Consider the following 57,671-nt stretch of genomic DNA (forward strand, 5'->3'; position numbering starts at 1 on the left):
TCGCCATAAAAAGAACCCCCAATGTTGGGTGTCCAACTATTGGGGGTCACTTCAGAAGTCTCCACGGGGCTATTTACGCTAAAGCTAAGATCATTCAGCTTTGCGCCGGATGAGCAACGGCAGCTGATTTGCCAGATGAGCAGGGGGTCGCTCTTTCTCCCTTTGTATCAGCCAAGGGCGTTTTATCCTGCTGCAATAACTTGGGCTGTGTATTTTGTTGCCGATAACGACCAATAATTGACCCCATCACCACAGTAACCAACAGTGAAGCAAACCAGAGCTCTGCCCCGAAAAGTAACAGCCCAATGCTGATAGTAATGGCATCAATCACCAGCAACGCCCAGCCACGATTGACACCCCAGGCCCGCTCCAGATACAGCGCAAGTACCGTAAAGCCACCGGTTGAAGCATTATGCTGAAACAGCGTCACAATACCAAAAGCCATCAGGGCACCGGCAGCCAAGGCCCCCAAAACCGTAGAACCCAGATCCAGAACCACATACCGACCAATCAGGTCAGTCAGCACGCCGATCAGAGTTACCGACAGAGCCGTACGTAAAGTAAAACTCAGACCTTTTTCAAAATACGCCAGAATATAAAACGGCAGGTTGATCACCAGAAACACCTGACCAAACGTAAAATCAGCCAACAGACGGTCACCGATCAGACCGACACCTGTGATACCACCGACCGCAACATGGCTGGACTGTAAAAACAAAATGCCCAGCGCCATCAGAAAACTACCTTCCAGAATACCTAACCCGTTATGTGCATGACGTTTCATTCAGAACTCTCTTTAAACGCAAAGATGAAGCAAGCGCCTGATCTCCCTCAAAAGTATTTTTATCGGGAAAATGACGATTTAAGAAACGGAGTCAGACTCCGCAAAAGCGAAAAAAGAGTGTCAGCTCTGGAAAACACGCTGCTGAAGCTGGGCTTCAGAGAAAAGAAATTCGTTCGGTTTGCTCTTGGCGTTTTTAATCGCCCGAACCGGCGGCAAACGCAGCATAGAACAGCAGCCGCTTAATACCGACGCGTAGGAACATTGGCGGGCCATGCACCAGTTCAAACACATCTGTAAATTAACGGAAGCGCGTATCATCAATGCAAATTCTGCCCTGCTAAGAGGTAGGTTAATATGGCGCGTATTGTACGAGCTTTAACCCCGAGCGCAACAAAGAATACCCTCTCATTTGCTCCGATAACTGGAGAAGCTGTAAATCCCTTACTACGCTAACTAGCCAGCCCGAGTAATACCCGACATCGCCTCTGAATCACTGGCGTGATTCTACTCCTGAGTGGACAGCCGACGGCATCGCCCGGTTAAAGCCATGGGTACGAATAACGCATCAATCGCAGAAGGAACGCTTATGTTTACCCAAAAAGTGACCGGCAAAATCTTCTACCCACTGCGAAACCTATCGATTCAGCGCAAGTTGTTCGGAGGGTTTGGCTTTATCATCTTCTTGCTCTTAATCGTGGCGGCTATCGGCCACCAGACCCTGATTACCGTTGACAGTGAGCACAAGGACCTGAAACAACTGGGCAAAATGGCCACCCTGATGGCCGATGCCCGTATCGCCGAGAAGAACTTTGTGATTCGAGAAAGACCAGCGGCGCTTGAAGAAAACGCCCGTCTGATCGACCAGCTGAAACAGATCGCCCAACAGCGTGCCGCATCGACGACAGACCCCGAAGCCGAAGCCGTGTTAAGAGACATCGCTGACAGCGTAGATGACTATGAGGCTGAATTTATGATTCTGGTCGAAGCAATCCGAAATCGACAGTCGGATGATGCCATCGACACGATTGAAGCCAAACTAACCCGAGAAGCCAGACGCCTGACCAACGCAATCGATCAGTGGTATGACACACGTCAGGCCATGCTGAAAACCAGTGTCGAACAGACCCAATGGATCGTTTTTATTGCCGCAGCCTCAGCCCTGATTATTGGAGCATTGATCGCCAGCGCCGTCACTAAAGCGATCAAAGAACCCATTCACGAGCTACTGGAAGTGATCACTCAACTGGCTGACGGCAACCTGAATCAAAACATCAAAAGCCGCCGTCAGGATGAGCTGGGCACGCTGATGAATGCAACCCAAACCATGATTAACAACCTGCAACAACTGATCGACCGTCTCAGCCAGGGGATTACTCAGCTGGCATCTACCAGTGAAGAACTCTCATTAGTGGCTCAACAGAATACAGAAGCCATTACCGAACAGAAAAACGAAACCGATCAGGTTGCAACCGCCATGACCGAAATGGTCTCCACCGTACAGGAGGTGGCCCATAACGCTGAAAATGCTTCCGATACCGCAGAAGAGTGTGAACGCCTGACTCAGAATGGTGGCAAACTGATCCGTAACAGTATCCAGCAAACAGAAAATCTGGCCAATGAAGTTGAAGAAGCAACCGAATCCATTCTTGAGCTAAAAGCTCAAAGTGACCAGATCAGCACCGTACTGGACGTTATCGCCGGCATTGCCGAGCAAACCAACTTATTAGCTTTGAACGCAGCCATTGAGGCCGCTCGTGCCGGTGAAGCCGGTCGTGGCTTTGCCGTTGTCGCTGATGAGGTTCGCACACTCTCCCAGAAAACCCAGGAATCTACAGAACAGATTGAGAGCCTGATCACCAACCTGCAAAAAACAGCAGAGCAAACTGCCAACAAGATGATGCACAGCTCTGAGCTGGCGAAATCCACAAAGGAACCCGCATTGGAAGCCCGAACCGCCTTCAACTCTATCACGGAAGCGGTTCAGCAGATTCAGGCAATGAATCAACAGATTGCAGCCGCTGTCACTCAGCAGGGAGCCGTGGCAGAGGATATCAACCGCAGTATTATCACCGTCTCACAATCGGCAGATATGACAGCAACGGCCAGTGAACAGACACTGCAATCCAATCAGGAGCTGAGTCGCCTGGGAGTGGACCTGCAGGACTTGTCGTCTAAGTTTAGATTGGCGTGAATTACACAGAGACGGCTAGCAGTTGCAGGGAATCGATAACGGTCATAGATACAAGACCGGGTTTAGTCGGTTGCCTGCATCGGCACCATGCTTAACAGCGCCGAGCGAACCCGCTCAACACTCAGATCGTGAATACAGGGATCAGTGGCTTTGTTTTTATGCTGGCGGCAAATCAGGTCGTTACAGGGCTGACAGGTACGGTCACTACGGACCGTTTGTACCTGAACCCGTTGGGGGGTGGACTGATGGCTCTGCTGGTCATGATCCTGCGGAATCACGACATCCAACTCACCACGGCCTCTTAGCATAACCAGCGGGTGGTTCAGGGCCAGGCAGAGCTGACTGTAGAGGGTTTCCTGCGCCAGAACAGCCCGACTCAGCGCCAGCAGATCCAACTTGTCATCCCAGGCCAGTCGGCCACAGAGGTTGCTGACCTCCATCTGACGCTCATGATCCAGTCCGGCACAGATCTGCTCACAGAAAGCCTGCTCGCTGCGGGGTGCGATCAGCCAGATCTGCCACCCCTGATCGATCAGTTGTTCCGCCAGTTTTGTCCAGCGCTCAGCTGGCCAACGTTGCCCCATCGCAAGATCACCACCGGGGCAGAACACCATGGCAGGTCGCTCCTGATCCAGATAGTGCGCCTTAATCTGCGCGCGAGCGTTATCCGGGTCGGTAAACAGCTGAGGTTCTAATGGTTCATCACTCATCTCGCCATGATCATCAGCCAGAGCCAGATAACGACTGCGGCGGGTAGGGAATTTCCCGGCAGGCATCCAGCGGGCATCATTGATCAGCATAAATCGCAAACGACCTAAAGAGCCGCTGCGGCGCTCAATACCGGCCATCCAGGGAACCAGTGATGGTTTCCAGCGAGTGGTAAAGACCAGAGCCTGATCAAAGGGTTCGAACTCTTTTTGCCACTCTTCCAGCTGACGACCGGCAATCCAGAACAGCTTACCGGCGGCATCAGCATCGGGCAGGGTCAACAGATCATCCAGACCGACCAGGCGACGGGCCAGTGAATGCAGGTGTGCGGGTGCCATAAGGCTGATGCGACACTCCCGGTGTTTGCGGATCAGACGCTGGATAACACATTGCACATCCAGTAACGCATCCGGGGTTTCATCAGCAATCAGCAGAATTTTCATGACAGGCTCATTTCGCTTGCAGGAGTGAAGGATCACAGCATATTACTGCCCAAGGCAGCTTTTACAAGGGGGCATACTTCGACAAATGATCTGGATCGGGTCACGGGGTAATCATCACAACAGGCCGCGTTTAATTTGAACGCTTAACCAGCCAGGCAGCCATTTGTGTTAATGCCTGTGCGTTATCGATCTCGCTGATCGATTCAATGGCACAGTAATAATGTCGGTACAACTGCTCCGTTGCCCCCTGTCGCCCAAGACAACGAACAAACGTGGAAGCCTGATTCTGTGCATCCAATTGTGCAGGTTTGCCCAGCGTGGCCTCATTAGACTCCACATCCAGCAGGTCATCTTTTATCTGGAAGGCGATCCCCAGATGGTAAGCGAACCGCTGCAGACTAGCGATATGCCCCTCAGACTGTCCGGTGAGAAGGGCTGGCAGCACCAGCGCACTCTCAATAGCGTAAGCCGTTTTCTTCAGGCTGATCTCTTCCAGCGCCTCAAGTGTTAAAGCGTTACCCTGCGCCTCCAGATCCAGCCATTGGCCATGACAGATCTTCTGGCTGAGCTGGCTGGCGTATTCCAGAGATTTCAGCAGATGCTCTGCTTTAAACTGTCCCATACCCGCATGAACTTCTACCGCTTTCAGGATCAGGTTGACGGCAGAGATCTCAGCTTTGGCTTCACTCTGCAAGTGCTGATGTAAGGTCGGCTTGCCCCGACGCAGGTCAGAATTATCCTGACTGGGTTTATCATCCAGAATCAGCGAAGCGGTGTGCATATATTCAATAAAGCGCACCACAGGAGCAATCTGATCAAAGGACAGTCCCAGACAATCCTTGCTGTAGAGAGTGCATAACACGCCCCGAAAGTATTTACCGCCAGCGGACAGCGAATAGTTTGCGGCGTCTTCGAGCGGGTTCCCGGCGTTGAGGGGCAGCTGTTTACCGATCTGCGCCTGAATCCCTTTAATGCGCTGTTCTAACGCACCAAAACCCTGCTGTTGATTCTGTGCATCCTGCAGTTGCTGTTGCAGCTGGGTACTGAAAAACTTATCTAACCAGCCCATTTCCAATGGCAGTTCAAGCGCAGCCCGTACAGACTGTTGAATGGGTTTAAGTTCCGGGCAGTCCTGTGTTAAGCGCGCCATTCGCTCAGAAAATCCGGCCTTACCAAGCGTCTCTAACAGCGACTTGTGGCTGTTGATGCAGCGCTTTATCAGAAGTTTTCGGGTCTGAGAATCTCCCCGATAGCATCGGTAGATCAGGTGGTGCAGCAACGACCAGTACAACCGATAAGGATGAATGCCCTGGTAGGTTCTGTTCTGGTAGATCAGAGCAACAAACGGGGTGATATTGCCCTCCTGATAATCCAGATCCACATCTTTAAGATCATCATGCAGTTGGTTAAATAATCCGAAGTACTGGTAGTTGCCCAGAGTAACCTGATTAGAGACCAATGCATCGGCCAGAATACGGGAGCGGCTCGATTTATTAATCATCCCCAGCCATACCGGCCCGGCATCGGCCTGCTGGGATTTCAGAAAAATATAGGCCTGATCCAGAAAGGCCTGAAAATGATCGCCCTGCTGTTGCTGAATAAAAACAAAGGCTTCCGCCAGCTCATCAAAAACGTAATTGAGCCACTGACCCGGCTTGTCTGCCTGACATTGACCCGCTTTGCCATCATCCGGTTTATGAACGACACCCTGCAGAATGGATGTTTCAAGAGCCTGATTAAAACGGGCCTGCTGATCCGTTGTCAGTACCTGAGAATCCTGCAGATCATCAATCAGCGGATACGTCAGGCCGTAGTAGTACCCCAGGCAGATCGCCTGCTCAAAATCAGCATGCTCACCTTTACTTTGCCACTCGTTCATCAGCACACCGGCGACAACTTTCAGCAGCTTGCGCAGGCCCTGATGAGCTGCCAGTGCTTCCGGCAGTTCCTGCTTCAGGCGATAAATTTTAGCCGACAGCCAGATAAAGGCCCTCTCAGCCTGATGTTTTTTTGCCCAGCGAAAACCGTGCAGCATCATATCAGGGGTGTCTGTCGGGTCAGAATTCTCCGAAACACGGGCAAGTCGTTTTGCTAAATCATCGGTCAGATAGTCGATCTTCTCGGCAACGTCTGTCTGGTTGAGGTCGAGATCCAGATCCCGGACATACAGATAGGCCAGAGATTCCTGCAGGTAGCGCCTGAGTTGTTTCTCACGGACCAGCTTTTTAATAAAAGCCGGACTGTTAAAAAAGCTCAGTTTATGTGCCAATGAAACCTTAGGTGCATTCTGACTCCAGTGACGGATATCCTCGGCAAGGCGCGTGAACGTTTGGGGGTTTTGGCTATCGGCCAACAGGGTATCCAGAAAGCACTGCGCCTGTTCCTGAGCGCGGGCAAAGCCCTGTATCCTACTTGGGTTTGTCATGTTTCGGGCTCTGAGTCCTGTTTACGGGCGTCAAAATGATGATGAGGGTTAAGGTATGATTCATTATGCGGATCACAGTAATAACATCGATGCCGGATAGCAACTCATAGGCTGCGGCCAAACAGGTAGCACCCGCAACAGGCCGTTGTTGCATTTTGTTCTGACAAAACATCAGGCTCTTAGAAAACAGTTGTGGCAACGCCGCTCAGGGAAAGCGATGAAAAAACACCTTATCAACTACTTCAACAATATTGCTGATCAGAAATGGCTCTACCCGGCGCTGTTTGTTTTTTCCTTTCTGGAATCCACGATTGTTCCGATCCCGCTGGAATTTGTACTGGTGCCGCTAATGCTGCAAGCCTCAACTAAACGCATCTGGTTGCTGGCAGGCATCGCGCTGTTGGGTTTTCTGGCCGGAGCTACCCTGGGTTATTTCAGCGCCGTGCATTTGCTGGATCAACTGGAACCCTGGTTGCTGCAGTCGCAGGAAAGCCAGCAATATTATCAGGCTGCTTTGACCGAGATGGAGGAAAATGGTTTCTGGTATCTGCTGACGGTGGGCATAACCCCCTTGCCGACCCAGATCGCCATGCTGGCGGCAGGCAGTACCGCCTTTCCCTTTGCGCTGTTTCTGCTGGCGATGCTGGTGACCCGCTCCATTCGCTATTTTTCTATCGCCTGGGTGATGAGCCTTTGGGGTAAGTCCGGCTATCGCTGGCTGAAAGCGCATAAATCAAGAGCACAAAAACTGGCGTTGCTGCTGCTTGTTATTTTTGCGCTCTATAAACTTATCCTCTGAGGTTTTAGCGCTTAAAACACAAAACCGGGAGCGCAAAACCAGAAGCGCAAAAAAATACCCGCTGTGTTGTCACAGCGGGTATTGTCGGTCAGGCTAAACCCGTCAATTAAGCCTTCACCGGAGCCAGCCATTCAGGGTGCTCGGCTCGTTTGCCGGTCACCTGATCAAAGTAGAGACTCTGCAGTTTCTCGGTAATCGGGCCACGACGGCCGGTGCCGATCTGACGACCATCCAGCTCACGGATCGGCAGTACTTCGGCCGCAGTACCGGTGAAGAAGGCTTCATCCGCGATATAAACCTCATCACGGGTGATACGCTTTTCGATCACATCCAGACCCAGCTCCTCTTTTGCCAGCTCGATCACGGTGCGACGGGTGATACCGTCCAGACAGGAGGTCAGTTCCGGGGTATAGATCTTGCCGTCACGAATGACAAAGATATTCTCGCCGGAACCTTCCGCCACATAACCTTCGTTATCCAGCAGCAGGGCTTCTTCACAACCGCTACGCAGGGCTTCTGACAGCGCCAGCATAGAGTTCATGTAGTTGCCGTTGGCCTTCGCCTTGCACATGGTGATGTTCACATGATGGCGCGTGTAGGAAGAGGTCTGCACCTTGATGCCCAGCTCTTTTGCTTCCGGTGACATATAAGACGGCCACTCCCAGGCGGCGACCATCACATGCACTTTCAGGTTGTCTGCACGCAGCCCCATACCCTCAGATCCGTAAAACACCATAGGGCGTAGGTAGGCGTGATCCAGATTGTTGTCACGCACGGCAGCCAGCTGAGCTTCGTTCAGCTCCTCTTTGCTGAAAGGAATCTGCATATCCAGAATATGAGCCGAACGGAACAGACGATCGGTGTGCTCCTGCAGGCGGAAAATCTGCGCGCCCTTGTCGGTTGCATAAGCCCGGACACCTTCAAAACACCCCATACCGTAGTGCAGGGTGTGAGTCAGTACATGTACTTTTGCATCTTTCCAGTCCACCATCTGGCCATCTAACCAGATCAGACCTTCACGTTCGGCCATAGACATATCGGATTTCCTTCAGCGTTTGGGTTGTTTTTTTATTTTAAATTGCTGTTTTGTTTTCGAATCATTATTCCGCGTTCAAGCTTCAGTATAAGAGGCTTTACGCCACCGGGCGGTCAGCTTTCCAGCAGACTCTGCCAGATGCGGGTCACGTTCGCTCGGTGATCGGTAAACTGATCCGCAGACACCACACTCGGTACCTTCTGCATAGAAGCATCATGGGCGGCCTGACGGTACACCAGATAAGCCTCGCTCAGCTGGGCGACCTGCTCAGGCGTTAACAGGCCCACCTGTTCAACCGTCTCCAGAATACGCATGTTATCGGTCCACTGCAGCAGTTCAGGATGTTCACTGCTGAAGCGTAGTACACAGTACTGGGCGATAAACTCAATATCTACCATACCACCGGCATCCTGCTTCAGATGGAAGCTAGTGTGCGTACCGGTCGCATCCGGTTTGGAACCCAGATTGTCCCGCATCTTAATACGCATGGAGACAACGTCTTCCTTCAGCTGATTCAGGTCGCGCGCTTCAGTGAGAATTTCGGCACGCACCTCAGCAAACTTATCAGCAACCTCAGGACTACCGGCCACAACACGGGCGCGCACCAAAGCTTGTTTCTCCCAGGTCCAGGCTTCTTTCTGCTGATAATCCCGGAAGGCTTTTACGGAGCTGACCAGCAGGCCGGAATTACCGGACGGACGCAGACGCATATCCACCTCATACAGCTGGCCGGATGGCGTCAGGGTGTTCAGAATATGAATAATCCGCTGCCCCAGACGGGTGAAGAAGACGCCATTGTCGATGCTCTTCTTGCCCTTGCTGTCACCATCGGTCACGCCCTGAGAGGCGGCATCATGCAGGAACACCAGATCCAGATCCGAGCCGTAACCCAGCTCGATCCCCCCCATTTTGCCGTAACCGACAATGACAAAGGACGGGTCACAGGGAGCACCATCCTCTTTCGCCGGTACACCGTATTTATCGGTCAGGGTTTTCCATGCCATCTGCAGCACATATTCCAGCACCGCTTCCGCAATATAGGTGAGGTAATCACTCACCTTCATCAGATGGCGGGTCTGGTTGATATCCGATGCCGCCACACGCAGTACGTGAGCACGCTTGAAGTAGCGCAGCGCTTCCATCTGCGCTTCTTCATCTTCTTCCGGCAGACGCAACATCTGCTGGCGAAGATCATCACGCAGCAGCTCAATATCTGCCGGTGTATATAGGGTGGCGGGATTGAGCAGCTCATCCAGCAGGATCGGGGTTTTCGCCAGATGCTCGGCAATCCATGGACTGGCAGAACAGAGCTTAACCAGCTGCTTGAGGGCGCTTGGGTTCTCCATCAGCAGCACAAAGTAAGCACTTCTTCGCAGTACGGCTTCCACCAGCAGCAGAGTACGCTCCAGCGTCTGGGATGGCGTACCGCATTCGGTCACCGCCTGCAGCAGCATTGGCATAAAAACTTCCAGACGCTCACGACCTTCCCGCTGTAATCCCTGAACGACCCGGCTGTTACGCAGGCTGTCCAGTCGGCGATAGGTGGTTTCGGCATCTTCAAAGCCCTGCTCTTCCAAGAGACGGGCACCGGCCTCGGGATCGTATTCGCCTTTCCAGAGCGCACCGAGTTCTGCGCTCTGACTGTCGTCCTGCTCCTCTTCATCTTCGGGAGCGGCAATCACATTGGCGAAGTGTTTACTGACTTTGCCCCGCTCCAGCTCCAGACGGGCCTCGAAATCCTGCCAGTTATCGAAGTTCATGATGTAGGCCATACGCAGGCGCGGGAAATCATCTTCCGGCAGCGTCTGAGTCTGCTGATCCGCAACGCCCTGCAGGGCATGTTCAGCGTTGCGCAGGAAGAGATAGCCTTCCAGCAGCTCATCGGTCACTGCCTGAGGAATCAGGCCAAGGCCGCTGATGATCGGCAGCACTTTGCGGATCGAGCGTTCCTGCAGTTCGGTATCCCGACCACCACGGATCAGCTGGAACACCTGGGTAATAAACTCCACCTCACGGATACCGCCGGGGCCGAGTTTTACGTTAGTGATCAGTCCCTTACGGCGCACCTCACGGTTGATCATCGCTTTCATATCCCGCAGAGATTCGATAGCGGAGAAATCCACATACTTGCGGTAAACAAAGGAGTTCAGTTCTTCCAGCAGCGCGTTACCGCCTTCGATATCACCGGCGATAATACGCGCCTTGATCATGGCGTAGCGTTCCCACTCCCGCCCCTGATCGTGGTAATATTCCACCATGGCGTTATGGCTCAGCGCCAGCGATCCGCTTTGACCATAAGGGCGCAGGCGCATATCCACACGGAAGACAAAACCATCCACGGTATTAGCATCCAGCGCGGCAATCAGCTTCTGACCGAGGCGGATAAAGAAATCCTGATTATCCAGCGAGCGACTGCCACCCTGTGTCTGGCCATGTTTCGGGAAGCAGAATATCAGATCGATATCGGAAGAGAGATTCAGTTCGCAGGCACCCAGCTTGCCCATGCCGATGACCGACATACGCTGGGGTTGTGGCTCGCAGCCCTCCTCCGCTTTGGAGTGCGGGGTGCCCCACTTAGGTGTATAAAAATCGTACAGCCAGCTCAGAGCTTCATCGGTACAGATATCCGCCAGATGGCTCAGCTCTGCGGTGGTCTGCCACATGTTGGTCGTGAAAGAGAAATCACGCCAGATAATGCGCATCATCATCTGACGGCGGAACTGACGCAGCGCCCGGTGCAGGTCATTTTCAGCGGCACAGTTTGCCAGCTTGGCCTGCAGAATCTCCCGCATCTGAGCCGCACTCAGAGACTCCGTGAACCAGCCTTTTTCCAGCATCTCCGCCAGCAGGTATGGAAAGCGCAGGGCGCTATCGACCACGTATTCGCTGCAGACGACGATCTTGTCGGCAAAGGGCAGCCCTTTAAGACCGTCAAACAGCTCAGGCTCCAGTCCATCCTGTAGTTTTTGCCACTGCTGATCCGAGGTGGATTTCAGATTTTCAGGCAGTTGTTGTGGGGGCTGTTGCGGGATGGATGATGTCATGGTGATTCCTTTATAGACCTAACATGAGCCGGAAGCTCGAAACCCGGACGCACCGGGTAACAATATCAAGATACCGGACAATAACCGGACAATGGCATCGGACAATAAGAGTCCCGTTTTACCAAAAACGACTGATCAGAATGCTGCCCCATGTCACGCCGGCAAAGACCAGTGCGACAAAGACGCCTGCAGAGCCGATATCCTTCGCGCGGCCGGACAGCTCATGATGCTCCGGGCCGATACGATCCACTACGGCTTCAATGGCGGAATTGACCAGTTCGGCAACCAATACCAGCACACAGCAGCCGATCAGCAGCAGACGCTCAACCAGGGTTTCACCGAGAAAAACTGCCGCCGGAAAGAGAATAACGCAAAGCGCCACTTCCTGACGGAAAGCCGCTTCGTTGATAAAGGCCGCTTTCAGGCCTTTCATGGAGTAACGGGTGGAGTGAATAAGGTGTGTCAGACCGGTATGACCTGGTTTCATGCTGCTTTTTTCCTAAGCAATGGAAGCTGGTTTTCCAGATAACGGAGCATTTTGCTCTAGAAAACAGATTACGCACATAGCTGACTCGATAGCTTATCCAAAACATTTAACAAACGCTAACCTTGAGCTCAAAACCATATAGGAAGCTAACGCAGGATATAAAAGACGCTTTTGTTGGGCACCTTTCCGTTGAAATCTCTTTGCGGTGTGTATAATGCTTGCGCCTGTTTCTCTGAAGAAACAATAAATACATGGCGAGAAAATAATAATTCCTAAGATAAACAGTGAGTTAAAAATACCCGACCCGTTCACTACAAAGGACCTTAAAAAATGGCTCAGACCATATCACAAGGCTTTTTACGCAACTTTCTTGGCAGTTCGCCGCTTTGGTATAAGAAAGTCATTCTTGCTTTTCTGATCATTAATCCGATTCTCTTCTTTCTTCCTGCATTTGGCCCGTTCTTTACCGGCTGGCTACTGATTGTTGAATTTATCTTCACTTTGGCAATGGCCCTCAAATGCTACCCACTGCAACCCGGTGGTTTGCTGGCAATTGAGGCGATTGTCATAGGCCTGGCCTCACCGGAATCTGTGATGCATGAGGTTGAAGGCAACCTGGAGGTGATACTACTGCTGGTCTTTATGGTGGCGGGTATCTACTTTATGAAGCAGTTGCTGCTGTTTGCCTTTACCAAGATTCTGCTGGGCGTACGCTCAAAACCTATCCTGTCACTACTGTTCAGCATTACGGCAGCACTCCTGTCCGCTTTCCTTGATGCGCTGACCGTCACGGCGGTAGTCATCAGTATCGGTGTGGGCTTCTACTCGGTGTATCACAAGGTTGCTTCCGGCAAGCAGTTCAATCAGGAAAGCCATGACAACGGTAATGATGGCTCGCTGAATGAGCAGCACCAGAGCGATCTGGAAGAGTTCCGGGCCTTTCTCCGCAGTCTGCTGATGCATGCCGCAGTGGGCACCGCGCTGGGTGGTGTTTGTACTCTGGTGGGCGAGCCGCAAAACCTGTTGATTGCCAAAGTGGCGGGCTGGAACTTTGGCCAATTCTTCACCCGTATGGCACCGGTCACTATGCCGGTTCTGGTTATCGGTCTGATCACCTGTATTGTGCTGGAGAAAACCAAAACCTTCGGTTACGGGGCAAAGCTGCCGGACTCGGTTCGTCAGATTCTGGAAGACTTTGACAAACATCAGACCGAAAAACGTACCGGTAAAGACAAAGCCGCTTTGATCGTTCAGGCGGTTACGGCATTTTTTCTGATCTTTGCACTGGCATTCCATATTGCAGAAGTCGGCCTGATTGGTCTGGCCATTATCGTGATTCAGACGGCCTTTAACGGCATCACGGAAGAGCATCAGATCGGCCATGCCTTTGAAGAGGCCCTGCCGTTTACCGCGCTGCTGGTGGTCTTCTTCTCTGTGGTTGCAGTAATCCATGAACAACACCTGTTCCACCCCTTTATCCACATGGTGCTGAGCCTGGAAACCCATCAACAACCCGCCATGCTCTTTATCGCCAACGGTGTTTTGTCAGCTATCAGCGATAACGTGTTTGTGGCGACGGTTTATATCTCGGAGATCAAGTCTGCACTGGATGCCGGTGAGATCACCCGTGAGCACTTCGATGTGCTGGCCGTTGCGGTGAATACCGGTACCAACCTTCCCAGTGTGGCAACGCCAAACGGGCAGGCTGCCTTTCTGTTCCTGCTGACCTCGGCTATTGCTCCTCTGATCCGTCTTTCCTATGGTCGCATGGTGTTGATGGCACTGCCTTACACCATCGTGATGTCTGCCATGGGCCTGTATGCCGTTGTTTACTGGGTGCACTAAAGCACCGGTAAACGATAATAATGCCGGCAGACCTTAAGGTTTGCTTTTGCTCCCATAAAAAACGCTGCTGTTTTTGTAACCGCAGCGTTTTTTATTTTCTGCTTATAAATCAAAGCTTAGCAATTCAGCTCCCGTTCTATCTCCCGGCTTCTCCGCCCGTTCTTACATTTCAACCTTAGTCTTACCCTTGCCTCATTCAAACGTATGTTTTAAATTCGTTAACCCTTGATCAGGGTCAATACGGAAAAACCTTCGCTTTCCCCAGAAAACCCTGACAACCGCCAGATCAGAAAAAAACCGACTCAAAACAACAATAAAACCGGAGCCACCATGACACTCTCTCAGCTTACCGAACGTTTTATCCCGGATAGCCTGCGACAGGATCAGGACCGACTGATTCATGCCCGAACCGTTGTCACCGTTGCCCTGCTGGCCGGAGTTATCGCACCGGTATTTGCCATCAGCTACTTCAAGAATCATCACTCGGCCATGGGCTGGGGCATTCTTTTGGGTAGCGCAGGTCTTCTGCTTGGCCCGGTTATATTGCGCATGACGGCACGGGAGCGCCTGGCAGCCGAAAGCGTCATCAGCTGTATGTATGCCATGGTGGTCTGGATGCTTTACGTAAATGGTGGCGTCATGTCGAGCAGTGCGCCCTGGATAGCTTCAATCCCCTTTGCCGCGATTTTCATCGCCGGGCGCGGATCCGGTTATTTCTGGTCCGTGGTCAGCCTTGGCACCATTGCCGCCTTTCTGTTTATCCATCAGACAGGTACTCCGCTGCCGGAATCTCCTATTCCTGAAAGTATGATACCGACCCAACAGGCTAAATCCCTGATCGGTATGAGTCTGATTGTAATCGTGCTGGCCCTGGCCTTCGATAAGGCCAAATCACAGGGCTTTGCTCAGCTGGAAACCGCCCGTAAGGCCAGCGAACAAAGCGAGCAGCGCATCGCTGAGATTTTGGCTCAGGTCACCTCATCCGTGCATCAGGCCGAGAATGTCAGTCGGGATGTGACCTCAAGCGCTCAGCGCATCGCTCAGACCATGCAGCAACAGAATCAGGCGGTAGGCAGTATGGTGGATGAAGCCGATAAGATCGTGACCGATGTTTGTCAGCAGGCCAGCGATGCCGAGATCGCCGCCACCACCGCTAAGAAAACCGGTACTGAAGCGACCGAAGGCGGCACGGTGATGAACGATGCGGTCAGCAAACTGAACCGTGCAACCGCAGTGATTATGACCGCCGCCGAGCGACTGGAAACACTGGAACAGAGCAGCAACGAGGTGAACTCTATCGTGGTGATGATTCACGATATCGCCGAGCAAACCAACCTGCTGGCCCTGAATGCCGCTATTGAGGCCGCTCGCGCCGGCGAACAGGGGCGTGGCTTCGCCGTGGTAGCCGATGAGGTTCGGAGTCTGGCAGAACGCACCCGAAATGCGACACAGGATATCAGCGGAAAAATCCGCCTGATCGTCGATGGCACTGAAGCGGCAGTAGCGGCCATGCGTGAAGGCAGTGAGGAGGTTCAGCTGGGCCAGAGCCATGCTCAGGCCGCTCAGGAACAGATTCAGGCAATTATTCAGGATACCTGCCAACTGGGGCAGCAGATGGAGCACTTATCCGCGACCGGGCAGCAACAGCAAACCACCTTTACCCATTACACGGAAGAGATCCGCACCATCGGACAACAGGTACTGCAACTGACAGATGAAACCCGCCAGATTCAGAGCAATATCGAACAACTCGACCAGATTATGGGTGAGCTAAGTCAGTCGGTCAGAGAGTTTGAGAAGGTATAAGCATTGTGGGCTAGGTTTTCTCGCCAAGAAAGGCAAAATATTGCAATATGAAACGCATGCCATGATCTTGTTCAGCTCCATGGATGGTCGACATCAAAGGAAAAAATCTTGCCATGCAAAAAATTGCTACCCTCAGTTGCCTGCTTATTCTTTCTGCTTGCAGTGAAAGCGAGGAAGAATCTATTTTCTCCGGCAGTTCAACCCTAAATAACGGTCGTGATACAGAGGTCTGCAATGCCATCAGTTATGCAAAACAAAAAAATAATACGTCAGGAAAAGACCCCCTATTGGCATATCAATGGCATATCCTCAACAACAGTAGCCCAGGGCTAATAAAGCAGGATGTTAACCTCCAATATTCACTTTGGAATGAAGTCACAGGGTCTGGTATAAAAGTGGCCGTTATTGATAGCAGCATCGATTACAACCATCCGGACTTACAATCTAATCTCGACTTGGTCAACTCATGCCAATTCGGAACATCGCCTTCTGGCGGGCACGCAACGTCAGCAGCAGGATTGATCAGCTCGGTTAAAGATAATGCCCTGGGAGGATCTGGTGTTGCCCCTGATAGCCAAATTCAAGGCTTTAACACTCTGGATGTGGATCCCACAGTTTTAAACTGGGAGACCTCGTTATCAACTGCCAGCTCCCGAAATCGCGATATTGATGTCTTTAACATGAGCTTGGGCTATCCTGTTTCAACCACTCCCATTCCGTTTGATAGCAATATAGAGTCATTTATCAAGCAAGGCACTGAATCCGGCCGTGGTGGACTCGGGGCGCTGTATTTCAAAGCTGCTGGTAACAATTTTGATGACGCAAGATGCTCTATGTATCAATACCACTCAGACTTTCTGCCATGCCAGAGTTCCGTACTTGACCCCGATAACAATATTCCCTATTTGATGGTCGTATCAGCACTTAACGCTGAAGGAACAAGAGCCAGCTACTCTTCAACGGGTTCTAATATACTTTTTTCAGCTCCAGGCGGCGGTGACGGTGTCGGCATTATTACGACAAATGACATTAACTTAGCAACTGATATGGATGACATTGAAGGCTATGAGGGCTATACAGACGAATTTACAGGCACATCTGCAGCGACACCAATAACCTCAGGTATTTCTGCTCTGATTCTTCAAGCCAACCCAAACTTAGGGTGGCGGGATGTTAGAGATATTATGATCAGAACAGCAGATCAGGTTGATGCATCAGCGCCTGCTGTCGTAATTGGTAACACCGATAATGCAGTCAATTCATCAACCGCATCAACGACCACTGTTAAGCTGGATTGGCAGGATAATGCAGCAGGCCTGTCATACCATAACGACTACGGCTTTGGCCGTATTAATGCGGTCAATGCGGTCGAGCGTGCAAAAGGCTATACAACTAACTTGCCTGCACTAGTCAGCGCGACGTCAAAAAATAGCTCAGCTGAGACAATAGCTGATGATATTAGTGTGCCACTTTCATCACGACTATCAGCGCCAGCAGGGGTAACAACGGTAGAATCAGTACAGATAAAGCTCACCTTAAGCCACCCCTATATTTCAGATCTAATGGTGAAGCTGACATCCCCCTCAGGAACAGAAAGCATACTCCTGACACCCAGAAATGCACTGAATACCGAAATCCAAAACTACGAATTAACTCTGTTAAGCCAAGCCTTCTATGGAGAAAACGCGGCGGGTAGCTGGCAACTTCAGATCTACGACACTCACTCAGATACCTATGGCACGGGTAGCCTCCACCGCTGGTCGATGACCGTTTACGGTCATTAATACGGTCAGCATTTCTAACTTTGAGCAGGATATTTTCAATGCGAATTTTGACTTTAGTTTTATCCGGCCTGCTGAGCCTTGTTCCGCTTACAGCATGTGCCTTTGATGGCAAGAAACCGACCGTTGCTCAGGACCCGTTACCCTCACACCTGAAAGCCGGAAAACAGATCCGGATTGAGAACAGTCACTATCTGGTTCTGGATCAGGTAAAGGCGTACAACACGGATAATAAAGAAAACCAGCGCGCAGTTCAGAGCAGTAATGCCGAGGTCGCCCGTAAAGGCAGTTACAGCATTCAATCGAAAGCCATCCCAAACGCCAATGGTCGCCCGGTTGTGTGGAACCAAACCACGCAACGCTATGCGATTTTGCTGGATGAATTAGGTCTGGTGCTGACAGATAACAGTACTGCCGAGGCGATTGCGCAGCAGTACGGTATGGCGCTGACGGTTCAGATCGAACGGCTGAACCGGGCTTATTTCAAAGTGGACGCCAATCTGATTCCTGATCTGATGCGCCAGCTGCAGCAGGATATCCGGGTTAAAGCCGTGATGCCAAGCCTGTTGGAAAACAGCCGTCAACCGATGTAGGCCGGGAAGCCAATCGCTCAGGACTGGCCTGCTTTCCAGTCCTGAGCCGCCTGAAAGCGCGCCTTCAGATAGACCATCAACTCATCAAGAGCCGCTTCGGCCCCCTGAGCATCACTTTGCTCGATAGCCTCATATAGCCTCCGGTGAGCATCGACAACATCCATACGATCCCGAAAACGCACCACAACCATATTCGTTACCGGCTGCATCGCTTCAATCACGGCGTACATCAGAAACTGCAGCATCGCATTCTGGCAGGCATCCACTAACGCACGGTGAAAACGCACATCAGATGCGCAAAACTCTTCATCCGTCAGAGACTCCGACTGCTGCTGATCCAGTTCCCGCTGCAGTTGTTTCAATACTGTTTTATCCGGATTGAGCGCTGCCAGACGCACACAACTCTTCTCCATCTCATGGCGGGCATCGGCAATTTCGGTCAGACTGAACTGATCCATACTGGCCAGCAGTGTTGCGGAAGCGGTCAGACTCTCACTGGCATCATCCAACGAGGGACGATTGACAAAGGTTCCACCGGTCGGCCCCCGTCGGGAACGGATCAGGTTCTGGGCCGCCAGCCGTTTAAGGGCTTCACGAATGGTCGGGCGGGACACCTGATAGCGCGCTGCCAGTTCATCCTCGGTTGGCAGACGATCATCGGCTTTCAGCTCACCGGAAAGGATCGCTTCGCGCAGCTGCTCAGAGATCTGCTTGGCAAGACTTTGTGTCATCAGTGGCTGGATTTTCACAACAAACCTCGGAATAGATTAATATTTGGCTGATGGACAACGGGTAGGCTGAACATCAGAAGCAGCAGACTCATAAATGAGGAATCTTTGCCGCATTATTTTAGGGCGAATAGTAGCAGAACCGATAAGATGACGCATCATTCTTCTATTTGTTTGACAAATAGAAGAATCAACAATTAATCTTATAACACCGATGCGGCAGAATGCTTGTAATCAACTATGCTGCAAACAAACTCAGATCAACTCTATAACGTTAACCTCCTTTTGAAAGCAAAGGTTAACGCCTCTGATAAGCAAGGTGTCACGGTATGAATAAAGCACTGGTTCTGGAACAGGAAGAGAAGAAAACACTGGCAGGCGTTCGCACTCTGGACGCAAGCGAGCTGCCTGAAGGCGATGTTCTGGTTAATATCGAATACAGTTCTATGAACTATAAAGATGCGCTGGCAGTAACCGGTGCCGGAAAAATTGTTCATCAGTTCCCTATGGTGCCAGGTATTGATCTGGCGGGGACCGTTGCGGAGTCTGACAACCCTGACTACAAAGCCGGTGATGCCGTTGTTCTGACAGGTTGGAGCGTTGGTGAGAAATACTGGGGTGGCTATGCTCAGCAGATGCGCCTGCAATCTAAGTGGCTGGTACCTCTGGCTGAAGGTATGACCGCTAAACAGGCGATGACGATCGGTACTGCGGGTCTGACCTCTATGCTGTGTGTCATGCGTCTGCAGGAAAGCGGCCTGAAACCGGAACATGGCCCTGTGCTGGTTACCGGTGCGACCGGTGGTGTGGGCAGCATTGTGGTTGCTCTGCTGGCTAAAAATGGTTTTGAGGTGGTTGCCGTCAGTGGCAAAGCCGACAGCGCAGACTATCTGAAACAGCTGGGCGCATCCGAAGTACTGCCTCGCAGCGAATTTGAAGACAAGGCCCGTCCGCTGGACAAATCCCGCTGGGCTGGTGCTGTTGACACTGTGGGTGGCGATATTCTGGCTAAGGTACTGTCTCAGATGAACTACAACGGCCGTGTGGCAACGGTAGGTCTGGCATCCAGCTTTGCCCTGAACACCACGGTAATGCCGTTTATTCTGCGTGGCGTTGATCTTCTGGGTGTGGACAGTGTGATGATTCCATACGAGCGCCGTGTTCAGGCCTGGAACCGACTGGCCAAAGAGCTGCCACAGGAGATTATGGATCAGGTTTCCAACGAAATTTCTCTGGAACAGCTGCCTGAGCAGGCTCAGAACATGGTTGAAGGTAAGGTAAAAGGTCGCGTACTGGTTAACCCTAACCTGTAATCCTTTTATCAGATCCCGCCTGTTTCTCAGGCAATAAAAAGGCCGTCATAAACCTGATATGAATATTCGGGTTTTGACGGCCTTTTTTGCGCGAATCCTTCCGCAGCTGAGAATCCTCAGCTGAAACGATCTCTTCCCGGCTATTAACCCAGGAAGTAACGAGACCAGAAAATGGTCGCTGGCAGGCAGTTCATGCCGATCAGAATTGCCAGAGCCGGAATCACATAGATAAAACCAGCTTCGTCACGGAAGTTTTCGTCATGATGGGACATTTCAAATCCTCACAGATTGATTTTAAGAGAGCTGAGACTTGTTTCTTTTTGATTTTTTTATGAGTAACGCTTTTGACTTGCGTCAAATAGTGACAGGCATTTTACGGAGATATGACGAGCTGTCCAGTACGACTTTCTGAGGATTTTAACGGCAGGAAGAGGCATACCGGGCCAGATGACCCGGTATTGCAGAGATTATCGGTCTTCGCGGATAGAAAGCGTCAGCAGATGCCGATCCTCGGCTTCATTGCGGTAATGCAGTCCAAGGGAAAAATTACGGTTGATAAAACTGCGAAGACCGGTTTCAAAAAACCAACGGTCTTCGGATTCATAGGCGGTCTGACCCGCACTGAGATTAAGCAGTGACGGTAATTTACCCAGCCCGGCAGAAGCCATATTAATACCCAGATCGACCTGCCCGCGATGGCCGTACTCATCGGCCTCAGAGCCTCCAGCGGATAAAACCATATCAACATAACGGTACTGCAAACCAAAACGGGTCGATGTGGATAAATCTGTTTGCCAGCGTGACCCTAACTGCCACTCTGTAAAATCCGCATCGGATACGCCACTGCTATCCGGATCGTAGGTCATTCTGCTGTATGCGCCGACCAGACTGAGGCTGTCGCTGACGGGCACACCGCCATCAAGTCCCCAGCCGATACCCTGGTAATTGTTTCCCGTAACATCCCAGCGCCCACCCTGAATGCCTAAGGAAAGATAGGAGCGGTTGTCAGCCATAACAGGCTGAACGATACCACCTAAACACAGACTGAAAATGACGAGCAAAAACTTCTTCATGGTTTCATCCCTGACTCTGTTTGACTGGTTTATCCCTATGATCAGATAACAGATCGGCCGCCTTCTACCGGTAAAATAACACCCGTAAGGTAGGCGTTCTCCAGAACGTATCGGATCGTTTGGGTAATCACTTCAGCACCGGGTTCAATCTGCAATGCTGACTTTTTCAGTGCTTTTTCACGGTATTCCGCATCATCACCGGGCTGAAACATAATAAGCGCCGGTGCAATAGCATTCACCTTAATATCAGGAGCAAAGCGGGCAGCAAAAGACTGGGTCAGGCTCTCCAGGCCCGCTTTGGTCGCAACATAAGCACCATGCTTTTTAGACCCCTTGCGTACAACGGCATCAGTAAGATGAATAATATCTCTGGAGCCATGATGGGCCAACAGTAAAGACTCACAGGCCTGATTAATCAGAAAAGGGGCCAGCATATGTACCGAAAACAGATGCTGAAAACCCTCTGCCGACTGCATCAGGGATGCGTTATCCACACCCTTCTGATCCGGCAGCCAGTCCGAGGCGTTGTGGATAACGGCTCTTAGACTTGAGGTTTCGGCTTTAAGACGCTCGATAAAATCCAGAATACCCGTCTGATCACTGAAATCTGCCTGTAGTGTGACGATGCCTTTTGCCCTGAGTGAATCCAACTCCGGGCGCTCCGTTCGGTAAGTGATAATCACCGGCTGACCACTGCCGACAAGCGTCTCCGCAGCATGTCGCCCCAAGCGACGGCCACCGCCGGTAATCAGAATGGGAGCTTGTGTTTGTTCTTCGCTCACAAAAAAACCTCAATCAGCAGCTCAGTCTAGCCGCGCGGGGCGTAGGCAAAAACATCAGAGAAGACGCACTCGTCTGACAAGCCATATTGAATCAGGGTATCGGTTACGGAATAGACCATATTGGGCGAGCCGCTGGCGTAAACGGTCGCATCGTCAAACTTGCCGTGATCTTTGATCATGGCGTCGTGCAGCATACCCACATGTCCCTGCCATTCCTGATCCGGCAACAGGTCACCCACAACCGGTACAAAGTGGAAATTTTCATACTCCTGCTGCCACTTTTCCGGCAGGTCTGCCATATACAGATCCTGCGGACGGCGTGCTCCCCAGTAGAGATAAAGCTGCTGATCACTACCTTGCTCAAAAGCTTCTTCGATCAGGGCTTTCATTTGAGTAAAGCCGGTTCCGGCAGCAACAAAAAATACTTTATCGGTCCCGGTCGCTTTTAGCGTGCACTCACCTTTTGGCAACTCAACCTGAACACTGCTCTGCTCCTGAAGCATTTGCAGCAGCATTCGGGAATTATCCCGATCCGGCAGGTGCTGAATGTGCAGCTCCAGACGACGCCCATCAGGGCGGTTAGCGATAGAAAAAGCGTTACGGTCACCATTGGGCAGAATAATTTCCAGATATTGCCCGGCAGCATAATCGGGGAGGTTTCCAGCCGGGGTTTGCAGCACAACCCGATAAACATCGGTAGCGCCCAGCTGCTCAACACAGTCAATCTGACAAGCCATTGTCTTCACAATAAATTCTCCTGGTGCAAGTATCCGGTTGAGCTGGATCTCGGCCGGTTCTTTTGCAGATGCAGTACAAAATAAAAAGGATTCTCCCGGAGTAGCGCTCCTGATTCCGGAGGGAGTGCGGTAGAAGATCTCCCCACGAATCAGAGTACTTTCACACACTTCGCAGACACCGTTTTTACACCCTCTCAACAGCCGGAATCCCTGTTCTTTGGCTGCCTCAAGAAAGTTCTCATCAAAAGCCGCATAAAAACCGGTCGTTTTCTGATGACAGTCGATTCTGAGGGTGCGCTGATCCGTTCTTGTCATTCCCTTATCATCCGAAACAGCGGCAAGGCTGTCACCTTGCCGCTAGCAGAAGGTCCTACTGAGCGATCAGATTCATGGTCTGACGATTGTCTCAGGATGAAGGTTTATCAAAAATACCCAGTTCGTCCCAGAGATCATCCACACGCTGTTTAACAGCTGCATCCATCTCAATGGGCTCCCCCCACTCACGGTCAGTTTCGCCCGGCATCTTATTGGTGGCATCCATACCCATCTTGGAACCCAGACGGGGAATCGGCGAGGCAAAGTCGAGATAGTCGATCGGGGTATTTTCGATCATGGTGGTATCACGGGCCGGATCCATACGGGTGGTAATCGCCCAGATCACATCCTTCCAATCCCGCACATTGATATCGTCGTCGGTAACAATCACAAATTTGGTGTACATAAACTGACGCAGGAAGGACCATACACCCATCATCACGCGCTTAGCGTGGCCGGGATACTGCTTCTTCATACTCACCACCGCCATACGGTAGGAGCAACCTTCCGGTGGCAGATAGAAATCGACGATCTCCGGGAACTGCTTCTGCAGAATCGGCACAAACACTTCATTCAACGCCACACCCAGCACCGCTGGCTCATCCGGCGGACGTCCTGTGTAGGTGCTGTGGTAAATCGGGTCTTTACGGTGCGTGATGCGCTCTACGGTAAATACCGGGAAGCTTTCCACTTCGTTGTAGTAGCCGGTGTGATCACCAAACGGGCCTTCCGGTGCCAGTTCATCGGGATAGATATAGCCTTCCAGGATGATCTCGGCATTCGCCGGAACCTGAAGATCGTTGCCGATACACTTGCCCAACTCGGTTTTAGAGCCGCGCAACAAACCAGCAAAAGCGTATTCCGACAAAGTATCAGGGACCGGTGTTACCGCCCCCAAAATGGTGGCCGGATCAGCGCCCAACGCTACAGAAATCGGAAAGGGTTCACCCGGATGGGCTTGCTGCCACTCACGGAAATCCAGTGCACCGCCACGGTGGGACAGCCAGCGCATAATCAGTTTGTTTTTACCGATCAACTGCTGGCGATAGATGCCCAGATTCTGACGCTCCTTATGCGGGCCTTTGGTAATCACCAACGGCCAGGTCACCAGAGGGCCGGCATCACCGGGCCAGCAGGTCTGAATCGGCAGTTTATAGAGATCAACATCATCGCCTTCGATCACCACCTGCTGACAGGCAGGATGGCGTACCTTCTTCGGCCCCATGTTGAGCACTTTTTTGAATACCGGCAGCTTTTCGATGGCGTCTTTAAAGCCTTTAGGCGGCTCTGGCTCTTTCAGGTAAGCCAGTAACTTGCCCACATCACGCAGTGCGGTCACGTTATCTTCGCCCATACCCAGCGCCACACGACGCGGAGTGCCAAACAGGTTGCCCAGCACCGGCATGTCATAACCCACCGGATTTTCAAACAGTAAAGCCGGACCTTCTGCCCGCAGGGTGCGGTCACAGATTTCGGTCATCTCAAGATTGGGATCAACCGGCGTGGAGATGCGTTTCAGCTCTCCCATCGCTTCCAACTGATCAATAAATTCACGCAGATCTTTATAACGCATCTCGGTTCCCTGATTTCCTCCGGCTATTACCGGTCGGTAAGGAGATTGAAATTAGTGTTAGCGGTGTTCAGATTTTAACTGTCGGATAAACCGGCCAATGACCTTTCGCCAGATGCGAAAAAGGGCAAGCCTTGGCTTACCCTTTTGTCAGGCTTAAAGCATGTTCAGTCGGTATCCCGACTTACTTACGCTTCATCGCTTCAAAGAATTCATCATTGGTCTTGGTATCTTTAAGACGCTCAATCATAAACTCTATAGCACCTGTGTCTTCCATCGGATTCAGCAGCTTACGCAGAATCCATACCCGTTGCAGCTCGTCTTCAGACGCCAGCAGGTCTTCACGACGGGTGCCGGAGCGACGAATATTGATCGCAGGGTAAACACGTTTCTCTGCGATCTTACGATCCAGATGCAGTTCCATGTTACCGGTACCTTTAAACTCTTCGAAGATCACTTCGTCCATTTTGGAACCTGTGTCGACCAGAGCGGTTGCGATAATGGTCAGACTGCCACCGTGTTCAATGTTACGGGCCGCACCAAAGAAACGCTTCGGTTTTTCCAGTGCGTGAGCATCAACACCACCGGTCAGTACTTTACCGGAGGATGGAATCACAGTGTTGTAAGCACGGGCCAGACGGGTAATCGAATCCAGCAGGATCACCACATCCTTCTTGTGTTCTACGAGACGCTTGGCGCGTTCGATCACCATCTCGGCAACCTGAACGTGACGGGCTGGCGGCTCATCAAAGGTAGAGGCCACAACTTCACCACGGACAGAACGGGTCATCTCGGTCACTTCTTCCGGACGCTCGTCGATCAGCAGTACGATCATATGGCATTCAGGATTGTTACGGGTGATAGAAGAGGCGATGTTCTGCAACATCAGGGTCTTACCGGCTTTTGGTGGCGATACGATCAGGCCACGCTGACCTTTACCAACCGGGGCCACCAGATCAATAACACGCGCGGTCAGATCTTCTGTTGAGCCATTACCAATTTCCATAACCAGACGCTCATCAGGAAACAGTGGCGTCAGGTTTTCAAACAGGATTTTGTGCTTGGAGTTTTCCGGCTTATCAAAGTTAATCTCGTTAACTTTAAGCAGTGCGAAGTAACGTTCACCATCTTTCGGTGGACGGATCTTACCGGCAATGTGGTCACCCTTACGCATATTAAAGCGTCGGATCTGACTCGGTGATACATAGATATCATCCGGCCCAGCCAGGTAAGAACTATCCGCTGAACGCAGAAAACCAAAACCGTCCTGAAGAATCTCCAGAACACCATCACCGTAGATATCTTCACCGCTTTTAGCGTGTCGTTTCAGGATGGCAAAAATAATATCTTGCTTGCGTGAGCGAGCAACGTTGTCAATACCCATTTCCTGGGCAAGGTCGATCAATTCTGGGACAGATTTTTGCTTTAATTCGGTAAGATTCATGGGTCGTTAGGAGCTTTGGTTTAAGGGGCTAGGGTTCACGAAAATTCTGGCGAATGGATTCGTTCAGACTGGGGCTGACCAGCGGGTTACTGCCAGTAGCATTAAAAGGAGAAGGTATGCGGATCGCACACAACGGAAAGAAACATACCACCAATATGGCAGAGATACCAGTGTTTACCGGTATATATTGCGCAGACGTGTGCGCCTGCGCAATATAACAATCACTTACAGGTTGCCATCAAGAAAAGCAGCCAGTTGTGATTTGGACAAAGCGCCTACTTTTGTTGCTTCAACGTTACCGTTTTTGAACAACATCAGGGTAGGGATACCACGAATACCAAACTTAGGCGGTACTTCGGTATTTTCATCAATGTTCAGTTTGCAAACTTTCACTTTGCCTGCATATTCCTGAGCAATCTCTTCCAGTACAGGAGCGATCATTTTGCATGGACCACACCACTCTGCCCAGTAATCAACCAGCACTGGCAGATCGGCTTTCAGGACATCTTCGTCAAAAGACGCATCGCTAACATTTACAATATTTTCGCTCATTTAAATGCCTCCGGGGCAAAATTGTCAGCTCCTCCGGCTCATAGCCGCTGCAGGTCGCCTTGGCGGTTTACAACGGGAGTCAGATGAAAGCTCTCAAGATGATCAGAATGCAGCAGTCAGCTCTTTCTCAGAAGATCAAACCATTCCGCTACACCTAAATGAATACCGCTATCATAGCACCGGAATGCCTGACGGTAAAAGTTGGAATTAAGCATAAGCTAATAAATAACAGCGCTTACTAATACAGGAAATCTCACCGCGCCTCTTCTGAGTTATCCGCTCCGGCAAGTCTGACCACAAAGCCTTAAGGTGAACTTAACCCATCACCTTTTTCCACTTAAAAGACCTTATGAAAACAAGGTGATGTCATCGATTCGTCATGTGACACTTTTATGATCGTGCCATAATAAGGGAACTTTTCAGCGGGACAGTAAGGCCACAAGTATGAGCGATACGGATAAGCCAACAACAGAAACGATCACAGATGATCAAGCCAATACCGCCGGCAGCTACGATAATGACCTGCTGGCGGCCATCGATCTTGGCTCTAACAGTTTCCACCTTATGGTGGCCCGCTCGGTTCAGGGTGAAATACGTACACTGGAACGGCTGGGTGAAAAAGTACAGCTGGCGGCAGGTTTCGATCCTGAGGGCAACCTGACCGAAGAAGCCCAGCAAAGAGCGCTGGATTGCCTGAGTCGCTTTGCCCCCTTTCTGACCGGGATCAACCCGGACAATATCCGCATTGTTGGTACCAATGCGCTACGTGCGGCCCGAAACACCCGTAGCTTTCTGAATCGTGCGGAAAAAGTTCTTGGTCATCCCCTTGAGATTATCAGCGGTCGTGAAGAGGCCCGTCTGATCTACGTTGGGGCCGCGCACTCACTGGCAACCCCTCAGGGGCGTCGCTTGGTCGCGGATATCGGTGGCGGCAGTACCGAGTTTATTATCGGTGAAGGCTTTGAACCTAAAGCACTGGAAAGCCTGCACATGGGCTGTGTTGCCTACAGCAAACGCTTTTTCCCAGACGGCCAGATCACCACCAAACGCTACCAGCAGGCAGTGCTTGCCGCCAAAAACGAATTGCTGAATATCGTAAAGCCCTACAAAAAACTTGGCTGGCAACAGAGCGTCGGTACGTCCGGTACCATCAAAGCAACGGCTTCTGTGCTGCAACAAAACGGCTGGACTGATGGCCCCATAACCCGCGAAGGCCTGAGCAAACTAAGCAAAGCTTTGCTTAAATTTAAGGATCTTGAAAGCGTTCAGCTGGATGGACTGCGTTCTGACCGGGCAAAAGTTTTCCCTGCTGGCGTGGCTATTTTGCAGGCGATCTTCGAGCTACTCGATATTGAAGAGATGACCTTTACCGATGGTGCACTCCGTGAGGGCGTTCTGTTCGATCTCCAGGGACGTTTCACAGATCAGGATATCCGCGAACAAACGATATCCTCCCTGATGGAGCGCTATCATGCGGACACTTCTCAGGCATCAGTCGTCAGCGAAACCGCGCTACACCTGTTTGATCAGGTCAAAAGCAGCTGGAAACTCAAGCACGATGAACTTCGCCAGATTCTGCGCTGGGCTGCTCATCTGCATGAAATAGGCCTCGCTATCGCCCATAGCCAGTTCCATAAACACGGTGCCTATCTGCTGCAGCACTCAGACCTACCGGGGTTTTCGCACCAGCATCAGGCCATGCTGGCCGTTTTGGTACGCAGCCACCGCCGTAAATTCCCCATGGCTGAATTCAGAACACAGCCCGAAACGCTGGAGCAACCACTGATCTGCCTAGCGATTCTGCTACGCCTGGCGGTTCATCTGAACCACAGCCGTCCTGACGAGGCTAACCTGAGCGCAAAAATCAAAGTCGATGGCAAACAGGTCAAACTCAGTTTCCCGGAAGGCTGGTTTGAAGATAACCCGCTGACGCTGGCAGACCTTGAAACTGAGCAGGTCTACCTCGATTCTTATGGGTATAAGCTGAGTTTCTGAGAAAAAACCTGAAAAGGCGATCTGCCGTATAACTGCTCATACAGTTGTCGTTCAGCAGGTCTGCCTTGATAGTAATCTTTAACCCCCCACTAAAAGACCAGACCAACCATTCAATAAGAGGTTTTAATCAAGCGACACGCAGCTCACACAAAAGGAGAGGTACATGTCCAGTCAATCTGAGAGTAAAGACAGTCTAAACACCTTGTCGAGTCTTCAGGCAGGTGACAAAACTTATCACTATTACAGCCTTATCAAAGCTGAAGCGGAACTGGGAGATCTCAGCCGCTTACCCTTCAGTCTTAAAGTTCTTCTGGAAAACCTGCTGCGTCACGAAGACGATCTGACCGTCGACAGATCCCATCTCAAAGCCATAGCCGACTGGCTGAAAAACCGCCGCTCTGATACCGAAATTCAATTCCGCCCCGCCAGAGTACTCATGCAGGATTTCACCGGCGTACCCGGCGTGGTTGATCTGGCCGCGATGCGTCATGCGGTTCAGCAGGCAGGTAAAGACCCGGCACGAATCAACCCCCTGTCCCCGGTAGACCTGGTCATCGACCATTCCGTTATGGTGGACCATTTTGGTAACGCGGACGCCTTTAAAGAGAATGTCGCCATTGAAATGACGCGCAACAAAGAGCGCTATGAATTTCTGCGCTGGGGGCAACAGGCATTTGAGAATTTCCGAGTCGTACCACCGGGCACCGGTATCTGTCATCAGGTGAACCTGGAGTATCTGGGTAAAACGGTCTGGCACAAAACAGAAGCCGATGGCAAAACCTTTGCCTATCCCGACACGCTGGTGGGTACCGATTCCCACACCACCATGATCAACGGTCTGGGTATTCTCGGCTGGGGCGTGGGCGGCATTGAGGCAGAAGCCGCCATGCTGGGCCAACCGGTATCGATGCTGATTCCGGAAGTGATCGGCTTTAAGATCACAGGGCAGCTGCGGGAAGGCATCACCGCCACAGATCTGGTGCTCACAGTGACCGAGATGCTACGTAAAAAAGGCGTGGTCGGTAAGTTTGTCGAATTTTACGGTGAAGGCCTGCAAAGTATGCCCGTAGCAGACCGGGCGACACTGGCTAATATGGCACCGGAATACGGTGCCACCTGCGGCTTCTTCCCGGTGGATGAACAGACCCTGAACTATATGACACTGACCGGGCGCGAGCCGGAACAGATCGCACTGGTTGAAGCTTACGCCAAGGCTCAGGGACTCTGGCATGACCCATCGGCTCATCCCGAGCCTCTCTACACCGATACTCTTGAGCTGGACATGGGGCAGGTCGAATCCAGCCTCGCGGGGCCTAAACGCCCTCAGGATCGCGTAGCCTTAAAAGATATACCTGCCAGTTTTGAGCTGCTGATGGCTACGGGTGAAGGAGCCCCTGAAGCGGGCTCCCAGACAACCACAGACCTGCAAAACCGCAAACTGGACTCAGAAGGCGGACAGACCGCTGTTGGCGCCCAACACAGCCACTTTGAGCACGCTGCCAGCCAAACACTGGAGCTCAATGGCGTTAAAAGCCGCCTCAATCCGGGAGCGGTGGTTATTGCGGCGATCACCTCCTGCACCAACACGTCTAACCCCAGTGTGATGATGGCCGCAGGGCTACTCGCCCGCAATGCTGTCGCGAAAGGCCTAACAACCCAACCCTGGGTTAAAACCTCCCTTGCACCGGGTTCTAAAGTTGTCACCGAGTATCTGCAGGCAGCTGGCCTTGAAGAAGACCTGAACCACCTTGGTTTCAATCTGGTGGGCTACGGCTGCACCACCTGTATCGGTAACTCCGGCCCACTGCCGGATGCCGTAGAACAGGCGATTACTGACGGTGACCTCACCGTTGCCTCAGTGTTGTCCGGCAACCGTAATTTTGAAGGCCGGGTGCATCCTCTGGTGAAAACCAACTGGCTGGCATCTCCCCCTTTAGTTGTGGCTTACGCTCTGGCGGGCAACGTCCGGATTGATCTGCAGAAAGATCCTCTGGGCCATACACCGGATGGCCAACCGGTCTATCTGAAAGATCTCTGGCCAAGTCAGCAGGAGATCGCAGATGCTGTGGAGCAGGTCAAAACCGCCATGTTCCGGCAACAGTATGGCGCAGTATTTGAAGGAGATGCGATCTGGCAGAACATTCAGTTCCCGAAAAGCAAAGTTTATGACTGGTCTGACGACTCTAGTTATATTCAGCATCCGCCTTTCTTCGAGGGGATACAGCCTCAGCCTGAAGCTGTTGAGCCGATTGAAGACGCTCATATTCTGGCATTGCTTGGGGACTCCGTGACCACCGACCATATCTCCCCAGCAGGAGCATTTAAGCCGGAAACGCCAGCAGGGCAATACCTGCAGTCGCTGGGGGTAAAACCGGAGGACTTCAACTCTTACGGCTCTCGTCGGGGGAATCATGAAGTGATGATGCGCGGCACCTTTGCCAATGTGCGTATCCGCAATGAGATGCTCGACGGGGTTGAAGGGGGCTATACCCGTTTTGTACCCACCGGTGAGCAGATGGCTATTTTTGATGCCGCTGAAAAATACCGGGAGAAAAACACCCCTCTGGTGATCGTGGCGGGTAAGGAATACGGCACAGGTTCAAGCCGCGACTGGGCTGCCAAAGGCACCCGCTTGTTAGGTGTGCGGGCAGTGATTGCGGAATCCTACGAGCGGATTCACCGCTCCAATCTGATCGGCATGGGAGTGATGCCACTTCAGTTCCCTGAAGGAACGGATCGCAAGACCCTGTCATTAACCGGCAACGAAACTCTCAGTATTCAGGGACTTACCGATGAGATTCACCCGGGCCAGCGCCTGACCCTAACCATTCGCTATAAAGATGGCCGAACTGCTGAGTGTGAACTGCTGTCCCGAATCGATACCGTCAATGAAGCCCTCTACTTCCGCCACGGTGGGATTCTGCACTATGTGGTGCGTCAGATGTTGAATGATGATGCCTGATAAACATCAGGCCTAAAAAAATGCCCTGATCTGAATGAATTGCATCAGAACCAGGGCATCTTATAAGGCCGGTTCGCGTAACGCTGACCGGCCTTTTTTCAATAAGCCAGAAGGCTTTTCAGCTCGCTGTCAGGCTTTGTTTTTGCCTTTAAGCACCGCTCGTAACGGGCCGGAAGCCCCATAACCGACAAAGATCAGCAGCAGAACCGTTGCCGGATCATAGGCGATCACAACAAAGACCAGCGCGATAATAAACATCGTCAGAAACGGCACCCGCCCTTTCAGATCAATCTCTTTAAAGCTGTTATAGCGCACATTACTCACCATAAGCACGCCAACAGCTGCCACGATAAAGGCTAAGGCGTATTTATAGCTGGGATCGATCAGATTCATATCATTAAAGGTCCAGACAATGCCAGCAATAACGGCCGCCGCTGATGGACTGGGTAAACCGATAAACCAGCGTTTATCCGTTGATCCGATCTGAGTGTTAAAACGAGCCAGACGTAATGCTGCCCCAGCCACATAGATAAAAGCGGCAAACCAACCGATCTTACCGATATCTCCCAGCATCCAGCTAAAAGCAACCAGCGCCGGAGCCACGCCAAAGGAGACCATATCGGCCAGACTGTCGTATTCCGCACCAAACTCACTTTGAGTATTGGTCATACGGGCAACACGACCATCCAGGCCATCCAGAATCATAGAGACAAAAATAGCGATGGCAGCATTATCAAATACACCGTTCATCGCGGACACAATGGCATAAAAACCGGAGAAAAGGGCGCCTGTGGTAAACAGATTAGGTAGCAGGTAGATACCTTTACGGCGTACTTTTTTGCCTTCCTCTACAGTCTCTTCTTCGACCTCATCCTCGCCCATCGACAACATGCGGGTCTCTTCCACAAAATCGTCATCGTGAGCCGCATTAGGCTGAGGCTTTTTCTCTTGATCAGTCATTGAAAAACCTATCACTTAAGATTGAAGCAGACATTCTACACCCTCTGCCCCGCCTGTCTCTATCGCTGTCGGGTGTTAAATAGTTACCCGATGCGGACGAAACCTCTCTTTTGCGGGAAAAACTGCCCTGAGACAACGTCTTGTTATGGGACGCAGGCATCGCAATGACTTTTTCACAGGCACAAAAAAAGGCCAGCATAAGCCGGCCCTCTTTCAGATCAGAAAAGAAACTTAGTTCTTTTCTTTATCAACGATCTTGCTTGCAGCGATCCAAGGCATCATGGCACGCAGCTTAGCACCAGTCTCTTCGATTGGGTGCGCAGCATTGTTACGACGACGCGCTGTCATGGATGGGTAGTTAGTCTGACCTTCCGCGATGAACATCTTCGCGTACTCACCATCCTGAATGCGTTTCAGCGCGTTGCGCATCGCTTCACGGGACTGCTCGTTGATCACCTCTGGGCCAGTTACGTATTCACCGTACTCAGCGTTGTTAGAGATAGAGTAGTTCATGTTGGCGATACCGCCTTCGTACATCAGGTCTACGATCAGTTTCAGCTCGTGCAGACACTCGAAGTACGCCATTTCAGGAGCGTAGCCCGCTTCAGTCAGGGTTTCGAAGCCCATCTTAACCAGCTCAACCGCACCACCACACAGTACAGCCTGCTCACCGAACAGATCGGTTTCAGTCTCATCTTTGAACGTAGTTTCGATGATACCGGAACGACCGCCACCAACGCCCATTGCGTAAGACAGAGCAACTTCTTTCGCTTTACCGGAAGCATCACGGTAGATAGCGATCAGATCAGGGATACCGCCGCCTTTAACAAACTCAGAACGTACCGTGTGGCCCGGTGCTTTAGGAGCAACCATGATCACGTCCAGATCAGCGCGTGGCTCAACCTGGTTGTAGTGGATAGAGAAACCGTGAGCAAATGCCAGAGTTGCGCCTTTCTGGATGTTTGGCTCAATCTCTTCTTTATACAGCTGGCCCTGGAACTCATCAGGAGTCAGGATCATGACTACGTCAGCAGAAGCAACGGCATCAGCAACGTCAGCTACTTTCAGACCGTGAGCTTCAGCTTTAGCACGTGAAGAAGAACCCGCACGCAGACCAACCGTTACGTCTACACCGGAATCTTTCAGGTTGCACGCGTGAGCGTGGCCCTGAGAACCGTAACCGATGATGGAAACTTTCTTGCCCTGGATGATGGACAGATCACAATCTTTATCGTAGTAAACTTGCATGTTGGCACGTCCTATTTTGATGTCTCAGAGCTGATGCTCTGAGCAGCAACTCTTGGTTATTCGTTTCTTTTTTCTGTTGCCGAAAGGTCGGGTAAACCCTCCGGACTTACGTTTGTTAGCTAGGGTCGGCAGTAAAGTTCTGTCAGCTCTTGCGCTGTTCTTTATCGAAGGCGTTAACCTCTTTGGGTTGTTTTTTCGCCTTGCCTGTTCCTGTTGAGGCAAAGATAAACCAGCGCAAGCATTGCGTAAAATGATATATATGCAACAATATATCCCGATTTTTGCAACAACCATTATTCAACCCGGCTTATCCGCTATTGTTTTACACCGCGCCCGAGGAGGTTCCTGTTGGACACCCGCCTGCTGAAACATTTTCTGGTTTTATCGGAAACCCTGCACTTTGGCCGCGCCAGCGAAGCCTGTCATATCAGCTCATCGGCACTGAGCCGCAGTATTAAGCAATTGGAAGACTCTCTCGGCGTTAGTCTGTTTGAGCGGGATAACCGCACAGTTCGCCTGACCCACGAAGGGGTGAAATTTCAGAGCTACGCCCGGGAAGCCCTCAGCCAGTGGGATATGATCCGCAACGCCCTGCTGGAAGATGCGCAGGAGCTGCAAGGGGAGCTGAGCATGTATTGCTCGGTCACCGCCAGCTACAGCTTCCTGCACGATATTCTGCGCCGATTCCGTAGCAGCTATCCGAAAATCGAGATCAAACTGCATACCGGCGCGCCGGAACCTGCTGTTCAGCGGGTACTGAATGGTGACGAGGATATCGCCATCGCTGCCCGGCCCGACAATCTGCCCAGCTCTCTGGCATTCAAGTCCACCGGACTTTCGCCTCTGCTCTTTATCGCGCCGACCGATGACCTTGTGATAGCGCCTCAGTTTGAAGGTGAGATTGAAGATGTGAACTGGTCACAGGTGCCCATGATTCTTTCCGAGAAGGGATTGGCCCGAAACCGGGTGGATCGCTGGTTCAGCAACAAGGCGCTGAAACCCAATATTTATGCACAGATTGCCGGTAACGAGGCCATTGTCAGCATGGTGAGCCTGGGTTTCGGTGTCGGCGTGGTGCCCAAGATCGTGCTGGAAAACAGCCCCCTGGCGAATACCGTTCAGGTACTGCCGGTGACGCCAACTTTGCCCGCTTTTGATGTCGGTGTCTGCGTGCTGAAAAAGAAACTGAAAAACCCTCTGATCGAAGCGTTCTGGGCACAACTCTAGCCTCCGCTACAGGATCAAAACGTCCTCAAACCGCTATAGATTCTTGATACAGGTCAAAAGCTATAGCGGTTTTTTTATATCGATTTTTCACCTCTGGCGCTTACGCCAAACGTCGTAAAAATACCAAAAAAACGAATGAATTCATTTCTCTGCAATTTCAGTTTTCCCTGAAATCACCCCTACAAAAGCGATACACAACAAAAAATGCACTATTGTTTTTTGTATCTCTTTTTACGATATTTCTTTCACCGCTGCTTCAGTGATGATCCAAAACATCTGAAAGCTAACTCAACAACTACAAAAAATTAGCAGGTGATTAGCAATGCACAGCAAAGACAAAATTGCGCATACCATGGAATTTCCACCAGAAACGCCACAACCGAATGTTTACCCACTGCGCTGGGAGACCAAATCATCCAAAGTAGAAGAGATCTGGGATGCGTCTCTGCGTGAGGCCTGGAACCCGAAAGATCTGCCCTGGGATACCTTCGACCCTTCCAGCTACTCCTGGGAAGAGCGTGAAGCGATGGCTTACTGGTGGACGCTGCTGTCTGTGTTCGATGCGTCTGCACCGCCGGTTTTCGCTGAAGCCTTTATCAAAACCTACGAAGATCACGAAGAAGATGCGATCCGTCGTTGCTTCTTCTCAGTAACCCGCGACGAGCAGAACCACGAGCAGATGTGTGGTCTGGTGATCACCAAACTGCTGGAATCCCCAAGCCCGCTGGAATATGAGCCGAAGACTGAACTGGGTCGTCGTCTGCAGAAAAACGCCCGCTGGTTGTACTACAACGGTGGCCGTTACTGGAATGGCTACAAGCAGGCCGTGCCTAAGTACAGCCTTGCGGTACTGTTCAGTTCCTTCCTGATGGGTGAAATCGCTGCGGCAACCATCTTCAAGCAGATGTCTGAAAGCTGTGAAGAGCTGGTATTTACCGAAGCATTCAAAAACATCGGTCGTGACGAAGGCCGTCACATGGCGATCTGCCTGTCCCTGATGGAGCGCGACTACCCGAACCTGTCGAAAGAAGACAAGTCGGTGATCACCAAGCAGATCCGTGCCGGTTATCTCTTCCTGTCGGCGGTACTGTTCGAGCCACCCGCAGAGTTCTGGGACCTGCCGGAAGACTTCATCGCCACCCAGCGTGAAGCAGAAGCCCTGTGCCGTGAAGCAGGCTTTGGCATCCCGACTTACGAAGCCAAACTGGAAAACTGGCGTAACGCCATGCTGAACCTGAAAGCGGTTCTGGATAAGTACGACACACCATTCCCGGCGATTCCTGAAGTGGATATCACCGGTGAAGAAGTGACTCAGGCTGATCTGGACGCCGCGGATATTATTCCGATCTTCTAAGTTCAGTCGCTGTTGCTCACTCAGCTGCTCTGCAAACTCTCCCTGGGGTTTGCCGGGTGGCTGTTTTTCGTCTGCTCCGCCTTCACTCAGCTCCATTCCTGTGTCGCACCCTGTCACGCAGAGCAGACCTTTTTCTGCAGGATGTCACTGTGACCTCCATTTTGCAGCGTTATTAAACCGGGTTGCCGCCAACCCGCAGAATAAGGGTCAGCCATCAGGCCCGGAGGTTTAATTATGTCAGCGATTCGTTTATCTCCATCCGGCAAACTTGTAGAGGGCAAGCCGGGTGAAACCGTTCTGGAAACTCTGGAAAACGCCGGTTACGCCCTGCCGAACAACTGCCGCGCCGGTGCCTGCGGTGAGTGTAAAGTTAAGGTTTTAGACGGCGAGTTTGATCAGGGTATGGTGCTGGATATGGCACTGTCTCAGGAAGAGCGCGCCCAAGGCTACGGCCTAATGTGTATGTGTAAGCCTTTAGGGGATGTCCTGGAGATCGACTGGGGCACCGATGACGCCAAGCCAAAACTGTTCCCGCCCCGTGAAAATGTGCGCTGCGTGGTTGTTGACCGTATTGAACGCACACCACGCATCGCCGAGATTCGCCTGCGCCCTGTCGGGGAAGCGATCCGCTTCTGGCCCGGTCAGTATGTGTCGCTTTCCGACACCCAGAAAACCATCTCGCCGCGCTCCTACTCCATCGCCAACGCACCGCGTCCGGATGGTGAGATCGTGCTGCAGATTACCCGCGTTCCCGATGGCGCAACCAGCAACTGGGTACATGACAACGCCTCACCCGGCAGCATGATCAATCTGTCCGGCCCTTACGGCACCTTTATTGGCGATCCGGGCACCGACAGCCCGGTGCTCTGTCTTGCAGCAGGAACCGGTCTTGCACCGATTATGGGACTGACCGATGCCGCTCTGCGCCGCGGTTTTAAACAGCCGGTGCACCTGCTGTTCTCCGCCCGTACCGAAGCGGATGTTTACTGCAAGGGCATGATGGAGCTATGGAATGTGCGCCACCGCCGGTTTAAGTTTATTCCGACCCTGACTCAGGAAGAGAAGGAAGGCTTTCAGCAGGGGCGTATCCCGGAGCTCTTGCCTAAGCTGTATCCGGATCTGTCCAAGCACGCAATTTATATTGCCGGTAGCCCGGAATTTGTTGATGACTGCATCAAAGCCGCCAAAGCATTGGGGGCGCAGGACGAGATGATCCACACCGAGGGCTTCTTCGATCAGTCAGCACCTGTTGTACCGGCTGCCGATCAGCTGGTCAGCGCGTAAAGTCCTGCCTTATTGACCGGTAAAACCTGAAGATCACAATCCGATCTTCAGGCATAAAAAAACCGCTGCTTCTTTGCAGATGCAGCGGTTTTGATGTGCAACCCTAAGGCTACAGACTAAGCACTTTCTCACCGCGGGAGATACCGGAAACACCGGTACGCACCACTTCAAGAACCGTATTCAGTCCCAGAGCCTGGATAAAGGCATCCAGCTTGTCACCTTCACCCGTCATCTGAATGGTATAGGTTGTGCTGGTCATATCCACGATCTGGCCACGGAAAACATCCGTCGTACGCTTCACTTCTGCACGCTGAGCACCGACCGCCTTCACTTTAATCAGCATCAGCTCACGCTCGATATGCTGACCTTCGGTCAGGTCAACCAGCTTCACCACGTCCAGCAGTTTGTTCAGCTGCTTAGTGATCTGCTCAATCACCTGATCGGAGCCGACAGTGGTCAGCGTCAGACGGGACAACGTCGGATCTTCCGTCGGTGCCACGTTCAGTGATTCGATGTTGAAGTTACGCTGAGAGAACAGGCCCACAACACGGGACAGCGCACCAGCCTCGTTTTCCATCAGGATGGAGATAATGTGTCTCATGATCAGGTACGCTCCGTCTTACTCAGCAACATATCACGCATCGATCCCTGCGGGATCTGCATTGGGTAAACGTGCTCTTTCGGATCGACCATTACGTTTACAAACACCAGCTCATCCTTCATCGCAAAGGCTTTCTCAAGCGTCGGCTCAAGATCTTCAATGCGATTAACAGTCATAGCCACATGGCCATAAGCTTCGATCAGCTTCTCGAAGTCCGGCAGAGACTCCATGTATGAGTGAGAGTGACGCTCTTTATAGTTCAGATCCTGCCACTGACGTACCATACCCAGGGACTGGTTGTTCAGGTTGATGATCTTCACCGGAATGTTGTACTGCTTACAGGTCGACAGCTCCTGCAGCATCATCTGGAAACTACCTTCACCTGTGATCAGTGCCACATCGTTATCCGGGTAGTTCAGTTTGATACCCATAGCCGCCGGGAAACCAAAGCCCATGGTGCCCAGACCACCGGAGGTGATCCAACGGTTTGGCTTGTCGAACTTATAGTACTGAGCGGCAAACATCTGGTGCTGACCGACGTCGGTGACCACGTAAGCATCACCCTTGGTCACACGCCACAGTGCCTCAACAGCCTGCTGAGGTTTGATCGGACGATCTTCCTCAACCTGATACAACTCAGGGCGGCTTGCACGCCACTCATTGATCTGCTTCCACCAATCCGCCAGAGCGTCAGCATCCAGAGTTGCTTTCGCCTGGGTCAAAAGATCCAGCATCTCATTCAGAACCGAATCCACCGGGCCAACAATCGGCACATCAGCGCGTACGGTTTTAGAGATAGAGGTCGGGTCGATATCCACATGGATAATCTTCGCCGTAGGGCAGAACTTGCTCACGTTGTTCGTGGCGCGGTCATCAAAACGGGCACCGATACACACGATCAGATCCGAATTGTGCATCGTCATGTTCGCTTCATAGCTACCATGCATACCCAGCCAGCCAACGCTTTGCTCGTCTGTCTGCGGGAAAGAACCAATTCCCATCAGGGAAGTGGTCACCGGGAAGCCCAATTTTTTAGCCAGCGCAGTGAACTTGTCAGAAGATTTGCCCAGAATGACACCACCACCTGCGTACATAATCGGACGCTTGGCTTTCAGCATCATCTCAACCGCTTTTTTGATCTGACCGGTGTGGCCACGGGTCACAGGGTTGTACGAGCGAATCTTAACTTTTTTCGGATATTCGTATTCAAAACGATCGGTCGGAGCCGTCATATCCTTAGGGATATCCACAACCACTGGACCCGGACGACCGGTTGAAGCGATATAGAAAGCTTTCTTGATGATCTCAGGAATTTCCGAAGCGTGTTTCACACTAAAGCTGTGCTTAACCACAGGGCGTGAAACACCAATCATATCGGTTTCCTGGAAGGCGTCTTCGCCAATCAGATGACTCATTACCTGACCACAGATTACAACCATAGGAATCGAATCCATATACGCGGTTGCAATACCCGTTACTGTGTTGGTCGCGCCGGGACCCGAGGTAACAAGAACCACACCTGGCTTACCCGCTGCACGAGCGTAGCCGTCAGCCATATGAGCAGCGCCCTGCTCATGACGGACCAGAATGTGTTTAACCTTATCTTGGCGGAATATGGCATCGTAGATATGAAGTGCCGATCCGCCGGGATAACCGTAGATATACTCAACGCCCTCATCCTGAAGAGAACGAACGAGCATGTCGGCGCCAGAAAGTAATTCCACCGTAGTGAACCCCCAAATTTGAGTTCCCCGTCATCGTTGGACAGTCGGGAACATCGAGCTAAAAGAATGCTTTCCAATTAGGTGCGGACTATGTGACTGATAGATTAAGGGCAGCCACGCGCGCGCTCCTGATCATGCAGGCTCATGACTAGGCTGCCTTACCTGGCACATAGAACCGGATAGGTTCTGCACTCTTCTTCGCACGGGTAAATGCGGATCGGGGCGTCAGCCAGGCCTGGCGGATAAACCTGGGCCTGCTATTCCTTCGGTGGGTAAATAAAGCCTGTTTACCCTTACACGTAGACGGTCGGGGTTCGCCCTGTATCTACGCCCGGAAAATAAGGACAATTAGGTTCTAACAGCAGGTTAAAGATGTCAATAGAACAATGGGGCGAGTTAGGGGGTTGAGGCTGCTTTTTGGTGCAATGCAAAATAAAAAGCAGCTTTTTTAGTAAAATCATTCCACTAGCCGCACTGCACCCGCACATTTTGTGCGGGATTTTCAGAGGATTGTTCCCGCGAGTTCAACCTTCAGATAGGTGCAAAGCGACCCTTCTTAGAAGGCTTTATTGAGGGTATTTATCGGTGGCACTTTGGAGCTGATAACGGGCTGTGGACAGGTCAAAACCTGCGCTAATTAAGAACACATCCCCCCTTTCCACACTTTTACGCGCGTAAAAGTGTGAAATTCCGCATTTTTATGCGCATAAAAATGTAAGAGCTACACCTTTCTGCACGTAACGAGGCAGACGCATATCGTCATACCGCTTTACTATGCGCAGTTTCTGCCGGAGCGGTGGGGGTAATCTCGATTCCTACTGGCCAAAAGACCATGTAAGAACCAAAGTTATTACAGCCCCAGCTGAAGCTGAAAAAAGATTTAAAAGAAGGTCGTCTCTTTTTCGCCGAATAAAACCACCATCTTTGCGGTTTCTTTTCGTATGAATAATCGAATATCTTTTAAAAGATGAGTGGAAAGACCACCAAAGCCAAAGAACTGAAAAGAAGAGCATTGATACAAGAAGAATCACGACGCTTGTTTTAGTTTCATCTTTCAATGTAGATAACATTGAAAGCAAAGACCCTAGCAATAGCGGTGGTATTATTGAGCTTTCAGTTAACAATGAAAGCTTCCTACGCTTTGAATGCACGTAAGATTTTACTTCCTCAAGAATTCCGATCTGCTGGTGTGAATCCCCATCAGTGTATAACCAGACTTCACTAGGCTTAAAATGAACTACAACGTATGGCTCACGACCTACAATGCGCAGCTCGTTAATAACTTCATTGTTAAGGGCTTCTAGCTCTGAGATGCTATCCAGCGCGTACCCTGAAGCTTCAATTTCTAACCTCTCACAGCCTCGTTCAAAAATTTCCACCAATCCCGAAACATCATCATTGAACAGGCATACTGGCCTTAATTTCTTAGAAAGAGACTTTTCTAATCTTTTCATCAAGTATATCCCTATGGGGCTTATATCTCAGAATAATGCGCACATTTTACTGACTTGAAGTTTCAGCCAAACTTAAAGAAAACTTCGACTTGAAAGACGAAATCAATCTTCTTATCCAACCGCTTCCATGCAAAGTGCGCTCACCACTTTAAAATTAAAAATCCCCGCTGTTCACTTCTGCAAACAGCGGGGATATTCAGGCTTTAATATTTAGCCAACAGGCTGATCAAACAAACACCAGTTCGCCATCCTGCACTTCCACTTTGATGGTGTGACCCGGTGCGAATTTGCCGGAGAGGATCTCCTGCGCCAGCGGGTTTTCCACCCAGCGTTGCAGGGCACGTTTCAGCGGGCGGGCACCGTAAACCGGATCGAAGCCGACTTCTACCAGCTGTTCCAGCGCATCTTCCGACAGTTCGATGGTCAGCTCACGCTCATCCAGTCGTTGCTGCAGGCGCTGCAGCTGAATCCGCGCGATGCCTTTAACCGCTTCACGGGCGAGGCTGTGGAACACGACCACTTCATCGATACGGTTGATCAGTTCCGGACGGAAGTGATTACCCACAACCTCCATCACCTTGTCCTTCATCTCATCGTACTGCTCGTCCTTACCACCGTAGGCCTGAATCACATCAGAACCCAGGTTAGAGGTCATCACGATCACGGTGTTGCGGAAGTCCACGGTACGGCCCTGACCATCGGTCAGGCGGCCATCTTCCAGCACCTGCAACAGAATGTTGAACACATCCGGATGGGCTTTTTCCACCTCATCCAGCAGGACAACAGAGTACGGCTTGCGACGCACAGTTTCCGTCAGGTAACCGCCCTCTTCATAACCAACATAACCCGGAGGTGCACCAATCAGACGCGCTACGGAGTGCTTCTCCATAAACTCGGACATATCGATGCGCACCATCGCCTCTTCGGTATCGAACAGGAACTTAGCCAGCGACTTACACAGCTCGGTTTTACCGACACCGGTAGGGCCTAAGAAGAGGAAAGAACCGTTCGGACGGTTCGGATCAGCCAGACCCGCACGGGAGCGACGCACCGCATTGGAAACCGCTTCCACGGCTTCTTCCTGTCCGATCACACGCTCATGCAGCGCCTCTTCCATCTTGAGCAGCTTGTCCCGCTCAGATTCCAGCATCTTGCTGACCGGAATACCGGTCCACTTGGACACGACTTCGGCGATCTCCTCTTCGGTGACACGGTTACGTAGCAATTTATGCTCCACCTCTTCAGCCTGAGACGCCATCTCCATGCTGCGTTCCAGATCCGGGATAATGCCGTACTGAATCTCGGACATCTTGCCCAGATCACCGGAGCGCCGGGCCGCTTCCAGATCCAGACGGGCCTGTTCCAGCTCGCTTTTCAGCTGCTGAGTGCCCTGCACCGCAGATTTCTCACTGCGCCAGATCTCATCCAGATCCGCATATTCACGTTCCAGATCCTGAATAACACCTTCCAGATGGGCCAGTCGTTTACGAGCGGCATCGTCGTTCTCTTTTTTCAGGGCTTCACGTTCAATCTTCAGCTGGATCAGACGGCGATCCATACGATCCATCTCTTCCGGCTTGGAATCCATCTCCATACGGATACGGGAACCCGCTTCATCGATCAGGTCGATCGCTTTATCCGGCAGCTGACGGTCGGTGATATAACGCTGAGACAGCTTGGAGGCGGCAATCAGCGCGCCATCGGTAATATCCACACCGTGGTGCAGCTCGTAACGCTCTTTCAGACCGCGCAGAATCGCGATGGTGTCTTCTTCAGACGGCTCATCCACCTGTACCTTCTGGAAGCGGCGCTCCAGCGCAGCATCTTTTTCGATGTACTGACGGTATTCATCCAGCGTGGTGGCACCAACACAGTGCAGCTCACCACGGGCCAGCGCAGGCTTAAGCATATTGCCCGCATCCATCGCGCCTTCACCTTTACCCGCGCCCACCATAGTGTGCAGCTCGTCGATAAAGAGGATGATCTGACCTTCCTGTTTCGCCAGCTCGTTCAGGACTGCTTTCAGACGCTCTTCAAACTCACCGCGATACTTGGCACCGGCGATCAGGGAGCCCATATCCAGCGACAGCACCTTTTTGTTCTTCAGACCTTCCGGTACTTCGCCGTTAATGATGCGCTGGGCCAGACCTTCTACGATGGCGGTTTTACCGACACCGGGTTCACCGATCAGCACCGGGTTATTTTTGGTACGACGCTGCAGCACCTGAATGGTACGGCGGATCTCATCATCACGGCCGATCACCGGATCAAGCTTGCCATCCAGCGCACGCTGGGTCAGATCAACGGTGAAACGATCCAGAGACTGACGCAGTTCTTCGCTATTCGGGTCGTCCACGCTTTCGCCTCCACGTACCTGATCAATCGCTTTAGACAGGGATTCTTTGGTCAGGCCACAGCCACGTACCAGCTTGCCGGTATCGCCTTTGTCCTGAGCCGCTGCCAGTAGTACCAGCTCGCTGGAGATATAGCTGTCTTTGCGCTGCTGGGCTTCTTTATCCGCCAGGTTCAGCATGCCGCCCAGTTCAGGGGACATCATGATCTGGCCGTCACTGTTATTGATCACCGGCAGGGATTCAAACTGCTCGCGCAACTCATTGCGCAGCTTATTAAAGTCACCACCGGCCTGAGTGATCATCGGACGGATCGCACCATCACGCTGCTCCAGCATCGCCAGAATCAGGTGAACAGGTTGCAGTAAGTTATGGTCATGGCCTACAGCCATAGATTGCGCATCAGCAAGGGCCTGCTGAAGTTTTCCGGTTAGACGGTCAACACGCATTTCGATATTCCTCGGTAGACCTGTGTAACCCCGTGATGTGTCGTCGGGCTTTTCAGCCGAAGTGTAGTCGGGGTTTCCGACAGGTGGGTTTTTGCTTATACCGGAAAGATAGGGACGAAATGCGGTAGTTCAAGGCTGACGGTGGTTTTAAGGCGGTAAAGGGCTTGATATGGGTCAGTAAGAGTTCAAAATATGACCCTCAAAATACTGGTCATTCAAGTCAATCGCATTTAAAGGAGTTAGTTTGGATATTTTCTGGAATTCTTACTGGCCCAGCCTCGCAGCTGCTATGACCACATCAATTATAGTCGCTGCGTTTACGGCTTTTATTATAAAGAAGATTATTCGCCCAAACTTATCCATTGAAGCGGTATATGGGCACCATTCTCCATCCGATGATAAAAAAACAATCTCTTTCTATCTTAAAAATAAAGGGGCGCTTTCCCTTGAAAGCCATGGGGCTCATTGCTTTCTATACATTGATATGTCCTGCTTCATTCCTGCAGAAGGGGAGCTCGTATCTACCAAGAGCGGTGCGTTTATTAAAGTTGAGGCATTCAATGACAAACCATGCCATCAAGGGGCGCGAATTCTTATCACTCAATCAACGTTACTTATGAATAAGCCATTTCCATACGACTGGGTTGATCAGTGCCGGATTTACTATTCAGTTTTCACGTCTCGAGGGCCACTGAAGCCCAATTTCTTCAACGAAGAAGGACAAGAAACATTACTGGATATGGATGATAATGTCCTTGGGTATAGAACTGTGAAGACCACCCAATAGAAGCTCCGATAAAAAATATTGAGCTATTTGTAGAGAGTCGAAATTAATATCAATAACGGGCTACTCCGCCAGCCAGATAATACTTGCCATGCGGCCGGTCTGGCCGTCACGTCGGTAGGAGTAGAAGCGCTTACGCTCGGCGTAGGTGCAGAAAGCACCGCCGTAGACCTGATCCACGCCGCGCTCAGCCAGTCGCAGTCGCGCCAGCTGATACAGGTCGGCCATATAATGATTCAGACGGAAGGGGCTGGGCTCAAAACAGTCAAAACACTGCGGCATCTCTTCTACAAAGCGCTGGCGAACTTCATCACCCACTTCAAAATGTTTACTGCTGATAGCAGGGCCTAACCAGACCAGTGTTTTGTCCGGTTCGATACCCAGCTTATCCAGCGTTGCTTCCAACACACCATCAGCCAAACCCCGCCAACCCGCATGGGCGACGCCAACTCTGTCGCCCTCTTCGGAGCAGAAAAACACCGGCAGACAGTCTGCCGTCATAACAACGCAGGCGTAATCGGAATTAAAAGCAACGGAGGCATCCGCCTCGATATTTGGCGTAAAGCTATCCGCCACGATGGTGCTGTGGGTCTGATTCAGCCACAACAGAGGATGCTTTTCACCGACAAAGCTCTGAAGATCATGACGGGCCATAGCAACAGTGGTCGGGTTATCGCCAACGTGCTCTGCCATGTTGAAATTGTCAAAGGGAGGCTTGCTGCCGCCCCTTTCACGAGAGGTGACTAAGGCCTTTACATTTTTCGGGGCAGGCCAGTGAGGGGCCATAAAGGCAAAGGCGTTACGCATTAGTTTTCCAGATCTGTTTCCAACGCTTCCAGCAGATTTAGGAAATCCTCGGGAAGATCCACTTCCCAATCCATCAGGTCTCCTGTTGCAGGGTGCCAAAGCTCAAGACGCTTGGCATGCAGCGCCTGTCGGTTGAAATGGCGCAATGCCTGTTTCAGGCCTTCGCTGCTGCCAGCTGGCAGACGCATACGGCCGCCATAAACCGGATCGCCCACCAGCGGGTAGCTGATATGCGCCATATGCACACGGATCTGGTGCGTACGGCCGGTTTCAAGTTTGCAACGGATATGGGTATGACCGCGAAAGCGCTGCAAAACACGATAATGGGTTACTGCAGGTTTGCCGGAGCTGGTCACGGTCATACGCTTACGGTCTTTCTCATGTCGGCCAATCGGTGCATCGACCTTGCCGCCACCGGTCATCACGCCCACGGATACCGCTTCGTATTCGCGTCCCATGGAGCGATCCTGCAGCTGTTCCACTAAGGCATTCTGTGCCATCAGATTTTTTGCGACAACCATCAGGCCCGTGGTGTCTTTATCCAGACGATGCACAATACCGGCACGGGGCAGGTGCGCCATATCCGGTGCATGATGCAGCAGGGCGTTCAGCAGCGTACCGCTCTGGTGACCCGCTGCGGGGTGTACTACAAGCCCCGCTGGCTTGTTGATCACCAGGATATCATCATCTTCGTAGACGATATTCAGTGCAATATCCTGCGCGACCCACTCTTCGTTATTCTCTTCAGTGGCTTCGACTTTCAGTTCTTCGCCACCGGTCAGTTTCTCTTTCGGTTTACGCTGGACACCATTAACGGTCAGCTCGCCGGATTTGATCCAGTTTTGCAGGCGGGAGCGCGAATAATCGGGAAAGAGTTCTGCGGCAATCTGATCCAGGCGGGAACCGCTCAGTTCAAAAGGGACAGTTGCTTGCAGCGAAATTGATTCAGCCATGGATGAAAATAGGTCCGGGTAAGAGATAATGTCGGGGCTTTATTGCCTGAATGCGCGAAACCCTAGCGGGTTCTGAGTGTCAGAAAAGCCTCAGAACCGACCGATTCCAAACACGTATTTGTCAACGGCCTGTGCTATAGTCATTCGCCGTTCATTCTACCATTGAAAACAGCTCTTTTGGTGATTATGCGTAAGCCAGTTTCTTTTCTTCATTATAAACGCTGTAGCCGCAACGCTCACTCGGGCAATGCCATCAGCTCCGGCATTTTTTCCCGCCAGTCTCTGCTGGCTGTTTTCGCAGGTCTGACGCTGCTACTGACCGGCTGTGCCGGTGACCAGTCTGCAGCAGATCTGGCTAAAGCTGAACGTCAGCTTTATCTGGAAGCCAGAGATGCACTGGAAGGCAGTAACTTTATTCGTAGCCTTGAGCTGCTGGAAACACTGGAAACCAAATACCCGCTGGGACGTTTCTCCGAACAGGCGGTGCTGGAGCAGATTTATGCTCAGTACCGCAGTCAGGATTACGAAACAGCCCGTGCGACCGCTGATCGTTTTATCCGTTTGCACCCTCGTCACGCTCAGGTGGATTACGCCTATTACATGAAGGGGTTGTCCTCTTACATGGCAGGCCGTTACATGCTGGAAGGACTGGAGCTGATTGATATCTCTGAACGGGATCTGGGTGCGACCCGTGATGCCTTCTCTGATTTTGATACCTTCCTGCGCCGCTTCCCGGACAGTCGTTATGCTGCTGATGCGCGCCAGCGAATGCTTTATATCCGTAACGTGCTCGCGCGTCGTGAGATTTTTATCGCCCAGTTTTATATCCGCAAAGGCGGTTATGTCGCAGCGATCAAACGCAGTCAGTTTGCTCTGGAAAACTACCCAAAGGCCGGTGTTTCCGGTGATGCTTTAGCGGCTTTGTCCGAAGCTTATCTGCATCTGGGTATGGAAGATGAGGCCCGCGAGGCCCTTAAGCTGCTTAAGTCTCAGTATCCGAAACATAAGCAGCTGACCGCTGCGGGCAAGTTGGAACTGATAAAGCCCCTTGGTGAAGGCACCAAAGCACCCTGGAAAGCTCTGGTCCCCGATCTCTTTGGCTGATAAAGCGCTAAAAAAAAGACAATGAATTTTTCGCAGGCTCTGAAATCCAATGAATGAGCACGAATGGATTTTTTTGACAGGCCGCTCCAAAGCCAATGTTAGGGTGAGATCATGTTTATTTTTCGTTTAATTATCTTTGCTGCCATCGTATGGGCGGGGATTCGTCTGCTAAAGATCTACAACCAGAAAAAACTGGAAGCTCAGCATAAGGATGACACTGTTCGGAAAACACCATCAGACTCTGAACAGATGGTTCAGTGCCGCTACTGCAATCTGCATCTCCCTCAAAACGATGCCATTAAGCACGAAAATCTCTGGTTCTGCTGTCATGAGCACAGAGATCATTTTCTGGAGCATGGGCCGGAGCGAAAATAAGCTCTGCAGAGCTCAGGAAGATTGTGCAGGATCACGATAAAAAAGGGTGTGGATAACCGAAAAAATCAGTTATCCACACCCTTTTTTGTCGCCTTGTACACCGCAGCAGTAGACAGATTCTCTGGCTGACTTAAATCATCTCGCCTTCCGTCGCTTCCAACCGTGTCTGCGGCTGATAAGGTGCCGGATCAATAATCGGCTGCTGACCCAACAGCTGATTACAGAGCAACTCCGTGGCAGCAGGCGCTAATACCAGTCCATTACGGAAATGGCCTGCATTGATATGCAGGTGACCAACACCTTCCACTGCCCCGATAAAAGGCACACCGTCAGGAGATCCCGGACGCAGACCACACCAGTGATGCTCTACCGGAATATCCTTCAGCGCTGGCAGAATCGCCTCTGCGCTGGCCTGCAGAGACTGCCTTGCTTCTTCTGTGGTTTGCTTGTTAAAGCCATCATATTCCAGCGTTGATCCCACCAGAATCCGGCCATCATTGCGGGGAATCACGTAACGGCCATCGAGCATAACAACCCGTTCGACCAGGCCCGGTTCTGCTTTGTATACCATCATCTGACCGCGTACCGGTTCGATGGGAAATTCCGGCAGGAGATTTTCGCCTGCCTGACCTTCAGCCTTGAGCAGACCTGAACTCCAGGCGCCGCTGCAGATAATCACCTGACCAGCGCTCAGTACAGAATTAGCCGTGTTAACACCGATCGCCTGACCATCCATTACCCGAATACTTTTAACGTCGACATTTTCCAGAATACGAACATTGGGGCGCAGTTCGAGACTTTTTTTCAGAGACTTACCCAAGCGCGGATTACGGATACTACCGACTTCCGGCATCCAGATCGCCTGCTCTTTACCGGGGGCGATATTGGCTTCGGTGCTGTAGATAAAATCCTGATCCACCTGATGCAGTGGCTGTTGGTATTTATCTGCCCATGCCAGTGCTTCGGCTTCATCCTCTACACGCAGCATTAGCATTCCACCGGCACGGAATTCAGGATCCATACCGGTTTCTTCCGCCAGCTGTTTCGCCAGCTCGGGATAATAGCCCTGAGACCAGTTCGCCAGCGCTGTAATCTCAGGTCGATAACGCCAGGGATACAGAGGAGAGACGATACCGCCACCCGCCCAGGAAGACTCTTTACACAACTCACCTTTATCAATAATGGTGACATCGGCACCGGAATCCGCCAGTGTGCGGGCTGTCATCATGCCGATCACACCACCACCGACGATCAGAAAATCGTTCAAGTTAATCCCCCTCTATTCATCTACTAACCTTACCGTGATCTTCAGTTTTGGAGGTTTATCGGAACTCCACTCTGATTTCGCTTCGAATGTTTTACCCGAAGGGATAAGGCCATCGGTATACAGTGTAAAACTACCCTTACCATCGGCATCAAGCCTTAAAACATTGTCAGCCATGAAGCTATCAGGGACCAGATTGATAATCTCAGCTTCAGTGACTTCATCACCTGCTTCAAACTCCACCGATACAGTAATGGTATATTTCTTTGCGTACTCCGGTGCTGTCACACTGGATCGGCTTTTAACACAACGGCCATCATCCATAGCGGCAAAGGGAGCTGGGTCCCCCTGAACAACACCGTCGTTAAACATAATATTCTCAAAGCCGCTCAGATAATGATGACGCCAGGATTCTGATTGCCACTTAGCTTGACTGAAGTGCCCCATATAAATGGAATCAGAACCCGTACCACCTTCAAAAACCCCGTAAAAATCTCCCTTGATACAGACAAAATCATCTCCGGCCCCCATATCCACCGGGGAATTATTGGTGTGACCAATATAGAGATAATCATCCCCACCACCCAAGCTTGCGCCCTGACCGTTTTTGTCATGATCAATCCAGACGTAATCAGCCTGATCCCCGGTGATAATGGAGACATTGGCAGTCTTGCCAATTTTTAAATAATTGTAACCATCACCAAGATCGATAGGTCCCTGGTTTGCATCCTTACCAATCTCAATAGAATCATTACCATCTCCGGCGGTAATGCTGACATTGGCATCTTTGCCGATATCCAGATAGTTATTGCCACCACCCAGGTTGATGTAGTCTTTGTTGGCATCCTTGGTTATCAGTACTTCATCACTACCGCTTCCGAGATCCAGGTTGCCATTCATATCTTTGCCAACCAAAAGCTTGTTATCACCCTCACCCAGGTTGATATCACCATTGGCATCTTTACCAAGGTCGACCTGATCATCGCCGCTTCCCGCAGAAATATCACCATTCATGTCTTTACCAATAGCAAGCTGATTATCACCTTCCTGAAGGTCGATACCCCCGTTCAGATTCTTGCCCACATGAATTTTGTCATCACCATCGGTGGTCACCGAGGTGCTATCACTAAGATTGAGATCTTTGTTACCGCTGTTATAGGTCGTATTATTTGTCGGGTTTTCGATGCCTCCCCAGGAACCATCAGGGTTCACGTTATCGACAACCTCTACAGATACAATAACAACGGCAGGACCGTTGCCACCACTGCAGCCCAGAAACACACATTTTGCCGCTTCAGCTCGGATCTGATCATCCGCAGAGTTCCCTCCCAGCATGCGGTCAGCATAAAGAACCGTACCCAAGCTCACGTTTTGCTCTCGACTTTTATTGTCATCCCAAACAACGGTTGCAGTGTACTGATCGGTATCCGTAAGGCCAGCTATAGGATTGACTTTCCAGCTGACATCGTAAACTGTGTTGCTACCTGCAACATCATCCTGACTACCTCCCGCGGCAACACCATGGTTCATTCTCAGGGTTTCGATCTCACTCTGTACAAAGCTAAGCGCCTGAGTACGGGCTTTTGTGATGGCACCGGATTGCAGCAGATCCCCCTGAAATTTAGCCGTAGCGGCCATACCAACCGAGACCACCAGTAAGATGATCAGAATTTCGATCAGGGTCATGCCGTTTTGTCGTTTTGTCATAGGAGTACCCTCATACCTGTCCATGGTATTTACGAGCTACAGATAAACTCACCAGTCGCGCCAGCTGCCGGGAATTCGAATAAAGTCGATCTTAGCAGGATCCGTTGCATTAGGAGTCTGAAGCACCCGTATCCATTGCTTTCGACTGAGATCAGAGTCAGAAGCAGCCGTTGCCGTTGCTTCAACTTCAATAATCCATTGTTCACACACCGAATTAGCAGCTTCGTCATTATCTGTTGTGCCTTCCAAACAACGGCGAATGTAATCAACACTGAGGTTATAAGTATTGCTGCCACTGACCACGGTAGTGTTTGGGGCGCTTAAGTCATTGAATTTAATGCCGTCGCTATCCAGATCCGCGTTATTCCAACTCGCAAAGCCGGGGGCATTGCTATCCAGCCAGGCGATGCCGTATTCCAATGCCGCTTCTGCTGCATAACTCACTTCTTTACTTCGGTATTCATTGGCGGATATTGCCTGCTCGGTCAAAAGCGTTTTAGCACTCAGAAAGGTAATAACCGTCAGCGCAATCAGAAGAACAACAGCAAACATCAAGGTCGCCATACCAGACTGACTTCTGTTCAGGCAATTAAGGTTTGAGGAAGAAGCGGTCATTACGCACCCTCACTTTACCGGACACTGTTAACGAGAACTCATCTTTGGTACCACTGATGGTGACCTGAAGATTTCGTTCTTCAATGCACTGATCACCGGAGCTACAGGCACTGCCATCTTGAATATTGATCGCCTCCGGTTTTGCAAGAATATTGCCGTCGCCGTCGATATAGCTGACGCTAAACTGAGTGATCTGGATATCGTCTTCAGTGAGAGCTTCCCATGTATTCCCCGGATTATTATAGCCACAGCCCGGATGAAGCCCTCCTGATGCCACAGTTGAACCGGTTCGTATCTGTAACCGTGTACCGCTCAATTTAAAACCAAAGTGGTTCATTTTTCCGGTATAAGGATCATTATCGCTATCCTGATCATAGCTATAGGTAACGCAGGAACATTCATTCGAACCATTACAGTTCCAAAGTTTTAGATTACTCACGGCGTCCATAAAGGCATTACCCGCATAGCGGTTGCGCATCATGACATCTGTGTCAGGAAGACTGCCCGAACCTATGCCTCCGGCCCGCTTGAGATCACTTAAGATCAAATCAAGACTGGCTCTGAGATTATGAGTCAGCTGAGCTTGTTCGTTATTGTCGCCGGATGATTTCAGGGCGGTCAGATAGGCAGTCATAACAGCACCCACGAGTGTCAGACCAAGGACCAGTGAAATAAGCAGCTCAGGCAGGGTAAAGCCTGACTGTTTTGTCCGCCTTGCTTGATACGTGATCATTTAGCAGCCCTCCATGCCACTAACCGTTCCGCAGGCCTTAACGCGACCGATCCGGGAAATAACAACTTCGCCATCATAGCCCGCAGAGCTCATCTCGATAGTGCCGGAAAATGACCCATTTTTATAAGGCAATCCCCGAATACCGTCGAATTCAAAACTCTGCGCTTTATCCATTGTCACACCGGAATAATCACTGCTGGTAATCCGCCGCAGCACCTTGGTTCCATTGATCGGTAGGACACAGGCATCTGACGCATTAGGATTGGTAATTGAGCAATCACAGTTTGCCGCCAGACTCATTCCGACACACCAATTGGCTCCCGGAGAAGACGAAATGAAAATTGTCGCATTTCGTTTGATTGCTTCTGAACGGGCATAGGCCAATTCCTGTTTCAGATTAACCAAAGCTCCCCGGACCCGCTCCTGCTCTACATATTCGCCCATATTAGGTGCGGCTAAACCCGCTAAAATCGCGATGATCGCCAACGTTAACAGCAGTTCTATCAGAGTGAATCCCTGCGCTCTCATACTGCCCTCTGTTTTTTAGTCCATAATTGTCTTAACATGCCACGCAGAAATAGGATTAACAAGTACTGTTCACTCGTGTTTGTGCCACGTTCACGGGAAGGAATCTTACCTGTGACCAGGATCAGAAAGGAAGCACCATGCCTGACTCGACATGCTTTAATGAAAAAGGATTTACCTTAATAGAACTGCTGATTGTGATCGCCATTATTGGCATTCTTGCAACAGTCGCTTACCCCTCCTATCAGAGTTATGCCTTTGAAAGTCGCCGGGCTGATGCTCATACCGCAATTCTGCGCATACAACTGGCTCAGGAAAACTGGCGAGCCAACCATAGCAGCTACACCAATGATATGAGCAGTGCAGAATTGAATGCCGCCACAACATCCTCGGAAGGTTATTACACACTAGAGGTCAAAAACGCGTCACCGACAGGCTATAAAATCATAGCCACTGCAGCAGGCTCTCAGACCGGTGATACGGGCTGCAGCAAAATAGAACTAACAAAATCTGTTTCTGGGGAAACCAAGTCTCCGGCAACTTGCTGGTAACTTTTTACATCGACATCAGTAGATTCAATTTCTTTCCGATAACAAAGAGCTTTCAGCGACGTCTAAAAACTTAACCCAGATACTTAAGATCACTTTAAGAATCTGGGCTGATGCTTTTAATTTGAAGCCACAACACTACTCACTAATATCGGTCAGGCGCAGCTCTTTCGGTATAGAGAACACTACATTTTCTTCCTGACCATCCAGCTCTATCGGATCAGCAGCACCCAGTTCTTTTAGGCGGCTGATTACTTCCTGAACAAGTATGGCGGGAGCTGATGCTCCTGCAGTGATACCTATCTTAGGATTCGATGCCAGCCAGGCATCATCGATCTCGGTAGCGTTATCAATCAGATACGCCAGAGTATTCATACGTTCTGAAAGCTCGCGCAGACGGTTAGAGTTAGAACTGTTTGGTGACCCGACCACCAGGACAAGATCACACTCTGCGGCAAGCTGTTTCACCGCATCCTGACGATTCTGGGTGGCGTAGCAGATATCGTCTTTCTTAGGCCCCTGAATGTCAGGGAACTTCGCCCGCAGCGCATCAATAACCCGGGCGGTATCGTCCATCGACAACGTTGTCTGGGTGACAAAGGCCAGCCGCGAAGGATCCCGAACTTCAAGTTCAGTAACATCTGTTTCGTTTTCAACCAGATAGATAGAACCACCAGCAGAGGTGTCATAACGCCCCATGGTGCCTTCAACTTCCGGATGCCCCTGGTGACCGATCAGAATGCATTCCTGCCCCTGTTTGCTGTAGCGCAACACTTCAAGGTGAACTTTGGTTACCAGAGGGCAAGTGGCATCAAACACTTTGAGACCACGACGACCAGCTTCATCCTGAACCGCTTTAGAAACACCGTGAGCACTGAAAATAACGATGGTATCGTCCGGCACTTCATGCAGCTCATCAACAAAAATCGCACCCCGTGCCTTAAGGTCATTCACCACAAACTTGTTGTGTACCACCTCATGACGTACATAGATGGGTGGTTCAAACACGTCAAGAGCACGGTTCACAATCTCAATGGCCCGGTCCACACCGGCACAGAAACCACGCGGGTTAGCCAATTTGATCTGCATCTGTGCCGGATTAACTTCGTTTGCTGACATGATGTCTCTCTTTAAAGCCGTCAGTAGGGGTAAGCGTGTTTTATTCGCTGTGATTAAGCTTCAGTTGCCTGATTGTCAGCATCCTCAACGGCGATAATCTCCACTTCAAACTTCAGTGGACGGCCAGCCAACGGATGGTTGAAATCAACAGTGACCTGCTCATCATCAAACTCGACAACCACACCAGGCAACTCGCCATTGGCTTTGTCGGCAAAGCTCAGCATCAGCCCCGGTTCCAGATTAAGATCCGGCGCAAACTGGTTGCGCGGTAACTTCTGAATATTGCTGGGATTGTGCTGACCAAAACCGTGTTCCGGTGCGATATCAAATTCCTGCTTAGCGCCAGCCGTCAGACCATGCAGGGGCTTTTCAAAGCCTTCCGGCAGGTTGCCGTCACCAACGATCAGACGAACCGGATCTTTATCAAAGGTACTATCAACGGTTGCACCTTCTTCTGCCAGTTTCAGGGCGAAGTGCAGTGTCACCTGTTTGCCGGGACCGATCTGTTGTTCACTCATTCTTTAATCACCTTATTCGTTGGTCAGGCTGAACGATGCTCAGCATGGCAGACTGCGATCAGGCAGCCTGTTAAATTCTGTATTGAGTCCGTTAAGAGCTTTCGGTTTTTTTACTGCTTTCCGGGTTGCGAATCATATCCAAAATCAGCATACCGGCCCCCAGAGTAATGGCCGCATCCGCCAGATTAAACGCAGGGAAATAGGCGTTATCCCAATGGAACAACAGAAAATCGACCACATAACCCAATAAGATACGGTCATGCAGGTTGCCCAGAGCACCGCCCAAAACCAGGGCCAAAGCACAGGCTAACCAGGTTTCGTTGTGTTTAAGCCTTGCGATCCAGACGATAAGACCAACGCTGACAGCAACAGCGATCAATGCAAAAAGCCAGCGCTGCCATCCCGATTCTCCGGCCAGAAAGCTAAAGGCTGCTCCTGTGTTGTGTAACAGGGTCAGGTCAAACACCGGCAGCACGTACAAGCGCTCTGCATAATTAAAACTGTCGGTTACCCAAGCTTTGGAGAGCAGATCCAGAGCGACGATCAGTACACTTAGCATCAGCCACTTCAGCTGACCACTTTTACCCTGTTGATGATGATCCATAGCGGTATTTCTCAACTCCCCGCAGGCAGATTCTCTGTTTAAAACTGAGGCGCCCGCAGGCGCCTCTGAATTTCCTATATAGACACAGTTCAGACGTTTCCGTTTCTGAACTCAGAGCCGTTTATGCAAACTGACGCTGCTCACCTTCACCATCCGGCAGGTTAGTGACACAACGGCCGCACAGCTCAGGATGCTCTTCGTTCTGCCCCACATCTTCACGATGGTGCCAGCAACGACCACACTTAGCGTGCTCAGAGGCTTTAACAGCCACTTTAAGACCGGCCAGTTCAGTATCAGCGGCATCACCAGCGTCGGCCAGATCAGCAACCTGTGCATCCGACGTCAACAGCACAAAACGCAGTTCATCACCCAGACCTTCGATCAGGGCTTTCAGTTCCGCATCAGCAAACAGAGTCACTTCGGTCGACATAGAACCTTTCACTGTTCCGGCATTACGAGCATCTTCCAGTGACTTGTTAACCGCTTCTTTTACATCCGCGATGCGGTTCCAGTAATCACGGTTCTTCTCGCCATCGGCTTTCATTTCGAACAGACCGTCATACCAGGTGGTCAGATACACTGACTCTTCTCGCTGCCCCGGAATGTTCTCGTAGATCTCTTCTGCAGTGAAGGTCAGAATTGGAGCGACCCAGCGTACCAGCGCTTCGATGATGTGATACAAAGCGGTCTGGCAGGAACGACGCGCCAGACTATCCGGCTGCGTGGTGTACTGGCGATCTTTGATGATATCCAGATAGAAACCACCCAGATCCTGCGCGCAGAAGTTATGAACCTTCTGATAAACCCCCAGGAAGTGATATTCGTTATAAGCTTCCAGTAATTCACCTTGCAGCTCTAACGCACGATCGACGGCCCACTGATCCAAAGACAGCATCTCTTCCGGTTTCACCATATCGGTTTCCGGGTTAAAGCCATTCAGGTTCGCCAGCAGGAAACGGGCCGTGTTACGGATACGGCGATAAGAGTCAGCTGTACGCTGCAGGATCTGCTTAGAGAAAGCCATCTCACCAGAGTAATCCGTTGCGGCAACCCACAGACGCAGGATGTCGCCACCCAGGGAATCAGTCACTTCTTTCAGGCCGATCACATTGCCCAACGACTTGGACATTTTGTAGCCTTTCTCATCCACCGTAAAACCGTGGGTCAGCACCTGTTTGTAAGGCGCACAGCCATTGATCGCAATGGATGTCTTGAGGGAAGACTGGAACCAACCGCGGTGCTGGTCTGAACCTTCCAGATAGATATCCGCCGGGAAAGTCAGCTCTTCACGACGGCGCAATACGGAGTGATGGGTAACACCGGAATCGAACCAAACATCCAGAGTGTCGGTCACCTTATAGTATTGATCCGCTTCGTCGCCCAACAGCTCTGCGGCATCCAGTTCAAACCAGGCATCCATACCCTCTTTTTCCATCAGCAGAGCAACCTTCTCGATCAACTCTGGAGTATTCGGGTGCAGTTCGTCCGTTTCTTTGTTGATAAACAGCGTAATCGGCACACCCCAGGTACGCTGGCGGGAAACACACCAATCCGGGCTTTGCTCAACCATAGACTCAATACGGTTCTGGCCCCAGGCCGGGAACCACTGCACACCTTTGATCGCTTCCAGCGCATCTTTTTTCAGACCTTTCTCTTCCATCGATACGAACCACTGAGGGGTCGCACGATAGATCAGCGGCGTTTTGGTACGCCAGCAGTGCGGGTAGCTGTGCTCAAAGGCTTTGTGATGTACCAGCTTGCCTTCACGGGTCAGCGCATCCATCACAGGCTCATCGGCTTTGTAAACGTGCAGACCGGCAAATTCACCGGCTTCATCGCTGTAAACACCGTTCGCCTGCACCAGGTTGATCGTGCCCAGACCGTAGGCTTTACCCGCCACGAAATCTTCCATACCGTGATCAGGAGCCGTGTGTACGGCACCTGTACCCG

Annotated in this window: 47 protein-coding genes (1 of these 47 running past the window's edge); 16 read left to right on the forward strand and 31 right to left on the reverse strand. The window is 51.2% G+C overall.

Annotated features, from left to right (window positions below):
* Positions 1-94: 94 nt before the first annotated feature.
* Positions 95-784 (reverse strand): YitT family protein, encoded by a 690-nt coding sequence (locus AC4GL5_RS06905; RefSeq protein WP_490382063.1) that lies wholly within the window; start codon positions 782-784, stop codon positions 95-97.
* A 586-nt stretch (positions 785-1,370) separates the two neighbouring features.
* Here AC4GL5_RS06905 and AC4GL5_RS06910 point away from each other — a divergent pair.
* Positions 1,371-2,975 (forward strand): methyl-accepting chemotaxis protein, encoded by a 1,605-nt coding sequence (locus AC4GL5_RS06910; RefSeq protein WP_490382064.1) that lies wholly within the window; start codon positions 1,371-1,373, stop codon positions 2,973-2,975.
* A gap of 62 nt (positions 2,976-3,037) precedes the next feature.
* Here the strand turns inward: AC4GL5_RS06910 and waaF are convergent, their stop codons facing one another.
* Both waaF and AC4GL5_RS06920 read right to left on the reverse strand, forming a co-directional pair.
* The gene (waaF, locus tag AC4GL5_RS06915) at positions 3,038-4,126 is read right to left on the reverse strand and encodes a lipopolysaccharide heptosyltransferase II (protein ID WP_490382065.1); all 1,089 of its coding nucleotides are present in this window, start codon (positions 4,124-4,126) and stop codon (positions 3,038-3,040) included.
* A gap of 130 nt (positions 4,127-4,256) precedes the next feature.
* Positions 4,257-6,551: a polyprenyl synthetase family protein gene (locus AC4GL5_RS06920; RefSeq protein ID WP_490382066.1), complete on the reverse strand. Its 2,295-nt coding sequence runs from the start codon at positions 6,549-6,551 to the stop codon at positions 4,257-4,259.
* 217 nt (positions 6,552-6,768) lie between these two features.
* Between AC4GL5_RS06920 and AC4GL5_RS06925 the strand changes: the two genes are divergently transcribed.
* Entirely contained in the window at positions 6,769-7,350 is a 582-nt protein-coding gene (locus AC4GL5_RS06925) for a YqaA family protein (protein WP_490382067.1), read from the forward strand.
* A 106-nt stretch (positions 7,351-7,456) separates the two neighbouring features.
* On the opposite strand, the gene AC4GL5_RS06930 is transcribed toward AC4GL5_RS06925, so the two are convergent.
* The 3 genes from AC4GL5_RS06930 to AC4GL5_RS06940 all read right to left on the reverse strand — a co-directional run bounded on the left by AC4GL5_RS06930 (position 7,457) and on the right by AC4GL5_RS06940 (position 11,917).
* Positions 7,457-8,386, reverse strand: a complete 930-nt coding sequence (locus tag AC4GL5_RS06930) for a branched-chain amino acid transaminase (protein WP_490382068.1) — start codon at positions 8,384-8,386, stop codon at positions 7,457-7,459.
* Between the two features lie 113 nt (positions 8,387-8,499).
* Entirely contained in the window at positions 8,500-11,430 is a 2,931-nt protein-coding gene (gene glnE / locus AC4GL5_RS06935) for a bifunctional [glutamate--ammonia ligase]-adenylyl-L-tyrosine phosphorylase/[glutamate--ammonia-ligase] adenylyltransferase (protein ID WP_490382069.1), read from the reverse strand.
* Positions 11,431-11,548: 118 nt separating this feature from the next.
* Entirely contained in the window at positions 11,549-11,917 is a 369-nt protein-coding gene (locus AC4GL5_RS06940; protein WP_490382070.1) for a diacylglycerol kinase, read from the reverse strand.
* A 330-nt stretch (positions 11,918-12,247) separates the two neighbouring features.
* On the opposite strand from AC4GL5_RS06940, the gene nhaB reads away from it, so the two are divergent.
* The 4 genes from nhaB (at position 12,248) to AC4GL5_RS06960 (ending at position 17,942) form a co-directional block, all read left to right on the forward strand.
* Positions 12,248-13,762: a sodium/proton antiporter NhaB gene (nhaB, locus tag AC4GL5_RS06945; protein ID WP_490382071.1), complete on the forward strand. Its 1,515-nt coding sequence runs from the start codon at positions 12,248-12,250 to the stop codon at positions 13,760-13,762.
* Between the two features lie 330 nt (positions 13,763-14,092).
* Positions 14,093-15,568 carry a methyl-accepting chemotaxis protein gene (locus AC4GL5_RS06950; RefSeq protein ID WP_490382072.1) on the forward strand — a complete coding sequence of 492 codons (1,476 nt, stop codon included), beginning with the start codon at positions 14,093-14,095 and terminating at the stop codon, positions 15,566-15,568.
* Positions 15,569-15,681: 113 nt separating this feature from the next.
* Positions 15,682-17,352: a S8 family peptidase gene (locus AC4GL5_RS06955; protein ID WP_490382073.1), complete on the forward strand. Its 1,671-nt coding sequence runs from the start codon at positions 15,682-15,684 to the stop codon at positions 17,350-17,352.
* A gap of 38 nt (positions 17,353-17,390) precedes the next feature.
* A complete protein-coding gene (locus AC4GL5_RS06960; protein WP_490382074.1) occupies positions 17,391-17,942 on the forward strand; it encodes a hypothetical protein in 552 nt (183 codons plus the stop codon).
* A gap of 17 nt (positions 17,943-17,959) precedes the next feature.
* On the opposite strand, the gene AC4GL5_RS06965 is transcribed toward AC4GL5_RS06960, so the two are convergent.
* Positions 17,960-18,691, reverse strand: a complete 732-nt coding sequence (locus AC4GL5_RS06965) for a FadR/GntR family transcriptional regulator (protein ID WP_490382075.1) — start codon at positions 18,689-18,691, stop codon at positions 17,960-17,962.
* A 308-nt stretch (positions 18,692-18,999) separates the two neighbouring features.
* Between AC4GL5_RS06965 and acuI the strand changes: the two genes are divergently transcribed.
* Positions 19,000-19,983, forward strand: a complete 984-nt coding sequence (gene acuI, locus AC4GL5_RS06970; RefSeq protein WP_490382076.1) for an acrylyl-CoA reductase (NADPH) — start codon at positions 19,000-19,002, stop codon at positions 19,981-19,983.
* A gap of 143 nt (positions 19,984-20,126) precedes the next feature.
* On the opposite strand, the gene AC4GL5_RS06975 is transcribed toward acuI, so the two are convergent.
* The 7 genes from AC4GL5_RS06975 to trxA form a co-directional block, all read right to left on the reverse strand.
* Entirely contained in the window at positions 20,127-20,255 is a 129-nt protein-coding gene (locus tag AC4GL5_RS06975; protein ID WP_490382077.1) for a hypothetical protein, read from the reverse strand.
* A 195-nt stretch (positions 20,256-20,450) separates the two neighbouring features.
* Positions 20,451-21,056, reverse strand: coding sequence for a hypothetical protein (locus AC4GL5_RS06980; protein WP_490382078.1), 606 nt, complete (start codon positions 21,054-21,056; stop codon positions 20,451-20,453).
* A gap of 41 nt (positions 21,057-21,097) precedes the next feature.
* Complete coding sequence (gene folM / locus AC4GL5_RS06985; RefSeq protein WP_490382079.1) at positions 21,098-21,838, reverse strand: dihydromonapterin reductase; 741 nt, start codon at positions 21,836-21,838, stop codon at positions 21,098-21,100.
* Between the two features lie 26 nt (positions 21,839-21,864).
* Complete coding sequence (locus tag AC4GL5_RS06990) at positions 21,865-22,890, reverse strand: 2Fe-2S iron-sulfur cluster-binding protein (protein ID WP_490382080.1); 1,026 nt, start codon at positions 22,888-22,890, stop codon at positions 21,865-21,867.
* 91 nt (positions 22,891-22,981) lie between these two features.
* Entirely contained in the window at positions 22,982-24,463 is a 1,482-nt protein-coding gene (gene ubiD, locus AC4GL5_RS06995; RefSeq protein ID WP_490382081.1) for a 4-hydroxy-3-polyprenylbenzoate decarboxylase, read from the reverse strand.
* Positions 24,464-24,644: 181 nt separating this feature from the next.
* Entirely contained in the window at positions 24,645-25,904 is a 1,260-nt protein-coding gene (gene rho / locus AC4GL5_RS07000; protein WP_086479758.1) for a transcription termination factor Rho, read from the reverse strand.
* Between the two features lie 225 nt (positions 25,905-26,129).
* On the reverse strand, positions 26,130-26,456 hold the full coding sequence (trxA, locus tag AC4GL5_RS07005; protein WP_490382082.1) for a thioredoxin TrxA: 327 nt from the start codon (positions 26,454-26,456) through the stop codon (positions 26,130-26,132).
* A 444-nt stretch (positions 26,457-26,900) separates the two neighbouring features.
* Between trxA and ppx the strand changes: the two genes are divergently transcribed.
* On the forward strand, positions 26,901-28,451 hold the full coding sequence (gene ppx / locus AC4GL5_RS07010; protein WP_490382083.1) for an exopolyphosphatase: 1,551 nt from the start codon (positions 26,901-26,903) through the stop codon (positions 28,449-28,451).
* A gap of 163 nt (positions 28,452-28,614) precedes the next feature.
* The gene (acnA, locus tag AC4GL5_RS07015; RefSeq protein WP_490382084.1) at positions 28,615-31,413 is read left to right on the forward strand and encodes an aconitate hydratase AcnA; all 2,799 of its coding nucleotides are present in this window, start codon (positions 28,615-28,617) and stop codon (positions 31,411-31,413) included.
* A gap of 129 nt (positions 31,414-31,542) precedes the next feature.
* On the opposite strand, the gene pssA is transcribed toward acnA, so the two are convergent.
* Positions 31,543-32,373 carry a CDP-diacylglycerol--serine O-phosphatidyltransferase gene (gene pssA, locus AC4GL5_RS07020; RefSeq protein WP_490382085.1) on the reverse strand — a complete coding sequence of 277 codons (831 nt, stop codon included), beginning with the start codon at positions 32,371-32,373 and terminating at the stop codon, positions 31,543-31,545.
* 231 nt (positions 32,374-32,604) lie between these two features.
* Positions 32,605-33,621 (reverse strand): ketol-acid reductoisomerase, encoded by a 1,017-nt coding sequence (gene ilvC / locus AC4GL5_RS07025; protein WP_490382086.1) that lies wholly within the window; start codon positions 33,619-33,621, stop codon positions 32,605-32,607.
* Positions 33,622-33,969: 348 nt separating this feature from the next.
* On the opposite strand from ilvC, the gene ilvY reads away from it, so the two are divergent.
* The 3 genes from ilvY (at position 33,970) to AC4GL5_RS07040 (ending at position 37,486) form a co-directional block, all read left to right on the forward strand.
* Positions 33,970-34,848, forward strand: coding sequence for an HTH-type transcriptional activator IlvY (gene ilvY, locus AC4GL5_RS07030; protein WP_490382087.1), 879 nt, complete (start codon positions 33,970-33,972; stop codon positions 34,846-34,848).
* Positions 34,849-35,170: 322 nt separating this feature from the next.
* Positions 35,171-36,202 carry a hypothetical protein gene (locus AC4GL5_RS07035; RefSeq protein WP_490382088.1) on the forward strand — a complete coding sequence of 344 codons (1,032 nt, stop codon included), beginning with the start codon at positions 35,171-35,173 and terminating at the stop codon, positions 36,200-36,202.
* A 234-nt stretch (positions 36,203-36,436) separates the two neighbouring features.
* A complete protein-coding gene (locus tag AC4GL5_RS07040) occupies positions 36,437-37,486 on the forward strand; it encodes a 2Fe-2S iron-sulfur cluster-binding protein (RefSeq protein WP_490382089.1) in 1,050 nt (349 codons plus the stop codon).
* Between the two features lie 109 nt (positions 37,487-37,595).
* Here AC4GL5_RS07040 and ilvN read toward each other — a convergent pair whose 3' ends face one another.
* From ilvN to clpB, 4 genes are all read right to left on the reverse strand, one after another.
* A complete protein-coding gene (gene ilvN, locus AC4GL5_RS07045; protein WP_086479766.1) occupies positions 37,596-38,087 on the reverse strand; it encodes an acetolactate synthase small subunit in 492 nt (163 codons plus the stop codon).
* 2 nt (positions 38,088-38,089) lie between these two features.
* Positions 38,090-39,811, reverse strand: a complete 1,722-nt coding sequence (locus AC4GL5_RS07050; RefSeq protein ID WP_490382090.1) for an acetolactate synthase 3 large subunit — start codon at positions 39,809-39,811, stop codon at positions 38,090-38,092.
* A gap of 815 nt (positions 39,812-40,626) precedes the next feature.
* A complete protein-coding gene (locus AC4GL5_RS07055; RefSeq protein ID WP_490382091.1) occupies positions 40,627-41,265 on the reverse strand; it encodes a hypothetical protein in 639 nt (212 codons plus the stop codon).
* A gap of 226 nt (positions 41,266-41,491) precedes the next feature.
* Positions 41,492-44,065 (reverse strand): ATP-dependent chaperone ClpB, encoded by a 2,574-nt coding sequence (clpB, locus tag AC4GL5_RS07060; RefSeq protein WP_490382092.1) that lies wholly within the window; start codon positions 44,063-44,065, stop codon positions 41,492-41,494.
* Positions 44,066-44,309: 244 nt separating this feature from the next.
* Here clpB and AC4GL5_RS07065 point away from each other — a divergent pair, with 244 nt between their 5' ends.
* Complete coding sequence (locus AC4GL5_RS07065; protein WP_490382093.1) at positions 44,310-44,852, forward strand: hypothetical protein; 543 nt, start codon at positions 44,310-44,312, stop codon at positions 44,850-44,852.
* A gap of 60 nt (positions 44,853-44,912) precedes the next feature.
* Here the strand turns inward: AC4GL5_RS07065 and pgeF are convergent, their stop codons facing one another.
* Together pgeF and rluD are read right to left on the reverse strand one after the other, a co-directional pair.
* Complete coding sequence (gene pgeF / locus AC4GL5_RS07070; protein ID WP_490382094.1) at positions 44,913-45,656, reverse strand: peptidoglycan editing factor PgeF; 744 nt, start codon at positions 45,654-45,656, stop codon at positions 44,913-44,915.
* Positions 45,656-46,609 carry a 23S rRNA pseudouridine(1911/1915/1917) synthase RluD gene (rluD, locus tag AC4GL5_RS07075; protein ID WP_490382095.1) on the reverse strand — a complete coding sequence of 318 codons (954 nt, stop codon included), beginning with the start codon at positions 46,607-46,609 and terminating at the stop codon, positions 45,656-45,658. Before rluD ends, pgeF begins: the two co-directional genes overlap by 1 nt.
* 186 nt (positions 46,610-46,795) lie before the next feature.
* On the opposite strand from rluD, the gene AC4GL5_RS07080 reads away from it, so the two are divergent.
* Both AC4GL5_RS07080 and AC4GL5_RS07085 read left to right on the forward strand, forming a co-directional pair.
* On the forward strand, positions 46,796-47,713 hold the full coding sequence (locus AC4GL5_RS07080) for an outer membrane protein assembly factor BamD (RefSeq protein WP_490382096.1): 918 nt from the start codon (positions 46,796-46,798) through the stop codon (positions 47,711-47,713).
* 111 nt (positions 47,714-47,824) lie between these two features.
* Positions 47,825-48,088 carry a PP0621 family protein gene (locus tag AC4GL5_RS07085; RefSeq protein ID WP_490382097.1) on the forward strand — a complete coding sequence of 88 codons (264 nt, stop codon included), beginning with the start codon at positions 47,825-47,827 and terminating at the stop codon, positions 48,086-48,088.
* 130 nt (positions 48,089-48,218) lie between these two features.
* Here AC4GL5_RS07085 and thiO read toward each other — a convergent pair whose 3' ends face one another.
* Genes thiO through AC4GL5_RS07110 form a run of 5 tightly spaced genes read right to left on the reverse strand, consistent with a single transcriptional unit; the run spans position 48,219 to position 52,935 of the window.
* Positions 48,219-49,355 (reverse strand): glycine oxidase ThiO, encoded by a 1,137-nt coding sequence (gene thiO / locus AC4GL5_RS07090; protein WP_490382098.1) that lies wholly within the window; start codon positions 49,353-49,355, stop codon positions 48,219-48,221.
* Positions 49,356-49,367: 12 nt separating this feature from the next.
* On the reverse strand, positions 49,368-51,059 hold the full coding sequence (locus tag AC4GL5_RS07095; RefSeq protein ID WP_490382099.1) for a prepilin-type N-terminal cleavage/methylation domain-containing protein: 1,692 nt from the start codon (positions 51,057-51,059) through the stop codon (positions 49,368-49,370).
* Positions 51,060-51,107: 48 nt separating this feature from the next.
* Positions 51,108-51,674, reverse strand: coding sequence for a pilus assembly PilX family protein (locus AC4GL5_RS07100; RefSeq protein ID WP_490382100.1), 567 nt, complete (start codon positions 51,672-51,674; stop codon positions 51,108-51,110).
* A complete protein-coding gene (locus AC4GL5_RS07105) occupies positions 51,649-52,407 on the reverse strand; it encodes a PilW family protein (protein ID WP_490382101.1) in 759 nt (252 codons plus the stop codon). Before AC4GL5_RS07105 ends, AC4GL5_RS07100 begins: the two co-directional genes overlap by 26 nt.
* Positions 52,408-52,935 carry a GspH/FimT family pseudopilin gene (locus AC4GL5_RS07110; protein ID WP_490382102.1) on the reverse strand — a complete coding sequence of 176 codons (528 nt, stop codon included), beginning with the start codon at positions 52,933-52,935 and terminating at the stop codon, positions 52,408-52,410.
* A 137-nt stretch (positions 52,936-53,072) separates the two neighbouring features.
* Here AC4GL5_RS07110 and AC4GL5_RS07115 point away from each other — a divergent pair, with 137 nt between their 5' ends.
* Entirely contained in the window at positions 53,073-53,483 is a 411-nt protein-coding gene (locus tag AC4GL5_RS07115; RefSeq protein ID WP_490382103.1) for a type IV pilin protein, read from the forward strand.
* 135 nt (positions 53,484-53,618) lie between these two features.
* On the opposite strand, the gene ispH is transcribed toward AC4GL5_RS07115, so the two are convergent.
* The 4 genes from ispH to ileS all read right to left on the reverse strand — a co-directional run.
* Positions 53,619-54,569 carry a 4-hydroxy-3-methylbut-2-enyl diphosphate reductase gene (gene ispH, locus AC4GL5_RS07120; RefSeq protein WP_490382161.1) on the reverse strand — a complete coding sequence of 317 codons (951 nt, stop codon included), beginning with the start codon at positions 54,567-54,569 and terminating at the stop codon, positions 53,619-53,621.
* Positions 54,570-54,652: 83 nt separating this feature from the next.
* A complete protein-coding gene (locus tag AC4GL5_RS07125; protein ID WP_490382104.1) occupies positions 54,653-55,117 on the reverse strand; it encodes an FKBP-type peptidyl-prolyl cis-trans isomerase in 465 nt (154 codons plus the stop codon).
* A 91-nt stretch (positions 55,118-55,208) separates the two neighbouring features.
* Entirely contained in the window at positions 55,209-55,721 is a 513-nt protein-coding gene (lspA, locus tag AC4GL5_RS07130; protein ID WP_490382105.1) for a signal peptidase II, read from the reverse strand.
* A 121-nt stretch (positions 55,722-55,842) separates the two neighbouring features.
* Positions 55,843-57,671: the 3' portion of an isoleucine--tRNA ligase gene (ileS, locus tag AC4GL5_RS07135; RefSeq protein WP_490382106.1), read on the reverse strand. The gene runs 979 nt beyond the window's last position; the window shows 1,829 of its 2,808 coding nt (coding positions 980-2,808); the start codon falls outside the window, past its right edge; it ends in the stop codon at positions 55,843-55,845.

The organism is Oceanospirillum sp. (genome assembly GCF_982874595.1).

Bases quoted from the DNA above. Each gene is read 5' to 3' on its own strand.
- AC4GL5_RS06905 (WP_490382063.1), bottom strand. From the start codon at position 784: ATGAAACGTCATGCACATAACGGGTTAGGTATTCTGGAAGGTAGTTTT.
- AC4GL5_RS06910 (WP_490382064.1), top strand. From the start codon at position 1,371: ATGTTTACCCAAAAAGTGACCGGCAAAATCTTCTACCCACTGCGAAAC.
- waaF (WP_490382065.1), bottom strand. From the start codon at position 4,126: ATGAAAATTCTGCTGATTGCTGATGAAACCCCGGATGCGTTACTGGAT.
- AC4GL5_RS06920 (WP_490382066.1), bottom strand. From the start codon at position 6,551: ATGACAAACCCAAGTAGGATACAGGGCTTTGCCCGCGCTCAGGAACAG.
- AC4GL5_RS06925 (WP_490382067.1), top strand. From the start codon at position 6,769: ATGAAAAAACACCTTATCAACTACTTCAACAATATTGCTGATCAGAAA.
- AC4GL5_RS06930 (WP_490382068.1), bottom strand. From the start codon at position 8,386: ATGTCTATGGCCGAACGTGAAGGTCTGATCTGGTTAGATGGCCAGATG.
- glnE (WP_490382069.1), bottom strand. From the start codon at position 11,430: ATGACATCATCCATCCCGCAACAGCCCCCACAACAACTGCCTGAAAAT.
- AC4GL5_RS06940 (WP_490382070.1), bottom strand. From the start codon at position 11,917: ATGAAACCAGGTCATACCGGTCTGACACACCTTATTCACTCCACCCGT.
- nhaB (WP_490382071.1), top strand. From the start codon at position 12,248: ATGGCTCAGACCATATCACAAGGCTTTTTACGCAACTTTCTTGGCAGT.
- AC4GL5_RS06950 (WP_490382072.1), top strand. From the start codon at position 14,093: ATGACACTCTCTCAGCTTACCGAACGTTTTATCCCGGATAGCCTGCGA.
- AC4GL5_RS06955 (WP_490382073.1), top strand. From the start codon at position 15,682: ATGCAAAAAATTGCTACCCTCAGTTGCCTGCTTATTCTTTCTGCTTGC.
- AC4GL5_RS06960 (WP_490382074.1), top strand. From the start codon at position 17,391: ATGCGAATTTTGACTTTAGTTTTATCCGGCCTGCTGAGCCTTGTTCCG.
- acuI (WP_490382076.1), top strand. From the start codon at position 19,000: ATGAATAAAGCACTGGTTCTGGAACAGGAAGAGAAGAAAACACTGGCA.
- AC4GL5_RS06975 (WP_490382077.1), bottom strand. From the start codon at position 20,255: ATGTCCCATCATGACGAAAACTTCCGTGACGAAGCTGGTTTTATCTAT.
- AC4GL5_RS06980 (WP_490382078.1), bottom strand. From the start codon at position 21,056: ATGAAGAAGTTTTTGCTCGTCATTTTCAGTCTGTGTTTAGGTGGTATC.
- AC4GL5_RS06990 (WP_490382080.1), bottom strand. From the start codon at position 22,890: ATGACAAGAACGGATCAGCGCACCCTCAGAATCGACTGTCATCAGAAA.
- ubiD (WP_490382081.1), bottom strand. From the start codon at position 24,463: ATGCGTTATAAAGATCTGCGTGAATTTATTGATCAGTTGGAAGCGATG.
- rho (WP_086479758.1), bottom strand. From the start codon at position 25,904: ATGAATCTTACCGAATTAAAGCAAAAATCTGTCCCAGAATTGATCGAC.
- trxA (WP_490382082.1), bottom strand. From the start codon at position 26,456: ATGAGCGAAAATATTGTAAATGTTAGCGATGCGTCTTTTGACGAAGAT.
- ppx (WP_490382083.1), top strand. From the start codon at position 26,901: ATGAGCGATACGGATAAGCCAACAACAGAAACGATCACAGATGATCAA.
- acnA (WP_490382084.1), top strand. From the start codon at position 28,615: ATGTCCAGTCAATCTGAGAGTAAAGACAGTCTAAACACCTTGTCGAGT.
- pssA (WP_490382085.1), bottom strand. From the start codon at position 32,373: ATGACTGATCAAGAGAAAAAGCCTCAGCCTAATGCGGCTCACGATGAC.
- ilvC (WP_490382086.1), bottom strand. From the start codon at position 33,621: ATGCAAGTTTACTACGATAAAGATTGTGATCTGTCCATCATCCAGGGC.
- AC4GL5_RS07035 (WP_490382088.1), top strand. From the start codon at position 35,171: ATGCACAGCAAAGACAAAATTGCGCATACCATGGAATTTCCACCAGAA.
- AC4GL5_RS07040 (WP_490382089.1), top strand. From the start codon at position 36,437: ATGTCAGCGATTCGTTTATCTCCATCCGGCAAACTTGTAGAGGGCAAG.
- ilvN (WP_086479766.1), bottom strand. From the start codon at position 38,087: ATGAGACACATTATCTCCATCCTGATGGAAAACGAGGCTGGTGCGCTG.
- AC4GL5_RS07055 (WP_490382091.1), bottom strand. From the start codon at position 41,265: ATGAAAAGATTAGAAAAGTCTCTTTCTAAGAAATTAAGGCCAGTATGC.
- clpB (WP_490382092.1), bottom strand. From the start codon at position 44,065: ATGCGTGTTGACCGTCTAACCGGAAAACTTCAGCAGGCCCTTGCTGAT.
- pgeF (WP_490382094.1), bottom strand. From the start codon at position 45,656: ATGCGTAACGCCTTTGCCTTTATGGCCCCTCACTGGCCTGCCCCGAAA.
- rluD (WP_490382095.1), bottom strand. From the start codon at position 46,609: ATGGCTGAATCAATTTCGCTGCAAGCAACTGTCCCTTTTGAACTGAGC.
- AC4GL5_RS07080 (WP_490382096.1), top strand. From the start codon at position 46,796: ATGCGTAAGCCAGTTTCTTTTCTTCATTATAAACGCTGTAGCCGCAAC.
- AC4GL5_RS07085 (WP_490382097.1), top strand. From the start codon at position 47,825: ATGTTTATTTTTCGTTTAATTATCTTTGCTGCCATCGTATGGGCGGGG.
- AC4GL5_RS07095 (WP_490382099.1), bottom strand. From the start codon at position 51,059: ATGACAAAACGACAAAACGGCATGACCCTGATCGAAATTCTGATCATC.
- AC4GL5_RS07100 (WP_490382100.1), bottom strand. From the start codon at position 51,674: ATGACCGCTTCTTCCTCAAACCTTAATTGCCTGAACAGAAGTCAGTCT.
- AC4GL5_RS07105 (WP_490382101.1), bottom strand. From the start codon at position 52,407: ATGATCACGTATCAAGCAAGGCGGACAAAACAGTCAGGCTTTACCCTG.
- AC4GL5_RS07110 (WP_490382102.1), bottom strand. From the start codon at position 52,935: ATGAGAGCGCAGGGATTCACTCTGATAGAACTGCTGTTAACGTTGGCG.
- AC4GL5_RS07115 (WP_490382103.1), top strand. From the start codon at position 53,073: ATGCCTGACTCGACATGCTTTAATGAAAAAGGATTTACCTTAATAGAA.
- ispH (WP_490382161.1), bottom strand. From the start codon at position 54,569: ATGCAGATCAAATTGGCTAACCCGCGTGGTTTCTGTGCCGGTGTGGAC.
- AC4GL5_RS07125 (WP_490382104.1), bottom strand. From the start codon at position 55,117: ATGAGTGAACAACAGATCGGTCCCGGCAAACAGGTGACACTGCACTTC.
- lspA (WP_490382105.1), bottom strand. From the start codon at position 55,721: ATGGATCATCATCAACAGGGTAAAAGTGGTCAGCTGAAGTGGCTGATG.